We start from the raw sequence: 56806 nt of genomic DNA, 5'->3' as shown, positions 1-56806 counted from the left end.
GGCCGTGGTCGTCGCGGATGTGTACGCCGGTGCTGTTCGTCGTGATCTCACGAGCTTCTGTTCCGGCATGGAAGGTGTAACGGCCGCTGGCATCGAGATGCGACCGGATGGCGGGGAGCGCTTGCCGTGATTCGACTGCAGCGTCGAGGCTGCAGTGCAGTCCACCCAGGAACTTCCCTCGGAGTGCTGGGTTGACGGCACGAACGGCGTCGGGATCCAGGAGCGCGAACCCTCTGTTGTGAGCGTCCGGCCGAGAGAACGCTTCCTGCGCGACCGCGACTTCCTCCTCGGTGCGCATGAGGGTGATCGAACCCGCCGGTCGGTATCCGACGCCGGGGACACGGGCGGAAAGGTCTGCCCACAACTCGCGCGAGCGTAGCGCGGCTTCGAGTTCGTTGGGAGCTCGCCCGGATACCCAGACGAGTCCGAAGTTCCGTACCGTGGCACCGCGGGCTTCCGGCTCGCGTTCGAGATGAACAACCTCATGTCCCCGGCGGATTGCCTCGTCGGCGTGCGCCGTTCCGAGGATTCCTCCGCCCACAATCAAAATTCGCATGTAGAGATAGTGACGTTTGGTCTAGACCAATAGGGGGAATCGAGACGAACTCCAGGTTAACAATTGGTATAGACCGAATTCTTGTACGCTTGCGCCATGAATCAGCAGACGTCCACCGGGCCGGGGACCTCGAGCGTCGTGATCGAGCCGGAGCTGAAGTACTACCGCGTCCGCACCGAGATCGAGACCATTCTCAGTGGGCTCGCGGAAGGTGATGCCGTCCCGTCGGAGCGGGAACTGGCATCGCGGTTCACCGTCGCTCGTGAGACGGTCCGTCAAGCGCTTCGCGATCTGCTCGTCGAAGGACGGATCGAGCGGCGTGGGCGGGGAACCGTCGTTGCGAGTCCGAAATTGGTGCAGCCCCTTTCGCTTCGTTCCTACACCGAGGGCGCGCTGAGCGCTGGGCGAGTGCCCAGTCGTGAAGTCGTGACCTTCGAACGAATGTCGGCCGACGACGGTCTCGCCACCGAGTTGGGTATCGAGGTGGGCGACACCGTCGTTCATCTCGAGCGTGTCCTCTTCGCCGACGGCGAGAAGATCGGGCTCGAATCAACGTTCTTGCCGGACAGCAGATTCGGTGAGATGCTCGACGCCTTCGACGCGACGACATCGCTGTACGCTGCCATCCGCTCCATCGGCGTGGTCTTCGCCTCCGCTACCGAACGAATCGAGACGGTACTTGCCTCACCGCGGGAGGCAACGCTCGTCGAGTCCACGACCTCGATGCCGATGCTTCTGCTGCACCGGACCTCCGTCGATCCGGAGGGTGTGCCGATCGAGCGCGTTCGTTCGCTCTACCGCGGCGACCGTATTGCCTTCTTGACGACTCTGCGCGAGTAGTCGGGGCGTTGAGGGGTTCTGCTGGTACCCGGAACGGCAGGCACTCCCGCCCTCATGGAACCTGGTCTGTACTGGACTCGTCAAACGAGAGGACAGTACGCATGAGTGACAAGAAGGTCTGGTTTGTTACCGGCGCAGGCCGGGGCATGGGAGTCGACATTGCGCGGGCGGCCCTTGCCGCGGGGCACGCAGTGGTGGCAACCGGGCGTGATGCGGACCGTGTCGCGGCAGCGATCGGTGAGCATGACGACCTGTTGATGATTGCCTTGGACATCACCGACGAACATGCCGCATATGCTGCGGTGGACACGGCAGTTGCACGATTCGGTGGAATCGACGTGCTGGTGAACAACGCCGGAAACTTCTACGCCGGGTTCTTCGAAGTTGTCAGCCCGGCGCAACTTCGCGCTCAGATGGAGACCAACTTCTTCGGGCCGACAAATGTGACACGGGCGGTGTTACCAGTGATGCGTCGGCAACGGAGTGGACACGTCGTGACCGTCAGTTCTATTGCGGGCCTGCGCGGTCAGGAATTTTGCGGATCCTATGCTGCGTCGAAATTTGCGTTGGAAGGCTGGATGGAGTCCTTGCGATTCGACGTCGAACCGTACGGTATCGGCACGACCGTCGTGGAGCCGGGATTCTTTCGCACCGAACTGCTCGTCGAAGGTGCGTCGTCGATCTGGCCGGAACTGTCGATCGCCGACTACGACGCTCGGACCGGCGAGACCGTCGAAGCGTGGAAGAGTATGAACGGCTTCCAGGGCGGGGATCCGGTAAAACTTGCGTCGGCGCTTGTGACGCTTGTCGATTCGCCGTTACCTCCACGTCGTTGGGTTGCCGGAGCCGACGCGGTATCCGCGGCTGAGCAGAAGGCCAACGAATTGCTTGATCAGGTCGAAGCCCACCGTGCGCTGTCGTCGTCGCTTGCTCATGACGATATGACGATCTAGCCGGAAGCGGTCAGGTCACCCATGTGCGTTGAACATGTCCAGGAGCCCTTGGGGTGCGTTCTCGCCGAAGCACATGTCCAGACCATCAGCCGACTGTTGTGCCGATACGGCACTGCGCGGGAAGAGTCGCTCTTCGTAGGCAGCGAGTCCTTCCTCCGCGCCGCTGTGTGACGCGATCGCTTGACCGAGTTCGGCGCCGTCGAGCATTGCCAGGTTCGCGCCCTCTCCGGCAAACGGCGACATGACGTGGGCCGCGTCCCCGAGCAGAGTAACCCCGGGAGTGCGGCTCCAGCTGTGTCCGATGGGAAGGGCATGGATGGGACGAGGGGTCAACGAGCTGTCCGCTTCGACGATCATCGACCGGAACGACTCGTCCCAGTCCGAGAAGTGTTCCAGCAGAATCTTCTTCGCAATGTGGTCGTCGGAGAAATCGACGCTCGAAGCCCAACTCTCGGGAACTCGGAGGGCAGCGTAGATGTGCAGACTGTTGTCCGTCTCACGATGGGCAAGGAAGCCCTTGTCGGCACTGAGCGCGAACATCATTCCGCCGCCGACTGTTTCGGCGGATTCCGCGTGCTGGTTGTCAGCGTCGTGGAGGTCGAACTCCACGAAGGATATTCCGGTGTATGCAGGGGTGGCGTGTGAAACCAGTGGACGGATTTTCGACCACGCACCATCGGCGCCGACCAGAAGATCGGTGGTGAAGTGGGAGCCGTCCGCGAGATGAACTTCGTGTCGACCGTCCGGCAGTGCATGCGCGCCGCGCACTTTGGCTCCCCAATGGACGGTGTCTTTCGGCAGCGATCCGAGTAGTAGGTCGCGCAGTTGCCCGCGGTCGACTTCGGGGCGGTCGCCGTCTCCCTTGTCCTCCTCGCTCAGGTGCACGACGGCATTTCGATCGAGAACGCGCATCTGTTCACCGCCTTGATGAACGAGTGCGCGGAACTCGTCGTACAGACCGGCGGCACGAAGTGCGATCTGGCCGGAGTCCTCGTGGATGTCGAGCATCCCGCCTTGAGTTCTGGCCGTCGGTCCGGATTCGAGATCGAATACCGCCGAATTGATTCCGTGCTGATGGAGGACTCGGGCGAGCGTGAGGCCACCGAGGCCGGCGCCGATGATTGCGATGGGGTAGTGGTTCATGGTGGGTTCCTAAGAAGTGAGTGGGGTGTTCTCGATGCCCGTGATGAGCGTTCGGAATCCCCAGGAGAGGCGTGCGGTGGGTTCACCGGCAAGTAGGGCTGTGGAATGGCTCGCGACGAGGGGGTGCGTCTGCGGGTCTGCGTGCTCGATTGCGTCGGTCAAGGCGTTCCACCGGGCGTCCGTGTCCGAGACGTTGTTCGGCGCCGAATGCTCGGCAGCAGTGGACGTCGCGTACTGAAGTAGGAGGTCCACGCCCCAGGCGGCTTGAGCCGAGGGAACCGTGCCCTCGTCGAGCAATGCCAACAGGCGTTCGAGCAGGCGTACGTAGTGAACTCCGCTTGGCCGCGAAACAAGAGCCGACTGGGCAAGGCCGGGATGATCGAACAATACGGCCGTGTAGGACGTCAACACCCGTTCGAGGCGCGCTTGCCAAGTGCCGGAAGTATTTTCGGCGAGGTCGACGACTCCGAGCAGCTCATCCAGAACCGCGGCGTGCAATTCGGCTGTGTTTCGCACGTACACGTACAGCGACGCGGGTCCGGTGTCGAGTTCCAGGGCGAGTCGACGCATTGTCAACTTCTGTAGCCCCTCCGAGCGCAAGATATCCACCGCCACACTGACGATGCCCTTGCGTGTCAGTGCGGGTTTGGCCGGGCGATTGCGTCGGCTCGATGGACTTGCTGGGTGAGTGGGCATGGCTCCACCATACACGAACATGTTCGTTACGAACATGTTCGTTGGATCACGCGATGGGCTGCATACCCGTTCCACCGGAAAGCATCGCGATCGTCAGCAGGATGCCGCCGACAATCCCCACAAGCGGGTTGTCACTGTTGAGTAGCCAGTCGTTCAACGATCCCATGAGCGCCTCTTTCGGGTTCGATCTGTCGATGATCGAGCCTATCGACAGATCGAACCCGATATGTCACTTTTATCCGATTGTCGGTTGGATCGGAGTGATCAGCCGTAAACGTGGTCCGGGCTGATCAGCTTGGTGATGGGCACCATCAGAGCGCTGGTCAGGTCGGTCTCGCCGTCGATGTCGGTGTTGATGAAGACGACCAGGGTGGTGTCCTTCTCGGGCAAGTAGACCGAGACTGTCTTATAGCCCGGCAGGCTTCCGTTGTGACCGATCCAGCCGCCGCTGTTGAACAATCCGAGTCCGTACCCGGAACTGTCGTCCCCTTCGCTCAAGTTCACGGTTTGCAGGCGCTGCTTCTGAGTGTCGTCGGTGAGGAGATCGCCCTTGGCCAAGGCCGGAACCCAGATGCGCATGTCGTCCAACGACGAGATCATCGCACCCGCGGCGCCGCCCCACGACGGATTCCAATCCGTTGCCGCGGTCACGGATTCGTCGAGCGTTTGGTTGGTGTACCCCTGTGCGTGCGGGTTCGGGAACGCGTTGGTGGTGGGAAAGCTGGTGTGCTCCATCCCGAGTGGTGTCGCGATCTTGGTGTCGATGACTTCCGACAGTTTTGAGCCGGAGACCTTTTCGATCACCATTCCCAGCAGAATAGTGTTGGTGTTCGAGTAGTCGACGGTGGTTCCTGGTCGAACCTGAAGTGGGAGATCCTTGACGTACCCCACGAGCTCTTCAGGTGTGAAAGCTCGGCGAGGATCCGAAAGATATTCCATGACAAACTGTTCGGACGTTGTGTAGTCCACAAGGCCGCTGCGCATCCCCGCCAGCTGGCGCAAGCTGATCGCATCACCTTCCGTGACGCCATCGACGTACTTGGAGATCGGATCATCGAGACCGATCTTGCCCTCGTCGACCAACTGCAGCAGGGCAGTCACAGTAAATGTCTTGGTGACGCTGCCGATCCGGTGGTAGAAGTCGGTTTCCATCGGTGCTTTGGTTGCCGTGTCCGAGACTCCTGCAACCTTGACATAGTTGCCGTCGGGTCCCCAAATGCCCACCATCGCACCGGGAATCCCGGTCGAATTCACCGCTGCGTCGATGATCGAATCGAGCTGGTCGGTGACGGCAGAGTCCATGACCTTGTCGGATGTGGCTGTCGGATTGTCTGTGGATTTGTCCGTGCTGCAGCTGATTACAGCGGCGACAACCATGGCGCTGCACAAGCCGACAAGCATGATGCGTCTTGCTCCGATTTTCATGAGTCGAACTCTGCCTGCCCGACGAGGCGTGCACATCGACCCCCGGTACGGCTGCCGCAGTCCCCAGGTACCTCCTCAACCGGTACCGGGGGACTACGGAACCCCTGCCTGAAACCCTCCCTGAACCCTTGACTTGGGTCAGAGTCCGCCGTCGAAGAACGCCGCCAGCGCGGGTGCCGGGTCGGCCGCGGTGCCCGTATTTGCTACGCCGACAACGATCAATCCCAGCGTGAACAGTGCAATGAGAAGACCTATCGACCCCAACCCGAGCCTCGCTCGTCTGTCGGATCGCGCCGTTCTGGCGAAGCGCACCCACACGACCACAGCCACGGTCAGTGAAAGTACTGCCGCGATCAGCGCGATCACCGCCATGGCCAAGTGATACTGCGCGAAGTCGTTGATCATCAGGTCGAGGGCAGGGCTTTGCTGGTTGCCGGTGCCCGTCGTCTGAGCGAGCTGTTGGCGGACCTGCCCGAGAGTTTCGGCGAGTTCCCCGTCTGCCTCGCCCACGGGCAGCATCGAGATCAGCGAAGAGAAGGGTGCAACGACACCTTGGACATTGGCCATCACGAGCACCGAAGAAAACATCGCGAGGAGCGTGACCAGCCCTCCCGCCGAGACGAATGCGAGTTTCTTTCCAGCCGTCAGAGGGCCGGCGTTCACGAACGACGCCTTGAGCATGCGGCCGAGTGCGAGCAGAACCGTCAGCAGGATTACCGCGATCACTGCCTTGGCCACGTGGTACCGCATCCAGTAATCGACAGCGGACTCCAAGCTGGGAGAGAAGGCTTGGACACCGGAACTCCAGTGCTCGACGAACGCGGCACGGACCGTCTCGACGAGTTCCCCCTGGTTTGCATACCCATCGCCCGGCCTTCTGGTCAGCATCCCCGGGCCGAAAACGAAGGCAGCGGAGATAACGGCGACCAACGCGATCAGCGCGGCGATCTTGCGACCGGAGGACTGCGCTGAGCGCGACGGCCCCGCAGTGTTGTGCAGTGGAGAATTGTGCAGGGGGATACCTCCAGCGTGATGAGCGATCATCCGGTCACCGTCCACAAAGTCATGTCCTCGAGTGTAGGAATCGGTGCACCGGAGTTCATCGGACGTGGGGATGATGTTTTTCGCGATGGCCTCCGCCCTCGGTCGGATGCAGCGAAGGGAAATCTTCGATCACGCGTGACTCTGCTAGCACTCGACCACGTTGACGGCGAGGCCGCCCTCACTGGTTTCCTTGTAGCGCACGGACATGTCGTTTCCGGTTTGGCGCATGGTTTCGATGACGGTATCGAGGCTCACCACGTGCGTTCCGTCGCCCAGGTATGCGAGTTGAGCCGCGGTGACCGCAGTCGAAGCAGCGACGGCATTTCGTTCGATGCACGGGATCTGGACCAGACCACCGACCGGATCGCAGGTCAGGCCCAGATGGTGTTCCATGGCAATCTCGGCGGCATTCTCGATTTGTCGTGGCGATCCGCCCATGACGGCGCACAGACCGGCCGCCGCCATCGCACAGGCGGCTCCGACCTCACCCTGACACCCGGCCTCCGCGCCGGAGATCGAGGCATTCGCCTTGATGATCGATCCGATTGCGGCCGCAGTGAGGAGAAATGTCCGAACGTCGTGAACGCCGGCGCCGGTCGCGCGTATGTGGTGGTAGAGCACCGCAGGCACGATGCCTGCCGCACCGTTGGTCGGGGCCGTGACAACGCGGCCACCTGCTGCATTTTCTTCGTTGACCGCCATGGCGTAGACGGTCAGCCACTCGCGTGAGGAGGGTGCGCAGTTGCGTTGTTCCAGTTGGCTCTTCGCTGATTGTGCTCGTCGGCGAACTCCGAGTTTTCCGGGCAGCACACCGACGGTATGCATGCCGCGCTCGATGCAGGCGCGCATCGCGGACCAGATTGCGTCGATCCCGGCGAGCGCTCGGTTCTGGCCGTGCATCGCGATTTCGTCTGCCAACGCCAGTTCGGTGATAGTTCCGGAGCCACATTCCGCCAGTAGCTCTTTCGCGGTGCGGTAGTGGGAGTCGATCGGGTGCGTGGGTTCTGGTGTCTGCGCTCCCGTGCGCACTACGAACCCGCCACCGATCGACAGATATGTACTCGTGTAGACGATTTCGTGACCTTCGAATGCCGTCAGGGTCATCGAGTTCGGGTGCCCGTGCCGGCGAACGAGCGGTTCGAACACCATGTCGTCACGAGTGAAAACGACGTGTCCGAGTGAGCCACCGGCGAGCATCACCGATCCACCGTCCGACAGTTCGGCAAACGGGCCGTGCACGTCGGCGGGCTCGCACGTTTCAGGATCCAACCCACGAAGTCCCGCGATCACGGCGTCGGGAGTGCAGTGGCCAATACCCGTGGCCGCGAGAGAGCCGTGCAGATTGCAGCGAATTCGGTCGACCGGATCGGTCAATCGGGCAGATTCGAGTTCGCCGACAAAAGCGTGGGCGGCTCGCATCGGACCGACTGTGTGTGAACTGGACGGTCCGATGCCGATGGAGAAGAATTCGAGAGCGGAAACGTAGACGCCATTGGTGCTCATTCGGCACTCGTGACGGTGGTCGCTCCTGACTCGCGCTGGGCCGCAATCGTCAGTAGATCGGAGCGAGAGTCTCCGGTAGCGGCTCGGATCACCGTGCGCGCCATTGCAATTGCTCCGTGTAGAACAGCTTCGTCACCCGCTGAGGAGCGGGCATCAGCGGCAAATTCGATCGTGTGAGGAACTCCGGTGACACCGCGCAACGCGATCATCGGGTGGATCGAGGGAACCGCCTTCGAAACGTTGCCCATGTCGGTCGAACCACCGGTCAGGGGAGTTCGGGCGGCCGCGATGCGGCCCAGGTTCGCGATCTCCTCGTCCCAGATAGTTGCCAACACCGGATGTTGAACCAGTTCCTCGTAGCGAGGTTCGGCGCGTTCGGTTGACCAGGCGCAGTCGCTGGCCACCGCGCCGCCCTCGAAGCAGGCGAGCATTCGACGTTTGGCGTCCAACAGCACCTCGAGATCTGCGGCCCGAACTTCCGCTCGGACCAGAGTCGAGGCCGGGATGATGTTGGTAGCTTCTCCGCCGTGTTCGACGTAGGCGTTGAGTCTGACGTCGGAAGGGAGCTGTTGACGTAGGAGTCCGATGGCAACCAGTGCGATCGTGGCGGCGTCACCTGCGTTGATGCCCTTGTGTGGTGCGGCGGCCGCGTGTGCGGCCCGTCCGGAGTAGGTCACGTCGAAACGATCAACTGCTTGCGTTCCGGTGACAGTGCAACTGACGTCCTCACCTGCAGCGCCGTGGACCATGATCGACATTGCCGCGCCCTCCCACGCGCCGCGTTCGAGGAGCAAGACTTTCCCACCGCCGTGTTCTTCGGCCGGCGTACCGAGGAGGACAACAGTCAGCCCGTAGTCCTCCGCGACCTCACCGAGCGCGATGGCTGCGCCCAGTCCGGCGGCGGCGATGACATTGTGTCCACATGCATGACCGATGTCGGGGAGGGCGTCGTACTCGGCGCAGACGACGACGCGGAAAGGGCCGGAGCCCCGAACCGCTTCGAATGCCGTCTCGAGGCCGTAGGCGGCGCGAGTAACCGTGAAGCCGGCTTCCTGCGCGGCGTCGGCCAAGAGGGCCGATGCACGATGCTCTTCGAATGCCAACTCCGGGTGAGCATGGATGGTGTGGCTGACGTCGATGAGGCGTGATGCCCACTTCTCGATCGTGCTCGAAACCGAGTCTGTGGGGGTGAGGGTGTCAGCGATGGACATGGATATTGCTTCCTTTCAACGTCTTTGGTTCCCAGTATCTTTGGATCGCGGTGTCTGTGGTTGCAGTTCTAGTGCCAGAGGCCGAGCGCGAACTCCGCGACGACCACAGAAAGGAGGTACGAGGCGAGGATCGCGACGATTCCGACGGGGACGATCTTCCAGCCGATCGTCTTGAGCAAAGGGAGGTCCTTGCCGAGGCTGAGACCTGCGACAGTCAAGGTGAGGGTGCAGATCGAGAGAAAGTCGACAGTACCGACGGTGCTCGAGACGAAATCACCGATGGGGGACCATGGCGTGGTCGCCAACGCGCCGATGGTGATGATTGCGATCATCGCCGCGATCTTTCCGCGTGTCAGGCGGGCGACGCTAACGCCCAGGAGCAACAAGCCGGTGAGGATCAGGTATCCGACGATGATCGAGCGAGACATCCCACCCGCCGCGATCGAGGAGACGATGACTCCTCCGACGAACAGAATCGGAATGACAGTTGCCAACGGCACGGTGACGCTCGGCGCAACTGCTCGGGGAGCAGTCCGGGCTTTCTGTTCGGTGGTCACCTTCGAGCGCTTGGTGAGTGCGCCGTAGATTCGATCAGCAAGGGGGAGCGCGACATACATGCCGACATACACGCCCAGGAGACCGGTGATGATGTTGGATGTGGCCGCCACGGCGAGTACCTGATCGGCCATCTCGGGGTGCGCCGAGACGACGCTCGCGGCAGCGGCGGCCATCATCGAGCCGGATCCGACTCCAGCGCCCATCGCCAACGCGAGGGGGTCGAAGATGTTGAAAGAGGTAGCCAGCGATGCAATCAGGCTGATCAGCACGGCACCGAAGAGCGTGCCGAAAACGTACATCGACAGGACGCCACGGTACTGGTCGGAATCGGGGCCGTATCGTTCGCTGACCATCGCGAAGGAGCCCTCACGGTCGATGGAGAACGTCGCTCCGACGGTGGCCGGTCCCATTCGAAGGAGTACAGCCAGTGGGAGTGCGAGCGCGATCGTGCCGAACAAATGTCCCAATTCCTGTAGCAGGAGTGCGGGGCCGGCGTCGAACAACAATTGGATGTTCGGGCCGATGGTGAAAGACAGTCTTGCGCAGAGCAAGAGAACCGCAAGACCCATGATTGCCGACGCTGCGGCCTGAAGGTCGAGGCCTAGGGGTTTCCACTTCTGGCTCGAGACGACACCGCCGGCGATCAGTCCCCACACCATGGGCAAGATGGTGATAGCGGCAGCGCCGACGGGAATCACTGCGGGGCCGATCAGTTGGGCGCCTGCCGCAAGAGCGAGGAGCAGAATCACCACGATCCACAGCCGTGGCGATCTCATGCCGAAAATGACCTTCTGCGTCGTGGCTGGGGCGCGAACCGGAGAATCGTCATGCGAGACGGGAAATGCTTCGGTCATGTCGGTGTCTTTCTCGAGGGGCGAACGAACGCAAGACGTGAGCGTTCTCGAGGTTCAGGATTTGGTGGAATATTGATGTCATGAAGTTAGGATCAACGCGTTTCGATCCTGTTTCGGTGCAGGATTTTTCTGAAAGTGAGGTCCCCGGTGCAGGATCAGATGCTCAAGGACGAAGATCTTCGACTGTTGAACGCATTGCAGATCCGGCCGCGAGCGTCGTGGTCCGAGCTTTCGCGCGCCATTGGTTCCGATCCGGTCACGCTGACCAGGCGTTGGGAGCGCCTTCACTCGCAAGGGATTGCCTGGATCGCTGCCTACCGTGGGGCCTCCATTGTGTCGGCGACCGCACTTCTCGAGATCGAATGCGCTCCGGCGCAGACCCTGCGCGTTGCCGAACAGATCGCACACGATCCCGAAGTACTCACAGTCGATCTCACAACTGGCAATCGGGATCTGTTCGTCACCCTCACGTGTACTGACCTCGACCAATTGTCCCGGTACGTCTTGGAGCGAACACAATCGCTGCCGATGATCACCGCGATGCGAACACAGATCGTGTCCTCGGCGAACTCCGACGCCCGAAACTGGCGTTTACGTGCTCTCGACGCGGACGAAGTTGCCGCGCTCGAGTCGACCCCGCCGTCGAAGATTCGCGGTGTTCGTGCCAGCGAAGAAGAACAGTCGCAGCTGTTCGAGATCCTTTCTCGTGAACCACGAATTACTATCTCTGCCCTCGCCGCAGTGCTCGGAGTGACAGCGGCTCGCGCCGGGGCGCTCTTGTCGCACGAGCTGTCGACTGGGCGGCTGGTCGTCCGCACGGAGATTGCGCGGCCATACTCCGGCTGGCCGGTCTATGCCTGGTACTTCTTACGTCTCGACGCGCGAAAGGAGGCAATTGCCCAGCGCCTTGCGCACCTGCGAGAAGCGAGGCTTGTTGCTTCGACTATCGGCAGCTACGACATCGCACTGGCAGTGTGGCTTCGCTCGATCGACGACGTGCAGCGATTGGAAGGTTATCTCGCCGAACAGTTCCCGGGCGTATCCGTGGTAGATCGATCGATAGTCCTGCGCACGCCGCATCACCTCCATCGGACGATAGATGTGTCGGGTCGGAGCATGCCCAGGCACGGGTGAGTTGCACCGTATTCGTGCGTGGCGGGATGCTCCCTGCCTACTCGGGGATGGTCACGTCGACGATCAAGCCGTGGTGATCGGAACCTTCGATCTGGATTCGCTCGAGCGACTTCGCCTGTGCGCCGCGCAGAACTACGTGGTCGATGCCGACTATCGCAGGGAATCGCTTGTCGGCGGGGTAGGTGGGAACGATGCCGACGCCCAATTGATCTGCGGCGTCGGAGTAGCCGACGTCGAGGAGGTCTCGGAATTGTTTGTGCATGAAGGTCGTATTGAAGTCACCACTGACGATGACGTTGTCCTCGGCGGCAGCGGTGTCGAGCGCGTTCCGGAGAGTGCTCAGCTCGGCAGTCCACACGTCGGGCGGGGTGACGTACGCCGGCCCGGGGTGCACCGCCAGAAGCGTGAACGGAGTAGAGAAACCTACTGTTGCAACCAGATTCGTGGGTCCGAAGCCGTTCAGCTCTCGCGTATCCGTCAGCGGGAAGCGGCTGTAAATTCCTGCTCCACCACCGCCGGCGTTGTCCGGCATCGAGAAGCGGTACGGCAAAAGTTGTTCGAGGCCCTGATCCCGCAGGGATCCTTCGAGTGATTCGGTCAATTCCTGAACTGTCAGGACGTCGACTGCCTTCTCGCGCACCGTCGCAGTCAAACTGGCAGGGTCTGCCTGCCCGAACAGAAGATTCGCCTGCATCACCCGCAGGGACGGCCCGCCGATTTCGGAACCGTTCGCGACGTACAACGGGCTGATCACCGAAGCGCCGATCGCGATGAGCGCAACCGAGATCGCCAGGAGGATCCAGCGCCGAAAGGCCAGGCAGATCAGGGACGCGACGAGTGTGACGGCAAGCAGAATCGGGACGAAAGAGGCCACGGCGATCAACGGGTTGATCGGTTTGGAGGAGTACAGCGCGATCAGCGCGACAACGCCGACGGCAATACCGCCCACGCCGGCGACCTGAGCGATACGGCGTGCCGGCACGTTGTCCGTCGTGAATCCCATACCGAACGGTACCCAAAACGGCCGATGCTCCCAACTTCGTCGTGCAGTCAGTCGCTGTTCCTGGCGCGGAATGCACTCACCGCAGCCTCGAGAGTCGGGAAGAAATGCGTCGAATCGAACCGATCCCCGACGCCGAATCGGATGAGTCGATCCTTGATCGGACCTTTCATCTCCGCGAACGCCAATCGAATTCCTTTGCCTTCGAGGAATGTATCCAGATCGACGAGTTCGTCGACGGCCGTGGTATCGAGTCCGGTGATCGGTTCGGCGGCAATCACCACCCACTCGACCGGGTCCGGCGCCTTGGCGACGACGGAGCGAACGTACTCGTCGAAGATCTCGCCGTTCGCGAAGAAGAGTGGAGCGTCGAACCTCACCAGCACCAACCCGGGGATGCGATGCCCATCTGGATGGCGTTCGACGTCGTGGAAGCCGGCCAGGTCACCGGTTTCGACGAGTTCGGTTCTGTGCGGTTGCCACACCTGCGCGATGACTGCCGCGAAGGACAGTCCGATCGCAACCAGGATGCCTTGAAGCACGCCGACCAGCGCGACTCCCAGGAATGCCGCGACAGCGAGGCCGAATTCGACAGTGCTCATCCGCCACATTCGAACCATGCCGCGTACGTCGATCAGCGCACACGCGGCGACGATGACGACGGCGGCCAGTGTCGCATCGGGTAGATAGGCCGTAAGTCCGGGAGCAACGAGCACAAAAACCAGTACGGCGAGCGCCCCGACGACGCCGGCCAATTGCGTATGCGCCCCGCTCTGTTCGGCTACCGGAGTTCGCGACCCGCTCGCCGAGATAGGGAATCCGCCGAAGAGACCGCCGGCCACGTTCGCGACACCGATAGCCTTCATTTCGGTACTGCCGTTCACGTCCTCGCCGTGTCGTGCGGCGAAGGTGCGCGAGAGAACGCCGGTGTCGGCAAAGGCAATCAATGCGATACCGGCCGCCGGCCCGATCAGGTGGCCGACGTCCTGCCAGGTGACTCCGCCGACAGAGGGGAGGGGAAGTCCTTCCGGCAGTGCTCCCACCATGCCGATGTCATCGGTGAGACCGGCGGCGGCGGACAAGACTATTGCCGCGACAACGGCCACCAGCACGCCGGGCACAACAGGTACCCAGAGCCGGAAGGCGACTATGACAACGAGTGAGCCGACACCGATGGCCGCAGCGAGCGGGTCGACGTCGCCACCGATCAGGGCCTTCCCGATTTCACCGATTTCACCGAGGAGGCCGGATGCGTCGACCGAGAATCCGAGCAGCTTGGGAATCTGACCTACCACGACAACGAGTGCGATGGCGTTGAGGTAACCGAGGCGGATCGGTTTCGAGAGGAGCTCGGTCACGAAGCCCAGACGAAGAAATCCGCCGATCACGAGGATGAGGCCGACAAGAATGGCGAGAACCCCGGCGAGTGCAAGCGCGTTCTCCGAATCGCCGACCACAGCGAGCGGTATGACCGCGGCGGCGATCAGCGGTGCCAGCGACGAATCAGGCCCGAGTACAAGAATTTTCGACGGTCCGACCAGTGCGTACGCGAGCAGCGGCACAATGGTGGCGTATAGCCCGGCGTACGCGGGCAGTCCGGCGGCTTCGGCGTAGCCCATACCTGCCGGGATCAGCAATGCCGTCAAGACGAGTCCGGCAGTGATGTCTGTTCGCAGCCATTCGCGGCGATACCCGCGGGCAGTCGCGATGCCCGGTAGCCGACCTAGACTCTCCGCCCACATCATCGTGTGATTGTCCCTCCCTCAGCGGAGTACACGCGCGCGTTCGGGGGCAACCGCGGCGGCCGCGGTCATCGGGACAGGTCGCTGCGCGAGGCGGCGGCGTCGGATCGCCTTCTCCAACTCGACGACAACCGGGATGACGAGCGACCATCCGAGGCAGACGAGCCATTGGGCGCCGGTCAGTGAGGTGGTCATGAGGAGTTCCTGGAGGACACCCGCCTCGACGGCAAACACGGTGACGACCGTGGGAATCGTCAGGATTTTGACAGCACCGAGAACCGGCGGAACGAGACCGGACTCGGGATCGCGCCGCATGGTCAACCCCGCGAATATGGAACCGAGAGACAGGACGACGAATGCGGTGGTCATGGGGACATTCGCTTCGGTAGTGCTCATTTCACCCGGTGCGAGAAGCATCGCCGCGAGGGTCACGGCAAATTGCAGGACGCCGTACGCGAGCCACTGTCCGACCGCGCTTCGATGTGCGATCGGCATCTTGGGATCACGTGGCGGCTTGTTCATCAGATCCGGAGGCGGCGGGTCGAGCATGATCACGGCAACGGGGAAGAGCGTGATGAAGAAGTGTTGGAACAGCACCATCAGCGGCGTCAGCGCGACACCCTCGTTGATGTTGAAGATGCTGGCAGCGAGGAAGAGGAGAACCAACGAGAAGAGCTTCGACATTTGATAGCGGATGTACGAGACGATCTTCCCGTAGATGTTGCGGCCCAAAGTGATCGCAGTGATGAGTGTTCCGAAGTTGTCGTCGGTGAGCACCATCTTGCCCGCCTGTTTGGTCACTTCGCTGCCAGAGCCCATGGCGACGCCGATGTCTGCCTTCTTCAACGCGGCGGCATCGTTGACGGCATCGCCGGTCATTGCGACGACGGCGCCACTGCGCTGCATGACATCGACCAATCGAAGTTTGTCCTGCGGGGTGACTCGGCCGAACACGTGCAGGTTCGGCAATGCGGTCGACAGTTCGTCGTCGGTCATCGCTTGTACATCGCTTCCGCTCACGGAACCCGGGCCGAGCCCGAGTTCGGCACCGATTGCGGCGGCGGTGACGGCATGGTCGCCGGTGATCATGCGGACCTCGATGCCGGCGCGTTGCGCGGTGCGCACCGAATCGACTGCCTCCGGCCGCAGCGGGTCGATGATGCCTGCCATGCCGACAAACGTCAGGTCCTCGACAAAGGACATGGGGTCCGCCACGACGGCTTCTTCCCGTCCGTCGAGTCGTCTGACAGCGAAAGCCAGCACCCGAAGGCCCTTCTCGGACATGGACTGATTTGCTGCCGTCAGCTCGTCACGGACTTCGTCGATCGGTACCGGTCGACGGCCGGGGAGGAAAGCCGAACCACACCGAGCGAGGACGACGTCAGGGCCGCCTTTGACCAGTTCGACGAACTGACTTTCGCCGTCGACTTCGAGATGGTGGTACGTCGCCATGAACTTGTACGCGGAATCGAACGGAACCGTTGCGACCCGCGGATAAGTCCGTCTTGTGAGTGGGGCGTCGGCACCGATCTTCGCCGCGAGCACCACAAGAGCGGCCTCGGTCGGGTCGCCGACAACCTCCCCGGAATCGGAAACCGTTGCATCGCTGTCGAGGCACAACCCGTAGGCGAGGAGTGTGAAGTCGGGTGGTGCCTCGCCGGCAACCTGCGTGATCCTTCCGGTCTTGGCGTAACCTTCGCCGTCGACCGTGTACCACCGGCCGTGGACGTACAGCGATCGCACGGTCATCTGGTTCATGGTCAACGTGCCGGTCTTGTCCGAGTTGATCGCACTCGTCGCGCCGAGTGTCTCGACATCGGTCAGGTTCTTCACGACTGCCTTGGCGTCTGCCAGTTGACGGGCACCGTACGCCAGCATCGCCTGAACGAAAGTTGGTAAGCCGGTCGGTATTGCAGAGACCCCCATTGCGATACCGAGCAGCAGAAGCGTTGTCAGATCCTGCCCGCGAATCAGTCCGATGACGACGATGGCGATCACCGCCGTCCACGCGATGATCCCCAGAAGTTTTGTCAGAGAGTCCAATTCTCGTTGCAGCGGCGACTTTCCCGGGGCGACCGCCGACAACATCGACGCTATCTGGCCGATCTGCGTCTGCATCCCGGTCTCGGTGACCACCATGGTTGCCGTGCCGCGAGTGACCGAGGTGTTCTGGAACACCAGATTGCTCCGGTCTCCGAGAGGAATATCCTGATTGCTCAGCGTTTTCGGGTCCTTCGGGATCGGTGCGCTTTCACCGGTCAGTGCGGCTTCTTGCGTCTCCAGGGTGGTCGACGCGAGCAACCGTCCATCGGCGGCGATGATGTCTCCCGCCTCGACTTGGACGACGTCACCCGGCACCAGTTCGGTAGCGTCGAGCTCAATCAGGTTCCCGTCACGAATGACCCGCGCTCGAGGCGTCTGCATCTTGGCGAGCGCGTCGACGCTGGCCCGCGCCTTCAACTCTTGTCGAGTTCCGAGGACGATGTTGAGCACGACGAGCACGGCCACCACGATTGCTGTCGGTACTTCACCGATGGCGATGCTGACCGCAGCAACGGCGACCAGCATCAAGTTCATCGGATCTTTCAGTTGTAACAGCGCGATCGACCACGTCGACGGAGGTGGTGTCGACGTGATTTCGTTCGAACCGTATCGTCGTCGGCGCTGGTCGGCCTCAGCCGATTGCAGCCCGCGCTCCTGGTCCGACTGCAGTGCGGACACGACTGACTCGCCGCTCTGCGCATGCCACGGCGTGGGGCTCATGACCGCACGTCCTTTCCTTGGCGATCGTCAATACCGGGTCGGAATCCAGTGCAGCGGTTGTTTGGGCGCCTGGTAGCCGTGGGCCTTCTGCCGCTTCGGCAACGTGATGTCAGTCGATTGCAACGGTTCGTAAGGGATCTGACTCAGAATGTGGCTGATGATGTTGAGTCGCCCGCGTTTCTTGTCGTCGTTGTTCGCGACATACCAAGGTGCCCAGCCGGTGTCGGTGAAGCGAAACATCTCGTCGCGGGCACGCGAGTAGTCGTACCAATGACTGAACGACTTCAGATCCAGATCTGACAGCTTCCAGATCTTTCGAGGGTCGTCGATTCGGCTTTGCAAACGCAGAAGCTGCTGCTCTTCGCTGACCTCGAGCCAGTACTTGAGCAGAATGACGCCGGATTCCACGATCGCGCGCTCGACGGTCGGAATGAGCTGGAGAAACTGATGTGCCTGTTCTTCGGTGCAAAAGCCCATCACCCGTTCGACACCGGCACGGTTGTACCAACTTCGGTCGAAGATGACGATCTCACCAGCCGCCGGAAGATGCGGGACGTAACGCTGGACGTACATCTGCGAGTGTTCTCGTTCGGTCGGGGCGGGCAGCGCAACGACCCGGAATACTCGCGGACTCACTCGCTCGGTGATGGCCTTGATGACACCGCCCTTCCCCGCGGTATCTCGGCCCTCGAACACGACGCAGACCTTGGCGCCAGACGATTTGACCCACTCCTGCAAAGCCACGAGTTCGCCGTGCAATGGCTTGAGTTCGCGGCGGTACGCCTTGTTCTTCATCGGCTTTTCTGCGACGGGTGCCGCGTCGTCGTGAAGAATCGACGCCGTGTCGTCGCGGCGAGTCCGAGCGTTCTTTCCCACTTCGACTCCCTGCCATCGTGAGCGCATCGTGAGCGTGCGGGGATCGTCCGCTCGTATGTGTATGCCCCGTATTCGGTCAACCTATTCTCCCCGTGATCGAGACCCGAATCGTGTTGTTTTCGAACCTGTTTCGAGTCTTGACGTGCTCGTCTGGACGGACGGCCATTAATGGATGACTGGCGACGAAGAGTTGCTCCACGTCGAGCGGGTGATCACTCGCCTGATTTCCCGCTATCCCGCCGTTTCGCCAGCGGAGATCGAAGCCAGAGTGCGCAAAATTCACGAGCGCTTTGTCGGCTGTCGGATCCGTGACTTCGTACCTCTCCTCGTCGAAAAGGCGGCCACACAAGAGATCTTGAATCGGAGAATCGTGATTCCGATACTGGATGAGCGGTCGGCGAGCCTGAACTCACTCGAGCTGTAGCCGGAACGGACGTCGTCGGCGCATACTGAAATGACCTTGGACCAGGGAGTTCTGGCCGCATGCGGATTTCAGGCGCGGAACGTCAGTCTCCCGACTCCTGATGTGGAAACCGAGTACAGGGAGCGTTGACATGGAAGGCTTCTGGGAATTCTTCTGGTTCATCTTCGTTTGCTTTGCGTTTGTGGCCTACTTGAGTGTGCTGTTCTCGATCATCACCGACTTGTTCCGTGATCACGAGACTTCGGGCTGGGCCAAAGCTTTATGGATGATATTCCTCTTCGTCATTCCATTCTTGTCCGCAATGATCTACGTGGTCGTCAAGAATGACGGAATGACTCGGCGGTCGATGGAGGCCGCCCAACAGCACATACACGCGCAAAGTGACTACATCCGAACCGTCGCCGGCAAATCTCCGACTCAGCAGATCGCCGACGCCAGAGAGCTTCTCGACTCCGGCGCGATCAACGAACAGGAATTCCAGGCCATCAAGGCAAAGGCGCTGGCGTAGTTTTCTCGTTTTCCTGTGCGGCAGCGCGGGCAGGACGAACCAGCACTTCCAGTGCGACGAGTGCGACCAAGGCAATCACGACGATCCAGCCCACGACCAATCCGGTGGGGTAGCGCCAGAAAAGCAGCAACAGTGCGGCGATGCCGATGATTGTGCAGCGCAGCGGAACACGAAGCTGATTGGCCCATCGCTCGACCTGATTCGGCCTACGGCCGCTTGCAGAATGGCGGACGAAGTCCAACGCCTGCCCGTAGCCTCGACGAACCGCGATCGCCGACGACGACCCACCGACGAGGTAGGCGCCGAGTCCCACCACCACGCCGAGGACCGCAACCGCGCGCAGGCTCGTCCGCAGCGGCACCAGAACAGTGTCGATGACCGCTGTGGCGGCGTCGGGCGAGAGAATGTCGGTGGGGACACTGTCGAGGTAGATTGCACGCCCGATCAGAATTCCGATCGCGAGAACAAGCATTCCCAAGGCGATCGACAGGCCGACCAGGGACAGTGCACGGAGCCTTCGACCGCTGGGGGCAACGGCGACTGCGGCTGCGGCGCAGGCGATTCCCAGCCATGGCAACACCGACGACACTTTGTCGAGTGCCGAGACAGCTCGCTGGGCCTTCACCAGTTCGGGGGACTGGAAGAGTACAAATTCCTTGTCCACGGAGGGGATTTTGTCTGCAAAAGCGAAGCCGCGGTCGGTCAAGGCCGTTTTCACCCGGTCGATGATCGTGCTCAGTGAAATGCTGACGGTTCCGCTCTGGTCGACCTCGACGGAGTCGGGGCCGTAGTTTCCGGTCATCACTGCGACGAGAGAGTTGTGCGCCGCTCGGTTGGCTTGAATCCACAGGTCTTCGAACTGCTGCGTCTGTACGAGTGAGCCCACTGTGTCGTGGACGAAACTCTTCGCCTGGCCGGCGATCACCGGTGCCAAACCCACCAGTGCCTGGTCCACGCGAGGCGCATTGGCTGCGAGATTCGAAACGTCCGTCAATGCGGTGAGTGCCTCGGTGGTGAGCCCCTCGACGTCGACGCGATCGAAGATCTCGTCCGTGACTTGATTCGTGATCTCCGCTTGCACTGCTGGATTCTCACCCAGCGGCGCTACCGTGCTGACGTAGCGGTCCGTGTCGAGGATCTGACTTCGAACGAACCGGGTGGTAACCGACAAGACGGCGAGTAGTGCTACCAGCACCAGCAGGATTGTCACCGCTGTCCACCGCAACCCGTGTCGAGGTGGTCGGGAGACTTGCTCGACGGTCGTTTCGCGGGCGCTGGGAGTCTGCTCGCGAAGTGTTGCTACTTCTTCGCGTAACCGGGCTAGTTCGGCACGTTCGTCCTCGTGGAGTGGGCCGTCGCTCGTGCCGTTTGCCATCATGTTCCTCTCCGGAGGGAAACTGCTGCCGCACAGATGAAACCGTTGAACTCGATGGGTGGAACCGAAGGTGTGGCCTCAGATCACGTCGGGATTCCATGTCGCGACAGCCCAGATGACGAACACGTCGAGCGCGATGATGGTGATCGACCACCACGGCGAGTGGGGTAACCACAGGAAATTCGCGAGGATTGACAGAGAACAGAAGATTATCGCGCCTACCCGTGCCCACGTCGCGCCGGTGAAGAGCATGATTCCGACAGCGGTGACGAGCACGCCGAGTGCGAGGTGAATCCATCCCCAGGAGGTGAGGTCGAATTGGTACGCGTATTCCGGGCCGACGACAATAACGTCGTCCTCGGATATCGCCGAGATGCCTTGGAGAATTTCGAGCACACCGACAGTGACGAGGAGGACCGCTCCGCCCAGGGCGCTTCCTTTTGCCACACCCTGCTTTACCAGTGAATCCTCGGACATGAGCGCCCCTTGGTATCAAGTGCGAAATTGCCTGGCATAACTCCGTATTCCGACCATTTACGGTGGTGAAGTAGCCCGTCGGAGGGCAAATCAAACATTGAGCGCTGCACGGCATTGCGATATTCATTCGCCTACGAATTCGAAAGAACCTACCGTGTCGGCATGGATATGGCGGACGTAGGTGGGGCCACGACGACTGCACCGGAAATGATTCGGACGGATCGGTTGGTGCTTCGTACCTACCGTCCTGGCGATGACCGGGATCTCCTCACCTTCTACGGGCGCAGCGACGTATGCCGGTATTTGCTCAACGAGCCCTGGGATCTCGTGGAGGCTCGAGAGGCTGTGCTGACGAGGATCTCTCGCCGTGACCTTGCGGCCGGAGTGGTAGCACTTGCCGTTGAATGTGACGGCCGGGTTGTCGGAAGTGTGAGTGCCTGGCTAGTCGAGGAATCGGGTTGCACAGCCGAAACCGCGCACACTGCTGAAGTCGGGTGGGCATTCTCGCCCGACTTCGGCGGCCGAGGATTCGCGACGGAAGCTGTGACCGCTCTGATCGACCTGGTGTTCGCAACACCCCGATTACGCCGTGTGGTCGCGCAGATGGATGCGAGAAACGAATCCTCGGCACGACTCGCGCGGCGAATCGGGATGCGGCGAGAGGCGCATTTTCGGCAGAATGCGTGGATCAAGAACGAGTGGACCGACACTGTGGTTTTTGCAAAGCTGCGCAGTGAGTGGCCTTCAAATCTCTGATCAGGAGGGTCGAGCTGCTACTTCGCAACCAGTTCGGTCAACTGGGGGACCAGCTGGTCGGTTGCCCACGGGACGCTCAGAACACTGACGTACATGGTTGCGGCCGTCAGGCGATTGTCGGTGATCCACAAGTCTTTTCCGTTGGCGATGACGGGCCACCGTGCGAACAGGGTGTTGGCCAACGTGCTGTCGACTTCCGACTGATCGCTTGCCCATCCGAGATAAACGTCGGTGTTGATCGTATCGAGCTTCTCCATGCTGATGCCGAACAAGAACGAGTCGCCGGCGAAGTTCTTGGCACCGTTGACCACGTCGGGAGCGACTGTGAGCCCGAGGTTTTCGACAAACTTGACGCGTGGATCGTCCGGGCCGTAGATGGCGGTTTCGGTTTCTCCCTCGCGGATATAGGACCCGAAGGCAAAGGTGACTCCGTTGAATTCCGGATGGCTCGCCTTCGACTCCTGAACCGTTTCCTCAACCGACTTGATCAGCGCCGCGGTCTGAGCGGGACGGCCGAGGGCCTTGCCCACATCGGTGGCGAGGTTTTGCCACGAGCTCGGCTGATACGGCTTGGTGTCGTAGGGAAGGGTAGGTGCGATCGAGCTCAGCCGCTGGTAATCCTGCTCGGAGAAGCCCGAGTACGGGGCAAGAATCAGATCGGGCGCGGCATTGAGAATCTGCTCGAACAGAAGCTCACCGCTGTCGGAGTAGTACGGCGCGGGGGTGGGCAGCGTCTGGCCTGACTTTTCGAGTTCGGCCCGCGTCCACGGCAGGAACCCGTCGGCGTCGCCGGCCCACGAGTCCTTCTGCATCGCGATCGGGGTGACGCCGAGGGCGATGACGGTGTCTGCCGCCGCGGAATCGAGGGTGAGGATCCGTGTCGGTTCCTTGTCGATGGTGGTCTCGCCGAATGCGTGTTTGATCGAGACGGGAAATGCGCCGTCCTCGACGGCGGATGCCGACGAACTATTCTCCTGGGCGTCCGATGACGACTGTGTGCAGGCGGTCAGAGGCAGTGCCGCCGCCAGCATCAGCGCAACAACGATTTTTCGCCTCCGCTGGGGACGAATTCTCTGACGGGCAGATCTGAACACGCGAAACTCCTCGGGATTGATCGGGGAAGTGCTTGCACGACTCATCGCAGGTGCATATGAGAGCAGGCTTACCTAAGCGAATGTAAGGCGCGTTCGTGTAGCGAAGGGGCCAGCAGATGTCGACAACAGGTCAGGCTCGAGTCAATTGACGGAGGCGAGGGCATTGCCGGGGGTGTAGCCGACCGTCTTACGAAACGCAGCGATGAAGGAGCTCGACGTCCCATACCCGACTCGACGGCTCACGGAGTTCACACTCATCCCGGTCCCGAGCATGCCGAGGGCTGTGCTCATGCGAACCAGAGTGCGCCACTGCGCAAAACTCAGGGCGAGTTCCGCGGCAAAAATCCTGGTGACCGTGCGTCGGCTGAGGTTGAGAACGTGCGCCCACTGATCGAGTGATCGATCGTCGGCGGGGTCCGACAGCACCTTGTCGACGAGTATCCGTATCCGCGGATCGCGGGGGATCGGCACGTCGAAATGCGGAGCCGATGCGGGAGTGAGGAGATCGACGCAGACCTGCTGCGCCCGAAGACGTTGTTCGGCAGGCATTCCGGTGTGCGCGAGGTGGATGAGCAGTACCCGGGCGGCTTCACTCAACGTCACGATGCACGGTTCGTTCCAGGCGGGAGTCCACAACTCGGGCGTGAAGAGGGTGGCACGGAATGCGACGTGGGGATTGGCTTGACCTTCGTGGAGGACTCCACGAGGGATCCACAGGCCGACGCCGGGCGTGACGGTCCAGAGTTGATTGTCGATGATCATGTTGACGACGCCCCGGTCGGACCAGATCAGTTCGTGCTCGGCATGAGCGTGCTGTGGCCACCGGGTGATGTGGTCGGTCTCGACGATGTACGTCGTCAGTTGAAATGGCGCCGGGACGGCACGCGCCATCGGAGTGTGGCGGTCGGCTTCCCACACGTGGGGACCGTCGTCCAGGTGTGGACCGTCGTCGATTTCACGAAGGGCAGGGATCAGCACCGCGGACTACCTCCAGAACAAAGTTAGGTAAACCTTACACTGAAATGTGCTGGGCTCAGTGACCCGCTCCGAGTTCGATGAGAAGCACGCCTGCGGCGATGAGACAGATCCCCACGATCATCAGTTTGGTCAGCGGTTCGCGAAAGAGAATGCGGGATGCGATTGCCGTCAGCGCCACCCCGCACGCCGTCCAGATGCCGTACGCAACGCCGATCGTCAGGCCCGCGTCGAGTGCGAGTGTGAGGAAGGCAAAAGCGGCGAGATACCCCACGGTGACAACCGCAAGCCAACGCTTGTCGCTGCCGTCCTGCGACGCCATCCTCAGTGAGAGTGTTGCGGTGACCTCGGAAATAATCGCAGCGATCAGAAACACGAAGGTCATGCCGGGTCCGCCGGTCCGCTATCGGCAGCTGCCTGAGAGCCGAGTTCGACGCACAGCACTCCGCCGATGACCAATGCAATCCCAACGCCCATGGTGGCGGTCAGAGGATCCCCGAAAAGGGCAGTCGCGAACACCGCGGTCAGGACGACTCCGGTTGCGCCCCAGATTCCGTATGCAACACCGAGTCCCATGCCCTCTCGTAGGACGAACGACAAAGCGGTGAACGCCGCCAGATATCCGGCGACGACTACGACGTACCAGGCGGGGTGATCGAGGGCCGCGCGCAACGACAGGGTCGCAGACACCTCGGTCAGGATCGCGGTGATCAACAGCAGCCATTTCTTCACGGGTCGGATTCTGTCAGGCTCGACGGATTCCGGTCGCGCACTACTGTTGAGCCATGACGTGCGTGCTGCTCGGCGGGATCCGCGACGGTGACATCCGCCACGACGCGTCGGGTGGCGATGTAGCCGCGACGCCGATTCTCGACTGGGGCAACGGCGACGTGGCCCGCCTCTACGACGACATTGCGGGAGGTGCAATCCAGTCGGCGCGGGAGTTCGTGGTGTCGGCGCATCGCAGCGTCGGCGCAAGGATTCGGGCGGTCTACGGGCTCGACGACCGGCAACCTGTGTCGGTGACATTGAGTCGAGGACGCGGATCGTGCAGTCAGAGACTTGCCGTCGTCGAAGCGTTGGCTCGCCGCCACGGTATCGCCACCCGAGTACGCGGTCTCGTACTCCGCGGGGAGTTCTGGTATCCAAGATTTCGGCATCTACATGCGGTGATTCCGAAATCAGTGCTGCTGGCCTGGCCAGAATTCCTGGTCGACGGACGCTGGCGGGACATCTCCGAGATCGTTTCACCCCCGGCCCTTCCAAATGTCTCTGCGGTCTCGTCTGTCGAACCGTTCACGAACGCCGGCGAGGAAACTCTGTTCGACGCAATCGGACGTGCTCCGGTCAGTTGGGGTAAGTCGGTTTCATGTGATTGCTTGGACTTCTCCGAATTCGTCGGCCGTGATCTGGGCACCTTCGAATCCCGTGACGAACTCTTCGAGAAATTCGGACAGACGATGTCGACCCCCGTCAGAATTCTCGTCGATCCTGTTTTCCGGAACTGGAGTGCATCCGGCTGACGGGCGACGCGAGGTCTAGGCTGTTCTGCATGTCTGTGCGCACCCCATTGGTCCCTGGAACCGTCTCTCCCGTCCTCGCAGTGCCCTCGAAGATCGAGCGGCCCGAGTACGCGTGGAAGCCGACCGCCAAAGAGGGCAACGAGCCCTGGGTTCAGACGCCGGAGACGATCGAGGCGATGCGCATCGCCAGCAAGATCGCCGCAGGCGCACTGCAGGAAGCCGGCAAGGCGGTGGCTCCCGGTACCACGACCGACGAGCTCGACCGCATCGCACACGAGTTCATGCTCGACCACGGCGCCTACCCGTCGACGCTGGGCTACAAGAGCTTTCCCAAGTCGTGCTGCACGTCCCTCAACGAGGTGATCTGCCACGGAATCCCGGACTCGACCGTGATCCAGGACGGCGACATCGTCAACATCGACGTCACCGCGTACATCAACGGGGTACACGGGGACACCAACGCGACGTTCCTTGCCGGTGATGTGTCCGAGGAGAACCGCTTGCTCGTCGAGCGCACCCACGAGGCAACGATGCGAGCCATCAAAGCCGTCAAGCCCGGCCGCGCGCTCAACGTGATCGGACGCGTCATCGAGTCGTACGCCCACCGCTTCGGGTACGGCGTCGTACGGGACTTCACCGGGCACGGAATCGGCGAGACCTTCCACAACGGTCTCGTGATCCTGCACTACGACGAGCCCGCGGTCGAGACCATCATCGAACCGGGCATGGTCTTCACGATCGAACCGATGATCAACCTCGGTGGTATCGACTACGAGATCTGGGAGGACGGCTGGACCGTCGTCACCAAGGATCGCAAGTGGACGGCACAGTTCGAGCACACCCTGGTGGTCACCGAGAGCGGTGCAGAGATTCTCACCCTGCCTTGAGTTCGCAGATGCATGGCGCTCTGCTGGTAGCGGGCACAACGTCCGACGCCGGCAAGAGCGTTCTGGTGGCCGGATTGTGTCGCATGTTGGCGCGTCGAGGCGTCCGAGTGGCGCCCTTCAAAGCACAGAACATGTCGAACAATTCCGTCGTCACGCTCGACGGCGGAGAGATCGGCCGTGCGCAGGCCCTTCAGGCACGGGCGTGCGGGCTCGAACCGAGTGTTCGATTCAATCCGGTGCTGCTCAAGCCGGGCAGTGACCGGACGTCGCAGCTTGTCGTTCGGGGCAAGGCGACGACCACGGTGGGTGCTCGCGACTACATGCAGCATCGCCAGTGGCTTCGAGGAGTCGTGGCCGAGGATCTCGAATCGCTTCGATCCGAGTTCGACGTCGTGATCTGTGAAGGCGCCGGTTCACCGGCCGAAATCAACCTACGCGCAACGGATCTTGCCAACATGGGGTTGGCAGAGGCCGCACGGATTCCGGTCATCGTCGTCGGTGACATCGATCGCGGCGGCGTTCTGGCCCATCTTTTCGGCACCGTAGCGGTGCTCTCGCCGAGCGATCAGTCGTTGATCGCCGGGTTCGTGATCAACAAATTCCGCGGCGACGTTGCCCTGTTGGAACCCGGCCTCGAACAACTGCACAGCCTCACCGGTCGGCCGACACTCGGCGTGATTCCTTTTGCCGACGACCTCTGGCTCGATGCCGAAGACTCGTTGGGGGTGACCGGGAATGCTCCCGTCGGCCGACCGCGTCCGCCTCTGGGGGATCGGTGGTTGAGCGTCGCCGCGATCAGGCTGCCGAGGATCTCCAATTCGACGGATGTCGAGGCGCTGGCATGTGAACCGGGCGTTGCGGTTTCGTGGATCGCCGACGCGGCGCGTATTCGTGACGCGGACCTCGTGGTGATTCCGGGGAGCAAGTCCACTGTCAGTGATCTCGAGTGGTTGCGCAGTACCGGTCTGGCCGACGAGATCATCGCTCGCGCAGGTCGCGGGCAGGCAGTGCTGGGAATCTGCGGTGGCTATCAGATGCTGGGCAAGTCCATCGTCGACGACGTCGAATCGGGATCGGGTACCACGGCGGGACTCGGACTGCTGGATCTCGAGATCGAGTTCGCGCCCGACAAGGTACTGGCGCAGGTGACCGGCATGGCAGACGGTATCTCGGTGTCCGGGTACGAGATTCATCACGGCCGGGTAGTCCGCAACGGCGACCGTCCACTGTTGGAGGGTTCCGAAGGCGCACCGGAAGGCAGCGTGCGAGGGTCTGTTCGAGGAACGCACTGGCACGGACTCCTCGAAAGTGACGACTATCGGCGCAGTCTGCTGGGGGAGATCGCGGTTACCGGTTTTGTTGTTGCACCCGACACCTCGGTTGCCGCCGTGCGCGAGCAACAACTCGATCTGCTTGCCGACCTTGTGGAACAGCATCTCGACCAGGATCTGCTCGAGAAACTGATCAACGGCGGCGCGCCGCGTGGGCTCCCCGTCATTGCCTCCGCACTCGACGGCTGAGAGCGCTCCCGCAGGCTTCGATGTGGACGTCTGCGTGGACGCGGTAGAATAGCCAGGCCTCACTCCCGCGACGGCTCCCTAGTAGGAGTGTGCGCGGTGGCAGATCAATTCGACGGCTTGCTGGCCGACTTCAGTGACGAGGTGCTGGTCGACTCGGCAATGCTCGGCGATCACGCAGCCTTCGATGTCATCGTTCGCCGATACGGCCCGCACTTGTATCGATTTGCCCGTCGACTGCTCGCGAGCGAGAGTGACGTCGACGACATCGTCCAGGAAACGTGCGTTGCCGCGTGGCGCCAACTTCCGGGGTTTCAGCGGCGCTCGAGCATCAAGACGTGGTTGTTCGCGATCTGTTCTCGCAAGATCGCGGATTTCTATCGAAAAGTCGGCTCCTGCGCCGCCGACGTGGACGAACTCCGCGAAGAAGCCGATCCCCGATTACGCGATCCGAGCGAAGAAGTATGCGGCACAGCATTTCTCGACGCCTTGGAATCCGAACTCGATCGCCTGCCCCTACACCAGCGCGCCGCCTGGGTCCTGCGGGAAGTGGAGGGTATGACGTATCCGCAGATCGCGACAGTTCTGGAACTGAGCCCGGACGCGGTTCGCGGCCAACACACTCGGGCGAGAAGAAATCTCGGCGCCGCACTCCACCGATGGCGATGACAGCTCGCCGGTTTGCCGGGTTTTGTCGCCGAACTCACTCTCCTTCCTGCCCTCGAAACTGGAAGAATGCTTCGTCGTGGATACCGCTTTCGACCCCAGAGGCTTCGACCCGCGAACCGAGGATTCGGTCCCGTCGGTGATGCCGGACGACGCGACGGCAGCCGGCGCTGACGTCGCCGTCGAGGCTGCGGAAACTCGACTGACTGCAAGCGCGGTCCGAGAGTTGCTGGCAGCGCTCGGGGGAAGTATCGGCGACGAGGACGAACTCGTGATCCTGCTCCAGCGCGCCGTCGAAATCGCGAACGACGCCATCGACGGGGCCGACAGCATCGGCGTCACGATCGATCTGGCGGGACAGACCTACACCGCCGTTCACACCGATTCGCGGACTCTGCGCGTCGACGTCGATCAGTACGACGCCGGCGACGGACCGTGTCTGCACGCAGCCCGAACCGGTGAAACCGTTGTCGTCGACGCCGAGAGAAGTGCGGAACGCTGGCCACGGTTCGCGGCGGCGGCGAAAGAGGAAGGAATCAAGTCATTTCTCGCGGCGCCGCTCTTCACACCGGATCAGCGGCTCGGTTCGTTCAACCTGTACGGACGCGCTCAAGCGGCCTTCGACAGCGTCGACGCGGACGTCATGGAGATCCTCACGACAACAGTCTCACGTGCGATCGGCGACTTCTCTCGCTTCAAATCTGCCAGGGCGGTGGCTGATGCCTTGCAACGCGCGCTCGAGACCCGGGCGCCGATAGAACAGGCCAAAGGCATGCTGATGGCCATCCATCGGATCGACGCCGACACCGCATTTCACATGCTGCGCAAGCAGTCTCAGACCACGAACACCAGGTTGCGTGACGTGGCAGCCGAGATCGTCGAGACGTATTCCGCGCCGCCAACCGCGGTCTAGTTCGACGGAGACCGACGTACAGCCTCGAGCGCGACGACGACGCCCGCGGCGACAACCACGTGCATCAGAGCGAGCATGACCGTGCTGGCGGCGTCGAAGTCCGCGGCGATCGTCAGAGCGATGGTGCCGAGCGCAAAAACTGCACCCACGACCTGAGCGATGCGGATGATCGGCTCCCACTTCAGTGAGATCAACATTGCGAGCGACAAACCGACCAGCAACGGCACTACCGTCAGTGTGATGACCCCGCCGGGAGCTACGCTCGCCACCTTTCCCTGATCTGTCATCTCGAACGATCCGCCCAATGCCAGGCCGATCAACCACAGGATCAGGTTGGCGACGAGGGCAATGACGGTGGCCCCGAGTACGGCACGCGGCTTGGTGAGGTGGAGGTTGTGTGCGGTTGACGCGATTGCAGACATGATGTTCTCCCGGTTCGATGCCATGGTCTTGTGACGGTGTGGTGATGTAGACCTGCGGACCCGGAGAAACTCATCGCCGGGCAGCTACCGCGGATCGGTGATGGGCACGGCGGTGCCCGTGACCGCGATACCGCCGTCGACCGGGATCTCGACCGCGAGAACGCTGGGTCGCCCGACGTGTCGGCCCTGGTGGATGGTGATCCGGCGAGGAGTGGCCGCGGGTTCGAGTTTGCGCAGGTAACCGCCGGTCGACGCCGCTGCAGACCCGGTCGCGGGATCCTCGACGATGTTTCCGACCGGAAACAGATTTCGAGCTTCGAAGGTGTTGTCGTCGAGGGGATGCAGGATCGTCACCGTGCCCGCCCACCCCTGCGCGTCCATCAGAGTTCGCATTGCGGATGGATCGAAGGTGAACTCGTCGAACGTCCCCTGATCACGAAGTACAACGATCGGGTGCGTGTTGCCGGCGTACGAGAGCATGGCGGGATACCGCTGGTCCAGTGCAGACGAATCGACGCCGATCAGCCCGAGCAGTGCCGTCAACACGGCATGATCGATCGGCGTGACCGACGGTTCGACGCTGGTGAAGGTCGCGGTGGATCGCCCGTCTTCGTCGGTCGCCGTGTCGATGGATACCGGTCCGATCGGTGTTTCGAATGTGAAGGTCCCGCTGCCGTCGCGCTCGGTGAGTGCTACGGCTGTCGCGATGGTGGCATGACCGCAGAACGGTACTTCGGCGATGGGGGAGAAGTAGCGGATACGGCTGTGGCGCGGGTTGTCTCCGAGTGCCGGTTCGGTGAGAAACGCCGTCTCTGCATACCCGATTTCGGCTGCAACAGATTGTAATTCGGAGTCGTCGAGCCCACGGGCGTCGAGCAGCACGCCGGCCGGATTGCCGCCGGCGGGATCCGAACTGAACGCAGTCAGCCGGAGAATGTCGCGAGAATTTGCCATGTCGACCATCTTTGTCCGCCGCCGTCGATCGGGGGAAGAGCAGTCGCGCGATTGCGGTCCGCAATCTTCGAACTGGACTGCCTCCGGAACAAACCGGCCGCACGGCGTCGTTGGTGCAGTTATGAGCAATGACACAGGCACTGACGACGCGTTGTTCGCACTTGTGGCCGAGGGAAAGCAAGGCGTGCTGGCGACCGTCAAACGCGACGGCCGTCCGCAGCTTTCCAACATCATCTATCGATGGGACGTCGAGTCGAAGACGGCTTCGGTGTCCATCACCGCAGATCGTGCCAAGAGCCGTAATGCCCTGCGTGATCCGCGGGTTTCCCTCCACGTCAGCGCGCCCGACTTCTGGAGCTATGCCGTGATCGAAGGACTTGCCGTGGTGACACCCGCGGCGGCCGATCCTCACGACGAAGTGTCGGACGCACTGGTCGAGCTCTACCGGGACATCAGCGGTCAGGAGCATCCAGACTGGGAGGAGTACCGCGAAGCGATGGTGGCGGAGCGTCGACAGATCCTCACGGTGCGCGCTGACCACGTCTACGGAATGACGCGGCTCCCGAAGCCGTCCGGCACCTAGCCCCGCGCCCTCACTCGAGTTCGGACTGTTCGGACCACCCCCACTTCGAGCGAACGGTACGTCCGTCGCCTCAGATGCGCCGAAAGCCACTTTCGCTCAGTGGGGAGGTGGTGCAGAGCGAACAAATCGGACTCGCAGGCGGTGGTGAGAATGTATGAGTGGTCATACTTCTGTCGACTCCAGGGTCCTCCACAGTGTGGATCGCGTACCGTTTCCAGACATGGAATTGACTCGAGTAGCGGTGGGCAGTGGTTCGTGCACCGTTCGGATCGACGGGCCGGTCAGCAAGCATGCGGTACTCCTGCTCCCCGGCAAGGGCGACCCCGTCGACTTGTACGACGATGTGTGTGAGCGACTGCATCATTCGGATCTGCGGACCGTCGCGGTGGAATCGATCGAGAATCTCGACGAGACATCGGCAGTGGTACTTCTGGACGAGTTGAACATCGCCTGGGTGAACCTGGTCGGTCACCGGGAGGGAGCTGATCTCGCCTGGCTGTTGGCGGCACGGCAGTTCGGCCGCTTCGCGAGTCTGATCGCGGTGGACCGCGGACATCCGTCGGCGAGCGATATTGCCGGCGTTCCACCGGTCGAGGTTCCGACCACGGTCGTCGTGGGCAGTGGGGGTCGGGCCATTGCCGACGCCAGCGGTCGTTTCGTGTACTCCGATTTCCGCGTGACGGAACTTCCGGGTGTCGACGACGTCGTGAAGTCGGCGCCGGCCGAACTCGCAACCGAGATCGTGCTGCGTACCAGTCCCTGGTGAAACTCTGACCTGCGAAAAGGCGGGCACTCCCATTGCGCGGAGTGCCCGCCTTTTGTATGTCGTACGGGGTGCGGGGGCTCAGATGTCGAGGCCGAGCAGCGCGTTCTCGACTACTTCGGCCAGGGCCGGGTGGATCCAGTACTGGCCGCGCGCCATGTCCTGAGCTGACAAACCGAAGCTCATCGCCTGGATGAGCGGCTGGATCACCGTCGGAGCCTGCGTACCCATGACGTGGGCACCGAGAATGCGTCCGGTGCCGCGCTCGGCGATCACCTTGCAGACACCCTCCTGATCCTCCATCGCCCACCCGTACGCGACGTCTCCGTATGCCTGCACCTTGACGGTGATGTCGAGTCCGGCGTCGCGGGCCTGCTTCTCCGTCATGCCGACATCGGCGATCTGCGGGTCGGTGAACACTGCGGCGGGTACGAAGCGGTGGTCGGTGCTGCGAAGTCCGGACGTGTCCTTCCACGCATCCTGAAGCAGGTTGTGCTGAACGACTCGCGCTTCGTGATTGGCGACGTGCTTGAGCTGGTACGGCGACGAGACGTCACCGAGCGCGAAGACGCCCTCTGCGGTGGTGCGCTGGTATTCGTCGACCACGATCGAGCCCTTGTCGTCGAGCTCGACGCCGGCCTTGTCGAGACCTAGGAGGTCACCGTTCGGCTGACGACCCACCGCGACGAGGAGAACGTCACCGGAAACAACTGTGCCGTTTGCCAGTTCGACGGCGATGTTGTCGCCGTCACCGCGCACCGACGTGAGAGGCGAGCCCAGGTGAACGTCCCACTTCTGTTCGGCCAACTCGGTGAAACGCTCGGAGATCTCGTCGTCGAGGTGCCGCAGCAGTCGCTGGCTGCGACCGATGATCGACACGCGAGAACCCAACGCGGAGAACACGTGTGCGAATTCGGTGGCGATGAATCCGGAGCCGACGATGACCAGGTGCTCGGGAAGTTCAGGCAGTCGCATGATGTCTTCGTTGGTGTAGTACTTCACCCCACTCGACGCGATCTCTTCCGGGATGATCGGGCGTGACCCGGCCGCGATGACCACCTGATCGGCGGTGATCGTCTCGCCGGTTCCGGTGTCGATCGTCTTCTCGCCGGTGAACGTCGCGTGGCCGCGGTAAACGGTGGTGTTGGGGCTGTCTTCGCTGCGATACCGCTCGCCACCTGCAGAAATGGGATCGATGCGGCCGAAGACGCGCTTGACGATGTCGGACCAACGGACGCCGTCGAGCGTGGCGTCGACGCCGTACTTCTCGGCAGTGGTGATGGTGCGTGCCACCTCGGCGGCGTAGACGAACATCTTGGTCGGGATGCATCCGACATTGAGGCACGTGCCGCCGAACGTGCCCTCTTCGAGGATTGCGATCTTCTTGCCGTCGAACCGCTCGTCGGGCAGCGAGTTTCCGGATCCGCTGCCGATGATTGCAAGGTCGTAGTGCGTCACTGCGCGATCTCCTGTGTGTTGCTTGCGGTGCTTGCCGAACTTTCTACCGCCTGCGTGAGGTGGCCGTCGAGCCACTCCAGCCACAGGTCGAGTTCGGAAAAGGCTGTGGCCAAGGGCTTCTCGGTGGACAGGAACACGTCGTGACGGGCGCCGTCGATCGGGACGATGCTGGTGCGATCGCCGAGGCAACCGGCCCAACGTGCGATCTGCTTGACGTCGAGCACGGAATCCGCCAGGTCGACGCTCGGGTTGTACGCCTTGGCGAACTGCGACTTCTTCGAGCGCAGAATCAGTGCAGGCACCCCGATGTCGAGGCCGCGGTGCAGTTTTGCGTGACCCGCTCGGACGGCCCGCATCCAGCCGAAGGTGACGGGGCAGCCGGCCAGCGGCTTCCAGTCGAGGTTGTAATCCCAGACTCCGTTGGCCGAAACGTGAAGACTGGAACCGTAAGTCGGTAGCCCGGTGCCGGGGATCACGGTCTTTGCCGAGACCCGACCGAGGGCGTCGATCGCGGTGGTACCGACGTTGCGAACCATCGAAGGTCCCTGAAGGTCGAACCAGGGGCTGTTGAGGACGAGACCGCAGATTCCGGCGCCTGCGCTGCCACCGGGCTTGCGCTGCAACCGGTTCAGCCACAGCGGAACGATCAGACCACCGGTGGAGTGCGCCATGAGCAGCACCTCGCTGCCGTCGGTCTCGTTGCCCACGATGCGCAGCGCCTCGTTCAGTTCGGCGTCGTAGAGCGCGAGGTCGGAGACGTAGTGCGCTGTGTGTCCCGGCTTGAGGGACCGGCCGCACTTACGCAGGTCGAGTGCAAAGAAGGCGTAGCCCTGCTCGGCGAAGTGCTCGGCAAGGTGCTTCTGGAAGAAGTAATCGGTGAAACCGTGCACGTACAAAACGGCACGGCGTGTCTTCACCGCCTCCTTCTGCGGTTGGTAGCGGACCAGTGTCGCGTCCACCTCGCCTTCGCCGTCCGGATCCGTTCCGAGCGGGATCGTCAGCTGCTGATATCCGTCACCGAGGACGTCTGGAACCCAAGTAGTCACAAATCACAATCTAATCGTCGTTTCGAGTGCGCGTTGTAGAGCACAATTGGGGGTGGTGAACCGCGCGTGTACGCACGGGTAACCTGTTCGGCGTAACACAGCAGGCGGATGCGCGCACGGCTAATGACAAGGAAGTCGATTCTCCAGTGTCGAATCAGAACGCGGTAGAGACGAAGACGGATGTAGTGCTCGTGGGCGCAGGCATCATGAGTGCCACGCTGGGCGCATTGCTGCGCCAGCTGCAGCCCGATTGGTCGATCTCGACCTTCGAGCGGCTCGATGCCGTCGCAGCCGAGAGCAGCGACCCCTGGAACAACGCGGGAACCGGTCACTCCGCCCTGTGTGAGCTCAATTACACTCCGGAGAACTCGGACGGCACGGTCGACATCAAGAAGGCCGTCAACGTCAACGAGCAGTTCCAGGTGTCCCGCCAGTTCTGGGCGCACGCGGTCGAGCAGGGCGTCCTGACTCAGCCCAAGGAATTCATCAACCCCATCGCTCACGTGAGCTTCGTTCACGGTGAGGCCAACGCCAAGTACCTGCGTGCTCGCTACGACGCACTTGCCGGCCACACGCTCTTCCGCGGTATGGAGTACATCGACGATCCGGCCGAGTTCAGCAAGCGTTTGCCGCTCATGGCCAAGGGACGCGACTTCTCCGATCCCGTCGCACTGAACTGGAGCCAGGACGGCACCGACGTCGATTTCGGAGCGCTCACCAAGCAGCTCATCGGCTACATCGGTAAGACCGGCGGCAAGATGTACTTCGGTCACGAGGTCACCAACCTGACCCAGAACTCGGACAAGTCGTGGACCGTCAAGGTCACCAACCGTCGTACCGGTGAAAAGCGCACCGTTCGCTCGCGCTTCGTGTTCGTCGGCGCTGGTGGTGGCGCCCTGCACCTGCTGCAGAAGTCGGGCATCAAGGAAGCCAAGGGCTTCGGCGGCTTCCCGGTCAGCGGTGCCTTCTTGCGATGCACCAACCCCGAACTCATCGACCAGCACAGCGCCAAGGTTTACGGCAAGGCCGCCGTCGGCGCCCCGCCCATGTCGGTGCCGCACCTCGACACCCGTGTCATCGGCAACAAGCCGGGTCTGCTGTTCGGTCCCTACGCCGGTTGGTCGCCGAAGTTCCTCAAGCAGGGTCGCGTCACGGACTTGCCCGGCTCGGTCAAGCCCAACAACATTCTCTCGATGCTCGGCGTCGGCGTCAGCGAGCTCGGCCTGGTCAAGTACCTGGTGAGCGAACTCGCCAAGAACGAGGCCGGTCGTGTCTGGGATCTGCGTGAATTCGCGCCCAAGGCGCAGGCGCAGGACTGGGAACTGATCACCGCAGGCCAGCGTGTCCAGGTGATCCGCCGGGCCAAGGGCAAGGGCGGCGTCCTCGAATTCGGTACCGCTGTGGTCGCCGCTGAGGACGGTTCCATCGCTGGTCTGCTCGGTGCTTCGCCCGGTGCTTCCACTGCCGTCCCGGCGATGCTGGACGTACTCGAGCGCTGCTTCCCGACCGAGTTCCAGGGCTGGAAGGGCAAGCTTCGCGAGATGGTTCCGTCCATCGGCGTCAAGCTCACCGACAACGAGGGCCTGTTCAACCAGGTGTGGGATTGGTCTTCGAAGGTCCTCGAGCTCGATTCCGCCGGTGCTTCCGGATCGGCTCCGGTCGCGGATACCGCCGCGACTGTGTGATAGTCCAACCCATGACGGCAACAGCAGCTTTGAAGCGTTCATGGGCACTCGATCTCGACAACAAGACGTTCTACGAGTTGTTGAAGCTTCGAGTGGAGGTCTTTGTCGTCGAGCAGGCCTGCCCGTATCCCGAGTTGGACGGGCGGGACCTGCTGACGGAGACGCGTCACTTCTGGCTCGAGCAGGACGGCCAGGTGGTGTGCACACTCCGTCTGCTCGAAGAGCACGACGACGGCAACAAGAGCTTCAGAATCGGACGTCTCTGCACGTCGCGTCAGGCGCGCGGCCAGGGCCACACGACCCGCCTCCTGCAGGCCGCATTGGCCGAGGTCGGTGAAGCGCCGTGCCGGATCAATGCGCAGACCTACCTGGTCGAGATGTACGCCAAGCACGGATTCAAGGCCGACGGCGAAGAGTTCATCGAAGACGGCATCCCGCACACCCCGATGCGTCGTGGTGGGGGAGAGCCCTTCGTGGCTGTCAGCTAGTTTGTTCGAGATTTGACCCTGGTCGGCTCATGGGAAAGTGAGCCGACTAGGGTTTTTTCGATACCGAATGCTCGCGGGGAAGTCCTGTTCGATTCAGGCGCGGTCCCGCCACTGTGAAAGATCTCTCCTCTACTGATCGTCCGGGAGATCTCAGCCAGGTTGCCGCGACATTCGAGTGCAGCCAAATTCTCGGCGAGGAAACCGAGAGGTGGAGGGATATCGACGTGCGAAGTGAAGAAGATCGACCAGTGGCGGGCTTCCCGTTCAGTGCTGTGGTCGGCCAGGATCAATTGCGATTGGCGCTGATCCTGTGTGCCGTGCATCCGGGGATTGGTGGAGTCCTGGTTCGCGGTGAGAAGGGAACTGCCAAGTCGACGGTCGTGCGCGCGCTGACTGCGCTGCTGCCGGCGGTCGACGACGCCGGAACGACGCGACCGGCCCGCTTGGTGGAACTGCCCGTCGGCGCCACCGAAGACCGGGTGATCGGGTCCATCGATCTCGAGAAGGTTCTCCGTGACGGGGAACGCGCTTTCCAACCTGGACTTCTCGCGGCCGCTCACCAGGGCGTTCTGTACGTCGACGAGGTGAATCTGCTTCACGACCACCTGGTCGACGTGCTTCTCGACGCCGCGGCGATGGGACGGGTTCACATCGAGCGTGACGGCATCTCCCATTCGCATCCGGCCAAGTTCGTACTCGTCGGCACGATGAATCCCGAAGAGGGAGAACTGCGTCCGCAGTTGTTGGACCGTTTCGGTCTGGCGGTCGATGTCGCAGCTTCCCGCGACGTCGACGTTCGCATGGAAGTGGTGCGTCGCCGCCTCGACTACGAGCGTGACCCCGAGGCATTTGCCGCTCGGTACGAATCAGCCGATCAAGAGTTGGCAGCCGAAATCCTCACGGCGCGTGAAAAACTGGACTCCGTTGAGTTGAGCAATCGGGAGCTGCGACGTATCGCCTCACTGTGTGCGTCGTTCGACGTCGACGGAATGCGCGCCGACTTGGTGCTCGCGCGCACCGCGACCGCCCATGCCGCGTGGCGAGGCGACAGTGAGGTCACTGCGGAGGACGTGCGAGTAGCGGCGGAACTGACGCTGCCGCATCGCCGCCGCCGTGACCCGTTCGACGAGCCCGGCTTGGATCAGCAGCAGTTGGACGATGCACTCGAGCAGGCTGATCAGGATGCCCAGTCGCAGGTCGAGGACGACGCGCGCGACGGGGAGCCCGAACCTCCCGAGAATCCCGACGGTCGTGGCCCGGACGAAGACGGTGGCCCGGAAGAGGGTGGACCCGAAGACGGCGGTCCAGACGATGAGGGCCCAGACGATGACGGCCCTGACGGACCAGGTGGGGGAGTACGCGCTACTGAGCGACCCTCGGCTCCGCCCGCCGGCGAGTTCAAGGCCAAGCTCCTCGAGGTCCCTGGCGTCGGCGAAGGTGCTCCGGGACGCCGCTCGCGATCCATGTCGTCCCGCGGACGGGTAGTGCGATCCACCCGGGAGCGCGGTCATGGGCTGCATTTGACGAGCACGGTCTTCGCCGCAGCCGAGTCCCAAGTTGCGCGCGGTCGTACTGCGGGGCGGCTGCGACTGGCACCTGATGATCTTCGCGGCGCGATTCGTGAAGGGCGAGAAGGAAATCTGATCGTCTTTGTTGTCGACGCCTCGGGGTCGATGGCAGCTCGCGATCGGCTCTCCGCGGTCACCGGTGCGGTCGTCTCGCTGCTCCGCGATGCCTACCAGCGCCGCGACAAGGTCGCCGTCATCACTGTTCGCGGCCGCGAAGCGGAACTCGTCCTGCCGCCGACGTCTTCGGTGGACATCGCCGTTCGCCGTCTGCAGTCCATGCGTACCGGCGGCAAATCCCCACTCGCAGAAGGATTCCTGCGCGCCCGCGAGGTGGTTCTGCGTGAGCGCCTTCGTGACCCGCAGCGCCGCGCCCTCGTCGTCACGCTCACCGACGGCCGGGCTACCGGTGGCAAGGACGCGCTGCATCGCGCCCGCGTCGCCGCGCATCTTCTTGCCGACGCGTCCGTCGCGTCCATCGTCGTCGACTGCGAGACCGGCCTCGTTCGTCTGGGCTTGGCGGCCGAGTTGGCCCGAGAACTACGTGGCGGATACGTCCGCCTTGCCGAATTGTCAGCGCAGCAGGTCGCGGGTGTCGTCCGCGCCGCAGCCTAGATCCCAGCTCAGGAGTTCACGATGCCCAAGGGTGTTCCCGAGACAGTCCCCGACGACGGTCTGACCACGCGTCAGCGTCGTAACGCACCGGTGCTCGCCGTGCACACCGGCCCTGGGAAGGGTAAGTCCACTGCCGCTTTCGGCATGGCGCTGCGCGCCTGGAACCAGGGGTTCGACATCGGCGTCTTCCAATTCGTGAAGAGTGCCAAGTGGAAGGTCGGTGAGGAAGCCGCATTCCGCGCTCTCGGAAACTTGCACGACGAAACCGGCGTCGGTGGGCCGGTGCAGTGGCACAAGATGGGCGAAGGCTGGTCATGGACACGCAAGGCCGGTAGCGAAGAAGACCATGCCGCTGCCGCCGCTGAGGGTTGGCAGGAGATCGCGAGAAGGCTTGCAGGCGAGGAACATCGATTCTATGTCCTCGACGAGTTCACCTATCCGCTCAAGTGGGGCTGGGTCGACGTCGACGAGGTCGTGCAGACACTGCGCGATCGTCCGGGCAACCAGCACGTTGTCATCACGGGACGCGACGCCCCGCAGGCGTTGATCGACGCCGCCGACCTCGTAACCGAGATGACCAAGATCAAGCACCCCATGGATGCCGGCCGAAAGGGCCAACGGGGCATCGAATGGTGAGTGTTTCCACGCCGGCCGTGGTGATTGCCGCCCCTGCCTCGGGTAGCGGAAAAACCACGGTGGCAACGGGATTGATCGGTGCGCTCCGGCGGTCCGGCAGCAGCGTCGCGCCTTTCAAAGTGGGGCCGGACTACATCGATCCGGGTTATCACGGGCTCGCAGCGGGTCGACCTGGACGCAACCTCGACACTGTCCTGGTGGGCCCGGATCGCATCGGCCCGCTCTACCGGCACGGAACAGGCGGCTGCGACATCGCAGTGGTCGAAGGTGTCATGGGCTTGTTCGACGGCAAGATCGACGAGGCCAACTCGCAGCCGTCGGCCGAAGGATCGACGGCGCAGGTCGCGTCGATCCTCGGTGCGCCGGTGGTTCTCGTGATCGACGCCCGTGGACACAGTCAGAGTCTGGCCGCCGTACTGCACGGCTTCGCGACGTACGACGCGGGTGTGCGGATCGGCGGCGTCATCCTCAATCGTGTGGGCAGTGCTCGCCACGAACAGGTGTTGCGGCACGCGTGCGACAAGGTCGGCGTCGCGGTGCTCGGAGTTGTACCGCGGTTGACGGAACTCGAAGTTCCCTCCCGTCATCTCGGGTTGATTCCGGCGGCAGAGCACGGCGCGGCCGCCGTGGCCGCGGTGGACGCGATGTCCGACCTGATTGCCTCGCACGTCGATCTCGGCGCTGTTCGCGAGCTGGCCGCATCGAACGTGAGTTCAGGTGCGTGGGATCCGGTTGCCGAAGTCGGCGAACACGGCGACTCTCGGCCTGTGATCGCCATGGCTGGTGGACCCGCCTTCACCTTCGGCTACGCCGAGCACCGAGAACTGCTGTCCGCTGCCGGCGCCGACGTCCAGGTGTTCGATCCGATGCACGACGAGCTTCCCGCACGAACTGCCGCTCTGGTCCTTCCCGGCGGTTTCCCGGAAGAGCACGCGGTAGATCTTGCGGCCAATACCGTTCTGCTGCAGCAGGTTCGTGACCTGGCGGACGGCGGTGCGCCGATCCATGCGGAGTGTGCCGGTCTGCTCTACCTTGCTCGCAGCCTGGACGGTCACAGCATGGCCGGTGTTGTCGGGGTGGATGCGAGGTTCGGGAAACGCCTGACCCTCGGGTACCGGGAAGCGGTCGCGATCAGCGGATCGAGCCTCTTCGACCCCGGCGCCCGCGTCACCGGGCACGAGTTCCACCGGACCTCGCTGGTCTCGGCCGACGCCGACGGGTGTGCAAGTGCATGGGGTTGGCGGCCGTGGGACGGCGGCAGCGTCCGCGAGGGATTCATTCGCGGCGGTGTCCACGCGTCGTATCTGCATACTCATCCGGTGGGCCAACCCGAATCGATCGCGAAGTTCGTCGATGCCGCCCGAGGATGACCTCTGTCTTGGCATTGGATTCACGACGAGTGCCACCGCGAAGGACATCGTCGCTGCGGTGAACGCCGTACTGCGAGGGCGATGGAAAATCGTGGTACTCGCCACTGCGACGGCAAAAGCCGAGTCCCCGGCTCTGCTGGCAGCGGCCGATGAACTGAACGTCCCGATTGTCGTTTTTGCACCGGACGTGCTTGCGCGCGTTCAGGTTCCGTCGCCGTCATCTCGCGTCGAGAACGCGATCGGGACGGCGAGCGTCGCGGAAGCGGCTGCGATCCTCGCGTCCGGGGGCGGCAGGCTCGTGCTGGCCAAGACTGCCAGGGATGGAGTGACCGTAGCCGCGGCCCGTAAAGTTCCCTCCAGCTTGAACAATTCTGACGACGAAACGGAGTGCGAGTGAGCGAGTCCACCGCAGACGAGACCAACTACCTGGTCGGCCTCAACCTGACCGATCGACGCGTGGTCGTGTTCGGCGGTGGCACGGTGGCTCAGCGCCGTCTCGGACTGCTTGTCGCATCCGGTGCCCGTGTTCACGTCATCAGCCGCGCGTTCACTCCAGCGGTCGAAGGCATGGCCACGGCCGGGCAGATCACGGTCGAAGAGCGTCCGTACGCAGATGGTGACCTCGAAGGTGCGTGGTACGCCATCGCGTCGACCGACGAACCGGAAACCAATGCGGCGATCGTCGCCGAAGCGGAGCGTCGCCACATCTTCTGCGTGCGGGCCGACAACGCGAAGCACGGCACGGCGGTAACTCCCGCCAGCGCCGAGTACGACGGTATGAGCATCGGAATTCTGGCCGGCGGCGATCACCGTCGTTCGGCAGCGGTCCGCACCGCCGTCGTCGAAGGTCTTCAGTCCGGCGTACTAGCCGATACGGCCGAGCCTGCCGCTGCGGGCGTAGCCCTCGTCGGTGGCGGCCCCGGTGACCCCGATCTGATCACCGTGCGCGGGCGCCGGTTGCTCGCTCGCGCCGACGTCGTCGTCGCCGACCGATTGGCTCCACCCGAGTTGCTCGCCGAACTTGGTCCGGACGTCGAGGTCATCGACGCCGCGAAGATTCCGTACGGCCGCGCCATGGCTCAGGAGGCCATCAACGCCGCGCTGATCGACAACGCCAAGGCCGGAAAGTTCGTCGTCCGACTCAAGGGCGGGGACCCGTACGTCTTCGGGCGGGGGTACGAAGAACTCGAAGCGTGCGCCGCCGCCGGCGTTCCGGTGACCGTAGTGCCCGGAATCACGAGCGCGATCTCGGTCCCGTCGGCCGCAGGCATCCCGGTCACCCACCGCGGCGTCACCCACGAGTTCGTCGTCGTGAGTGGGCACGTGGCTCCGGATCATCCGGATTCGCTGGTCGACTGGTCGGCGCTGGCCAAGCTGCGCGGCACGATCGTGCTGCTCATGGCGGTCGAGCGCATCGATCAGTTCGCCAAGGCGCTCGTCGACGGTGGACGCCCGGCAACCACTCCGGTCATCGTCATCCAAGAGGGCACACTTCGTACTCAGCGTGAGGTCCGTGCCGATCTCGCGACCGTTGCTCAGCGCGTCAAGGACGAGGAGATCAAGCCTCCGGCGATCATCGTGATCGGGCCGGTCGCGGGCTTTTCTGTCGACGCTGGGTAACGTGAAGTCTTGTGTCTGATTCCCTGAGATCCGAAAACGCTGCTGGGTCCGAAAACACCATGACGAAGTACCCCGTGGCAACACGGGCATTCGGACTGGCGATCATCGTCTTGAGCGGTATGCAGTTGATGATGGTGCTCGACGGCACGGTGGCGTCGTTGGCCTTGGCTCGGATCCAGGAGGACCTCGATCTCAGCGACTCCGGTCGGAACTGGGTCATCACTTCATACGCACTGACCTTCGGCGGACTGATGCTGCTGGGCGGCCGGCTGGGTGACACCTTCGGGCGCAAGAAGGTGTTCCTCAGCGGAGTCATCTTGTTCACGCTCGCTTCGCTGGCATGTGGTTTGGCTACCAACGAAGCGATGTTGGTGGCGGCCAGATCGGTCCAGGGCGTCGGCGCAGCGATCGCCTCACCCACTGCGTTGGCACTCGTGGCGACGACTTTCGCGCCCGGCCCCGTAAGGAATCAGGCCATCGCGATCTTTGCTGCCATGACCGGAATCGGTTCGGTGACAGGGCTGATCATCGGCGGTGCACTCACCGAGGTTTCATGGCGGTGGATCTTCCTGATCAACGTCCCCATCGGACTGATGATCATCGGGTTTGCATTCAAGGCCTTGGTCGAGACCGGAGCTGAGCGACTCAAGCTGGATGTGCCAGGGGCAATTCTTGCGACTGTGGGCTGCACCGGAATCGTTTTCGGGTTCACCGAAGGCCCCGAGATGGGTTGGACCAGTCCTGCGGTTTTGGGTGCTCTCATCGGGGGAGTCGCACTGTTCGTCGTCTTCCTCCTGGTCGAACGGCGCGCCGAGAATCCACTGTTGCCGTTCAGCCTCTTCAAGAACAAGAACCGCGTCTTCACGTTCATTTCACTCGCCTTGATCGGTGCCGTCATGTTTTCGCTGGCGCCGTTCGTGGCGCTCTTCGTCCAGGACATCCTCGGGTACAGCCCGTTGCACGCGGGTCTGGCTTTTGTGCCTTTCGCGTTCGGGCTGGGTGCGGCAGCATTCGTCGCGTCCAAACTTGCTGTTCGCGTACAGGCACGATGGCTGATCGTGACGGGTTCGCTGCTGACGTTCGTGGGACTTCTGTACGGGTCGACGTTGGACGAGACGACCACATACATGGGCAATCTCTTTGTTCTCGTCGTGGGAATCGGCTTCGGTGTGGGTTTGGCCGTCGTTCCCCTGCCGCTGTGCGCTATCGCGGGTGTTGGCCCACAGGACATCGGTCCGTTGACCGCAATCGCACAGGTTGCGCAAGTTCTGTTCGGTCCCGTCGGACTTGCGATCGTGGGTGCGATGGCGACGTCACGAACCCTCTCGCTCGGAGGTGTGAGCGGAGTCGCTGCAGACATGACTCCCTCGCAGTTGTCGGCGCTGAGCGAAGGCTACGTCTTCGCCCTCTTCGGTTGCGCGATCTTCGCGGCCTTGGCAGCGATCTCCGCACTGTTCATCAAGTTCACTCCCGCTCAGGTTGCCCAGGCGCAGGCGGCGGAGAAGGCAGCTCAGGGAATCGCCTGATCAGTCCTGTTTATCCGCTTCGCTAGCCGATACGATCGTTGCAGGACGTGCCGAGAGTCTCGACGAATCGGGGTGCCGTGATGCGGATCGCGGACATATTGCGAAACAAGGGCAACAGCATCGTCACCATTGACGCCCACACGACGGTGAACGGGTTGCTGTGCGACCTCGCTCGTCACAACATCGGCGCCATGGTGGTGATCGACGATGGTGCGGTTGTCGGGATCATTTCCGAACGAGACGTCGTTCGACGCCTGCACGAGCGCGGACCTGATCTTCTCGGCACACCGGTCTCCGAGGTCATGACGGCCCTGATGTACACGTGCATTCCGGCAGACGCCGTGGACAGCATTGCCGCGATCATGACCGAGCGTCGAATCCGCCACCTGCCGGTGATCGAGGACGGCAGCCTGCTCGGCATCGTGAGTATCGGGGACGTGGTGAAGAGTCGCATCGACGAGCTCAAGAGTGAACGCGATCAACTGGAGTCGTACATCGATCAGGGCTGATCGATAGGTCGTCTCACGGTGACTACTCTCGTGTGATGGCTGCAATCGAGGAATCCACAGCAGACCCGGTCACCATCGTGGCCGGCCTGGAGAGCACCTTCGCTGACGAACTGGGCGCTCTGACCGTGCCGTGGCATGGTGCTGCCGCGCCTGACCCGCAATTGCTCGTTGTGAACGAGCGGCTGGCTGCGTCGTTGAGATTGGACGTGACAGCGCTGCGAAGTGTGGACGGGGTTGGCGTCTTGTCCGGGGCGACGGTGCCGGTCGGGGCCACACCGGTGGCGATGGCGTACGCGGGTCATCAGTTCGGTGGATACGCACCAATTCTCGGGGACGGTCGGGCGTTGTTACTCGGTGAGCTCGTGAGCAGCGACGGTCAGCGAGTGGACCTGCATCTGAAGGGCTCCGGGCCCACGCCGTTCTCTCGGGGCGGAGACGGGTATGCGGTCGTCGGGCCGATGCTGCGCGAATATCTGGTCAGTGAGGCGATGTATGCCCTCGGTATCCCCACTACGCGCGCGCTGTCGGTGGTGGCGACGGGTCGGCACGTTCGCCGCAGCGGCGCCGAACCCGGAGCTGTGCTTGCACGGGTTGCGTCGAGCCATCTTCGAGTGGGGACCTTCGAGTTCGCGGCCCGGCAGGGCGAGGTCTTGCAGCCGCTCGCCGACTACGCGATCGCCCGCCACGACCCGGAGTTGACCGAACTGCCCGCAACGGGGGCGAACAATCGCTACCTGAGGTTCTTCGAGGCGGTGGTCGAGGCGCAGGCGTCACTGGTGGCGAGGTGGATGCTCGTCGGTTTCGTACACGGGGTCATGAACACCGACAACACGACAATTTCGGGGGAGACCATCGATTACGGTCCGTGCGCCTTCCTCGACGCCTTCGATCCGGCGGCGGTGTTCAGCTCGATCGACCACGGCGGCCGCTATGCGTTCGGCAATCAGCCCGGTGTCTTGAAGTGGAATCTGGCGCGCCTCGCGGAAACACTGTTGCCGCTGATCGATTCCACACCCGATGATGCGATTTCCGCGGTGTCAGCAGTTCTCGACACCTTCGACGAGCGCTATGAGGACCACTACGCGGCCGGTATGGCGGCAAAGCTCGGTTTGGCCCTGCCGATTGTCGATCGGACGCTTGTCGACGATCTGCTGACGTTGTTGGCGGAACACGGTGCTGATTGGACGGGCAGTTTCCGCGTTCTCGCCGACGAATTGCGCGGAAATTCGGCGCCCCTCGACCAACTCGTGCCACGGGAGCACATCGCGCCGTGGTTGCAGCGGTGGCGCGGCGCCCTGGCGGAACAGGGACATGGGGCTGTGGAGACCGCTCGCGCGATGGATCGCGTCAACCCGCTGTACATTCCGCGCAATCATCAGCTCGATGCTGCCCTGCGCGCCGCGAACGACGGAGACCTCGTTCCATTCGAGAAGCTGCTGGAAGTGGTCACGCACCCGTTCGACCGGCGCGACGAGTGGGCTGCCTACACCGAGGCGGCCCCGCAGTCCTTCAGCGAGACGTTCCAAACCTTCTGCGGCACTTGACAGACAGACGAATCCATCAATCCGTCAGGATGATCAATTCACGCTCCGACGCGATCTCCACTCGCAGTCCCGCTTTCGACGCCACCCGCGCAACACCTTTGATGTCCGTGGGTTCGGCACGCGAGACCACAAGCGCACGGGCGAGCAGACCCTTGTGGTGCTTGTTGAAATGACTGACTACCGTGCGGGTGCCGTCCGGCTTTTCGGTGAGCACGGTCGCGATCAGCGCGTCCGGAACCGGTCCCAGGTCTTGGTAGGTACCCGATCGCAGATCGATCACAAGTCCGTCGGCTTCGGCGGCCAACGCCTTCGGCAGTTCCGGCTTCCACAGTGAGCGGAGCGTACCCATCCCGGGCAGTTTGGACCCACCGGAGAGGCGGTACGCGGGGATCAGATCACCGGCGCGGACCGCACCGAACAGGGCGGAACCGATTGCGATCCGATCGAGAGCCTTGGCCTTCTGGGCGCGGGTGAACGACTTGGCGTCGAGTGCGTCGAAGAGCACCCCGGTGTAGCGCTGCAGCGCGGGCCGCGTCGCGGACACCCACAGCTTGGCGTTGCGCTCCACTTCGTCCGCTTGCGTCGGACCAAGGCCGAGCGCTTCGCACGACGCCTCGACGTCGGCGGCCAGATCGACCAGCGTCTGAACCAGCAATTCGCGCGTTTCGGTCAACTGGGGCATCGACAGTTCGGCCAGATCGAGGGGCGCATCCTTGCCGCCGTCGGACTTGGTTTCTGAGGGAGGCAGCAGTACAAGCACGCTGTAACCGTACCGAGGCCCGCTCGGCCGACTGCGGCGACTATCCTTACACCTCGTGATTACCCGTCTGTCCCACCTGTTCCTGCGTACCCTGCGTGACGATCCCTCGGACGCCGAAGTTGCCAGCCACAAACTGCTGGTTCGTGCCGGCTACGTGCGTCGTATCGCTCCAGGCGTCTACTCGTGGTTGCCGCTGGGATTGCGGGTGCTGCGCGAGGTAGAGCGTGTTGTCCGTGAAGAAATGAATGCCATTGGCGGACAGGAAATCCTGCTGCCTGCGCTGCTCCCGCGCGATCCTTACGAAGCGTCGAACCGCTGGACCGAGTACGGCCCCAACCTGTTCCGCCTCAAGGACCGCAAGGGCAACGACTACATGCTCGGCCCGACCCACGAGGAGCTCTTTGCTCTGACGGTCAAGGGTGAGTACAACTCCTACAAGGATTTCCCGGTCACCCTGTACCAGGTGCAGACCAAGTACCGCGACGAAGAGCGTCCGCGTGCGGGCATTCTGCGCGGTCGCGAGTTCCTCATGAAGGATTCCTACTCCTTCGACCTGACCGACGAAGGCCTGACGGAGTCATACCAGGCGCACCGCGGCGCCTACGAGAAGATCTTCACGCGCTTGGGCGTCAAGTACGTCATCGTCTCGGCCACCTCCGGTGCCATGGGCGGCAGCGCGTCCGAGGAGTTCCTCGCCGAGAGCGAGATCGGCGAAGACACCTACGTCCGCTGCCTCGAATCCGGTTACGCCGCCAACGTCGAGGCCGTCAAGACGGTTGTTCCCGCCTCGATTCCGTTCGACGGGCTGCCCGAAGCGAAGGTGTACGACACCGCGAACACACCCACCATCGACACCTTGGTGGACTGGGCGAACGGCGCTGACCTCGGCCGTGCGGTCACCGCGGCCGACACCCTCAAGAACATCATGGTCAAGACCCGTCTGCCCGGCGGCGAGTGGGAACTGCTCGGTATCGGCATCCCCGGCGACCGTGAGGTCGACGAAAAGCGACTGGAGGCTTCACTGGAGCCGGCCGAGTTCGTGATGATCACCGAGACGGACTTCAAGAACAACCCGTTCCTGGCCAAGGGTTACATCGGCCCGAAGGCTCTGCAGGCCAACGGCGTTCGCTACCTTGTCGATCCGCGCGTCGTCGACGGCACCAGCTGGATTACCGGCGCCGACGAAGACGGCAAGCACGTGGTCGGCCTCGTCGCAGGGCGTGACTTCACGCCGGACGGAACCATCGAAGCTGCCGAAGTTCGCGACGGCGACGCCTCGCCCGACGGAGCCGGTGCGCTGGTCTCGGCTCGCGGCATCGAGATCGGGCACGTCTTCCAGCTCGGCCGCAAGTACACCGACGTGTTCACCGTCGATGTCCTCGCCGAGAACGGCAAGCCCGTCCGCCCGACCATGGGTTCGTACGGCGTCGGCGTCTCGCGCCTGGTTGCCGTCATTGCCGAACAGCACCATGACGAGAAGGGCCTGCGCTGGCCGGCCGAGGTCTCACCGGCCGACGTCTACCTCGTCATCGCGAACAAGGACGAGACCGCTCGGGAAGGTGCCGAAGGCCTCGCCGCGCAGCTCGACCGCGCCGGTCTCGAAGTGATCCTCGACGACCGCAAGGCATCGCCGGGCGTGAAGTTCAAGGACTCCGAGCTGATCGGTGTTCCACTGATCGTTGTCGTCGGCCGTGGTTGGGCTGACGGCAAGGTCGAAATTCGCGATCGCTTCACTGGTGAAAGCCGTGAGATCGACGCCGACTGGGCGATCGAGGAGATCATCAGCGCAGTTCGCGGCTGATTCGAATAGGCGTCAGGGCCGCCGCAGCCACCTTCCGAGGCGTCTGCGGCGGCCCTTCTTTTCTGCCACAATCGAGCCTATGGAACGCGAACCGGATTGGGCAGAAGTCGACGGCTATCTCGTTTCCACGTTGGTAGGTGAAGATCCGGTTCTCGACGCGGCACTCGTCGCCAATTCCGAGGCCGGTCTCCCGCCCATCGACGTGGCGCCGAACCAGGGCAAGCTCCTCAACCTTCTGGCGCGAATGTGCTTGGCGCGCAATGTTCTCGAGATCGGAACGCTCGGCGGATACAGCACGATCTGGCTCGCTCGCGCGGTCGGTCCCTCGGGCCAGGTCATCACGCTGGAATTCGATCCCACCCACGCGGATGTCGCTCGGGCGAATATCGAGCGTGCCGAACTGGCTGACCGTGTCGACATCCGCGTCGGCGCTGCGCTCGACAGTCTCCCGTTGATCGCGAAAGAAGAGTTGGGACCTTTCGACTTGGTCTTCATCGACGCCGACAAGGAGAACAACACCGAGTACGTGCGGTGGGCGTTGGCCCTTTCGCATCCCGGAACCGTCATCATCGTGGACAACGTCGTGCGTGGGGGACACGTGTCCAACCCGGATATCGACGACGAGCGCGTCAAAGCGAGTCGAGCGGTGTTGGAGATGATCGCGGCCGAGCCGAAACTCGACGGCACCGCCATTCAAACCGTGGGTTCGAAGGGATGGGACGGGTTTGCCGTTGCAGTAGTGAACGAGTGAGCGCAGACTCGAAGCGGTGAGGATGCTGGGGGCAGCAAAGGCGGCATGGCGATGGGTGCGCAGTGCTCCCGGTACCTACGTTTGGTTGCTGGCCCTGCTGTTCACCACACTGTTCCTGCGGCATCTGCCCGACAATGTCGAGGAGCGTTTTCTCGGCAAGCGCTCGACCAATCTGCATCACCTGGCCGAAGACCCGCTACGAGTCCTGTTCTCGAGTGCCTTCTGGCTCGAAGGTGGCGGTTGGTTGGGATACCTGGTTCTCTTCACCATCTTTCATGCAACGGCTGAGCGTTGGCTCGGGACGTGGCGGTGGCTGTGTGTTGTCGTCATCGCCCACGTCGGAGCCACGTACATCAGCGAAGGTGTTCTGTACGAAGGTATTCGGCACGGATACGTGGCGGAGTCGGCGGTCAACACTCTCGACGTGGGTGTGAGTTACGGTCTGGCCGGCGTCATGGGGATTCTGGTATATCGAATCGTCGATCCGTGGCGATACGTCTATCTCGCGGGGTTGCTGCTCTTCTACGGTGTACCTCTGATTTTCGCCACCAATTTCACCGCCATCGGCCACATGTCTGCGTTGTTGCTCGGGTTGGCGTGCTACCCGATCACGCGCGCTCGGGCCGGCACGTGGAATCCGATGGACCTGTGGCATTCGCGAAGAATCGCAGGTCTTCCATGAATCGCACCGCGGAAAGTTACCCGCTGGTAGTTTAGCGTCATCGACGAAAGGTAATGACGTGTCTGGCACCGATGGACTGCTCTTCAACCCCCATACTTACGACCCCGCTCAGTTCGATCCGGAGACCCGCCGTTTGCTGCGAGCCACCATCGAATGGTTCGAGAGCCGCGGCAAGAAGCAACTTCTTCAGGACGACCTCGACGCCGTGTGGGTCTCAGACTTTCTCGAATTCGTCGGCAAGGAGAAGTTGTTCGCGACGTTCCAGACTCCGGCGGCATTCGCCGACGGTGACGAGAACCGTCGTTGGGACGGTGCCCGCAACGCAGCTCTGAGCGAGATCTTCGGTTTCTACGGGCTGGCGTACTGGTACGCGTGGCAGGTCACGATCCTCGGACTCGGACCGATCTGGATGAGTGACAACGACGCTGCGAAGAAGCGTGCAGCGCAGGAACTTGCCGACGGTGGTGTCATGGCGTTCGGGCTGTCCGAGCGCGACCACGGCGCCGACGTGTACTCCACCGACATGCTCCTCACTCCCACCGACGGTGATGTCGTCTTCCGAGCGAGCGGCGAAAAGTACTACATCGGAAACGGCAACGTCGCCGGAATGGTGTCCGTGTTCGGGCGTCGTACGGATGTCGAGGGTCCCGAAGGCTACGTGTTCTTCGTCGCCGACAGCGCACATCCGAACTATCAGCTCGTGGATAACGTTCTGCGCGGGCAGATGTATGTCAGCAACTTCCGCCTCGAGGACTACCCGGTGCGTGAGGAAGACATTCTGCACACCGGCGTCGCCGCATTCGAGGCCGCACTCAACACGGTCAACGTCGGAAAGTTCAACCTCTGCACCGGCTCCATCGGGATTACCGAGCATGCGTTCTTCGAGGCAATCACTCACGCACAGAATCGAATTCTCTACGGCAACCCGGTCACGGACTTCGCCCACGTTCGCGCCGCCTTCGTCGACGCGTACTCACGTTTGGTCGCGATGAAGCAGTTCAGTGCGCGGGCGGTCGACTACTTCCGCAGTGCCAGCCTCGAGGACCGTCGCTACCTGCTGTTCAACCCCATGACCAAGGCCAAGGTCACCTCCGAAGGTGAGAAGGTGGTCGGGTTGCTGCACGACGTGATCGCGGCCAAGGGTTACGAGAAGTCCACGTACTTCCGCGAGGCAGCGCAGATGATCGGCACACTGCCCAAGCTCGAGGGCACCGTCCACGTCAACGTCGGTCTGATCCTCAAGTTCTTGCCGAACTATCTGTTCAACTCGGCGGAGTTCCCGGAGGTCGTCACTCGCGACGACGCCGCCGACGACGAGTTCTTCTGGAATCAGGGGCCTACCCGCGGCGCTGCGAAGATTCAGTTCCACGAGTGGAAGCCCGTCTACGAGAAGCACTCTTCGATTCCGAACGTCGCTCGTTTCTACGAGCAGGCGATCGCGCTCACCGAATTGCTCACTGCTGCAGCGCCGGACGCGCAGCAGCAGAAGGATCTCGATTTCATGCTCAACGTCGGGCACCTGTTCTCCCTCGTCGTCTACGGTCATCTGATTCTCGAGCAGGCCGAGATCACCGGACTCGACGCCGACGTCGTTGATCAGATCTTCGACTTCCAGATCCGCGACTTCTCGGGATACGCGATCGCACTGCACGGAAAGCCCTCGTCGACGCCGGAGCAGCAGCAATGGGCACTGGCCGCGGTGCGTAAGCCCGTGGTCGACGGCGAACGCTTCGACCGGGTGTGGCAGCAGGTCAAGGCGTACGACGGTGCGTACGAGATGCGCGCATGACCGCCCCGGTGACGCGCGAGCAGTTGATGACCGTCGTGGAGGGATCTCCGAAAGCCGTCGGCGCGCATGACCGCTCGACGTGGGTTGCCCTGTTTGCCGGCGACGGGCAGATAAACGACCCTGTTGGTTCGCGTCCGCACAACGGTCAGGCGGCGATCGAAAGCTTCTACGACACGTTCATCGCCCCCAATTCGATCACTTTCCATGTCGAGCGCGACATCGTGTGCGGCCGGACGGTGTGGCGCGATCTGAGCCTCGCTACCGAAATGTCGACCGGAGTCGTTCTCGACGTTCCGATGCACTTGCGTTACGACTTGGTGGGGGAGCCCGATTCCTTGCGGATCGGAACACTTTATGCGCATTGGGAATTGGCGACGATGTTGAGCCAGCTCGCTACTGCTGGTGTGGCAGGGGTGAAGGCGGCCGCGAAGTTGACCCCGCAGCTGCTCTCGAACCAGGGGATCGGCGGGGCGCTCGGGTTCTCACGCGGCATCTTCGGAGTTGGAGACAAAGGCAAGAAGGCAGCGTCGCGGTTCCTCGATGCGGCCGCCGTCGGCCGGACGCCGCCGGTACCCGTCGAGCTTCCGGCGGGCACACAGTTGTCCAACGCTGATGTCAACGCTCTGCTGACGGGCGTGACGAAGAGCAAGATGTTGGTTGCCGGTCGAACTGTGACGGCGAGCGTCATCGTGTGCGGGGAACCAGCCATTGCACTGTTCGGCTTCGAGGCGAGCGGTCATCGCCTCAACCGGGTGCGTTTCTTCACCGAGAGCTGATATCGAGAGCCCTCCACATGCAGGTCAGGCTCGGCGCGCCACTCCGGCGCGCCGAGCCTTTCGGGTTCCGGTTGTTGTCAGAGGGCCCCGAGATCCGCGGACAGCCAGTGCTGCGGGTCCATGAAGATCGCCACCTGCTCGCCCAACTGAGATCGTGCGAAGTCGAGGTATCCGTCGACCTTGTCCGGAGTCAGGTAGCGCCGCGAGACTTCGACCAGCATCTCGTCGGTGCCCGGAACGATCTTGTCGACGGATCCGCTGACACTGACGTAACGGATTGTCGGATCAAGCCTTTCGGCCATCAACGAGAAATGACCGGCCGACGCGATGAGCTGCGCTTTTCGCGAATCCTTTCCCGTGAGGATCCACGGTTTCCCGCCGGGTGAGTACAGGTACCAGATCGGGACGGTCAACGGGCCGCGTTCGGGACCGTCCGATACGGACAGCGCCCCGATGTGGGGCTCGGACAGAAACTGTTCACGCTCATTTTCGGAGAGTGCCATTCCTCGAGATTACCGCGACGTTTGACATGGCGTTGTGACTCCGTACACAATCGACGTGCTCATTATGAACAGGCGTTCGCAATGCGAACATCGATCTGGACTACTGGATCTGAACCGGTAGCGAACGCCCACAAGCAGTGAATGTCGAGGATCCGATGACCGCACCGCATACGCAGTCGAGTTCAACCACCGGTTCGCGTCGGGTGAGTGCCGCAATGTGGGTAGCACCGTTGTGTTGGATCGCTGTGCTCCTGGACGGATTCGACCTGGTCGTACTCGGCGCGGTGATTCCTTCGCTTCTTGACTACGACGCATGGGCATTGAGCACAGGCACGATCACGATGATCTCGACCTTCGGGCTCGTCGGCATGACCATCGGCGCCCTCGTCATAGGCACTCTCACCGACGTCATCGGTCGACGCCGCGCGCTGCTGTACGCCGTTGCTGCCTTCTCGATTCTCACTCTGTTGTGCGCAATTGCGCCGAACCCCTTCATCTTCGGTCTGCTGCGCTTCCTGGCCGGTGTGGGACTGGGTGGCGCCCTGCCGACTGCATTGGCTCTGGTCAACGAATTCTCGAAGAAGCAAGGCGGCGGATCTGCGTCGACCTTGCTGATGACCGGCTATCACGTCGGCGCCGTTGCCACCGCCGCGCTGGCGCTCGTCGTGATCGAACCTTTCGGTTGGCGAGCGATGTTCGTTGTCGGCGCACTTCCTGCCGTCGTCCTGATTCCGCTCATGTTGCGGTATCTGCCGGAATCTCCGTCGTACCTTCTCGCTCACGGAAAGCGTGCCGAAGCCGAGGAAATCGCTGCCCGTTACGGAGTTGAACTCGAGGCCGCGCCTACCTCTGAAGATGGGCGCGCCGAAGCTGCCAATCCCGTTCGCGCACTGTTCTCTTCGAAGTTCCTGCGCAACAGCATCGCTATCTGGATCACCAGTTTCATGGGCTTGCTGCTCGTCTACGGATTGAACACGTGGCTTCCGACAATCATGCGTGAGGCCGGTTACAACCTCGGGGCGTCGTTGACGTTCCTTCTGATCCTCAATGCCGGAGCTGTCGTCGGACTGTTGATCGCCGGGGGTGTCGCGAACAAGATCGGCCCGCGTACCGCCGCCATCGTGTGGTTCGCCGGAGCGGCATTGTTCCTGGCACTTCTAAGCGTGAAGGTGTCGTTCGGGATCTACGTGATGGTCTTCCTCGCCGGATGCTTCGTGTTCAGTGCACAGGTGTTGGTCTACGCCTTCACCAGCGCCAATCATCCTCCTCAAATTCGCGCGACAGCGCTCGGATGGTCGGCCGGTGTCGGTCGGGTCGGTGCGATCTGTGGCCCGATTCTGGGCGGAGTTCTCCTCGGTGCGGGTTACGCCGTGCCGTGGGGCTTCTATGCATTCGCGCTTGTCGGTCTGCTCGGTGCAATTTCGATCTCCTGCACACGGGTACGCATCTGAAATACCAGTTTCGCCGGTTGGTACGCTACTGCTATCGTAAAACATGAGTACCAAGAGTAGCGCTATCGTCACGCCGCAGGCACTGCTACCGACGACATCGTCTCGATCCGGTTTGTGGTGGGGCCTGCTCGGAGTGCTGGCGTTCTCGTTCACCGTTCCGCTCACGAGAGTCGCCGTCGCGGATCTCGACCCCTTGTTTGTCGGTGCGGGCCGCGCCGTCGTCGCCGGAGTCCTTGCGATTGTGATGCTTTCGGTAACTCGCGCGACGCTTCCGACGCTTCGGCAATGGTTGCGCATCGCACTCGTGACCGTTGGCGCGGTTCTGGGGTTTTCACTGTTCACCACGTTTGCGTTGCAGACATCGCCGGCAAGTCACGCGGCGGTGGTGATCGGTCTACTTCCCGCGGCTACTGCGGTTTTTGCCGTCGTTCGAGGAAAAGAGCGCCCCAGCCCGGGATTCTGGTGGGCAAGCGCCGCCGGTGCGGTGTCCGTCGTAGGGTTCGTGGCCGTCGCAAACGGTGGACTCGGCTCGTTCCATCTCGCTGACCTTCTTCTGTTCGCCGCGGTTGTCTGTGCAGCGCTGGCATATTCGGAAGGTGCGTTGCTGGCTCGCGAGATCGGGTCGTGGCAGACGATTGCCTGGGCATTGATTCTTGGACTGCCGGCAACGATTGCGTTGACGGTGGCGTCCATGGCACAGGCCCCGGTCTCTGCCGATACGAACTCGTGGCTTTCGTTTGCCTACCTGGGGTGCGTGAGTATGTTTCTCGGGTTCTTCCCCTGGTACCGGGGCCTGGCGATCGGTCCCATTTCCACAGTGAGCCAAACACAGTTGGTTCAACCGGTACTCAGCATCGCGTGGTCGGCGCTGATACTCGGTGAGGCGTTGTCACCCTCGATCATGGCCGGTGGCGTCGTCGTGATCGTGTGCGCCTGGCTTGCTTTGAAGGCCCGAGTGGCAGCGCCGCGTGCTGTGTCGGCACGCGACGCGCCTACTGCTGCAGATGGCTCAGAAAAGCGGCCCGCCGCCGAAGGCACTGCGATGTGACGCCGGTTGTTTCCCGTTGGCGTCGGTGATCCCGTATTCGACAGCCGTTTCCGCGGTGATCAGAGTGTGACCGCTGCGCGCGTTCACTTCTGGATCGTTGGCCAACGCGGTGATGACCTGACCGACGAATTCGGGGGTTTCGGCCTCGGCCAGCGAGAAGCCTTCGAAGCTCTCGATTCCGCTCGCTTCCATGCGTTCGTTGCGGATCAATCCGAGCCAGAAGGACAGCGCGGTGACGCCGGTTCCCTTCAATTCGACGGCCATGTCCGCAGCCATCTTGTCCAAGCCTGCCTTCGACATGCCGTACAGCACCGAGTGCAGGTACCCGCGGGTCCCGAATGACGAGATGTTGCCGATCACTCCGCTGCCCCGGGGAACCATCAACTTGGCCGCTTCCACCGAAGCAACGTAGTGGGCGCGTAGCCCGATCCCGATCAGCGAATCCCAATCGTCGATCGGCCTCTTCCAGAACGGATCAGCGAAGCCTGCATAGCCGGCCGGGTTGGCCCAGACGTTGTTGACCAGGAGATCGAGGCGCCCGGACTGTTCGTCTGCGATACGGGCAAACAGGTCGACGATCTGCTGATCGTCGCTGTGATCGCACTGCACGGCAATGCCGTGACCACCGCGCTCGGTGATCTCCGCTGCGGTGCGATCGAGCGGGCCGTCGGCGCCGTCGGTTCCTCGTGCCGTCACGTACACCGTCCAGCCGTCGCTTCCCAAGGCGAGGGCAATGCCCTTACCGACGCTTCGGCTGGCACCGGTTACGAGCGCAACTTTTCCGTTCGTCGTCATCGCGGCCCACCCAACGAACCCTCGGCGATGTCAGCGTCAGGGGACAGTGGAGTGGTGATCGACCACGTCTCCGTGAAGTGGCATTGACTCATTTTCCACACACCGTCCTCGATCACGTATTTGTCGTCGTATTCCCCGGTCATCAACTTCTCGGTGCGTCCGACGGTGTCGACCTGGCGGAACTGCAGGGTCCATCGACCTACCGCGGAAGTCTCCGAGGTCAGTGCGATATCGGGATGCAATCCGTGATGCA

The 56806-nt window shown here is 62.5% G+C and carries 56 protein-coding genes (2 of these 56 cut by a window edge); 30 read left to right on the top strand and 26 right to left on the bottom strand.

Annotation, left to right across the window (positions count from 1 at the left end; translation table 11 throughout):
* Nucleotides 1-556, bottom strand: the 5' portion of a protein-coding gene (locus ACFWEM_RS11795; RefSeq protein WP_378533704.1) for a TIGR03364 family FAD-dependent oxidoreductase. Its footprint begins 572 nt before the window's first position; only the first 556 of its 1128 coding nucleotides appear in the window; it begins with the start codon at nt 554-556; the stop codon falls past the left edge of the window.
* Between the two features lie 96 nt (nt 557-652).
* On the opposite strand from ACFWEM_RS11795, the gene ACFWEM_RS11790 reads away from it, so the two are divergent.
* Together ACFWEM_RS11790 and ACFWEM_RS11785 are read left to right on the top strand one after the other, a co-directional pair.
* Nucleotides 653-1396: a GntR family transcriptional regulator gene (locus ACFWEM_RS11790; protein WP_378533701.1), complete on the top strand. Its 744-nt coding sequence runs from the start codon at nt 653-655 to the stop codon at nt 1394-1396.
* A gap of 101 nt (nt 1397-1497) precedes the next feature.
* A complete protein-coding gene (locus ACFWEM_RS11785) occupies nt 1498-2349 on the top strand; it encodes an SDR family oxidoreductase (protein ID WP_378533699.1) in 852 nt (283 codons plus the stop codon).
* A gap of 15 nt (nt 2350-2364) precedes the next feature.
* Here the strand turns inward: ACFWEM_RS11785 and ACFWEM_RS11780 are convergent, their stop codons facing one another.
* The 7 genes from ACFWEM_RS11780 to ACFWEM_RS11750 form a co-directional block, all read right to left on the bottom strand.
* The gene (locus ACFWEM_RS11780) at nt 2365-3492 is read right to left on the bottom strand and encodes an FAD-dependent oxidoreductase (RefSeq protein ID WP_378533697.1); all 1128 of its coding nucleotides are present in this window, start codon (nt 3490-3492) and stop codon (nt 2365-2367) included.
* A gap of 9 nt (nt 3493-3501) precedes the next feature.
* Nucleotides 3502-4188, bottom strand: coding sequence for a TetR/AcrR family transcriptional regulator C-terminal domain-containing protein (locus ACFWEM_RS11775; protein WP_378533695.1), 687 nt, complete (start codon nt 4186-4188; stop codon nt 3502-3504).
* 264 nt (nt 4189-4452) lie between these two features.
* Entirely contained in the window at nt 4453-5613 is a 1161-nt protein-coding gene (locus ACFWEM_RS11770) for a serine hydrolase domain-containing protein (RefSeq protein ID WP_378533693.1), read from the bottom strand.
* Between the two features lie 138 nt (nt 5614-5751).
* The gene (locus tag ACFWEM_RS11765; protein WP_378533691.1) at nt 5752-6657 is read right to left on the bottom strand and encodes a hypothetical protein; all 906 of its coding nucleotides are present in this window, start codon (nt 6655-6657) and stop codon (nt 5752-5754) included.
* Nucleotides 6658-6801: 144 nt separating this feature from the next.
* A complete protein-coding gene (locus ACFWEM_RS11760) occupies nt 6802-8160 on the bottom strand; it encodes an L-serine ammonia-lyase (RefSeq protein ID WP_378533689.1) in 1359 nt (452 codons plus the stop codon).
* Complete coding sequence (locus tag ACFWEM_RS11755) at nt 8157-9371, bottom strand: amidohydrolase (protein WP_378533687.1); 1215 nt, start codon at nt 9369-9371, stop codon at nt 8157-8159. The genes ACFWEM_RS11760 and ACFWEM_RS11755 overlap by 4 nt, the downstream gene beginning before the upstream one ends.
* A 68-nt stretch (nt 9372-9439) precedes the next feature.
* On the bottom strand, nt 9440-10783 hold the full coding sequence (locus tag ACFWEM_RS11750; protein ID WP_378533685.1) for a DUF3100 domain-containing protein: 1344 nt from the start codon (nt 10781-10783) through the stop codon (nt 9440-9442).
* A gap of 147 nt (nt 10784-10930) precedes the next feature.
* On the opposite strand from ACFWEM_RS11750, the gene ACFWEM_RS11745 reads away from it, so the two are divergent.
* Nucleotides 10931-11917, top strand: coding sequence for an Lrp/AsnC ligand binding domain-containing protein (locus tag ACFWEM_RS11745; RefSeq protein ID WP_378533683.1), 987 nt, complete (start codon nt 10931-10933; stop codon nt 11915-11917).
* Nucleotides 11918-11954: 37 nt separating this feature from the next.
* On the opposite strand, the gene ACFWEM_RS11740 is transcribed toward ACFWEM_RS11745, so the two are convergent.
* Genes ACFWEM_RS11740 through ppk2 form a run of 4 tightly spaced genes read right to left on the bottom strand, consistent with a single transcriptional unit; the run spans nt 11955 to nt 18298 of the window.
* Nucleotides 11955-12920, bottom strand: a complete 966-nt coding sequence (locus ACFWEM_RS11740; protein ID WP_378533680.1) for an endonuclease/exonuclease/phosphatase family protein — start codon at nt 12918-12920, stop codon at nt 11955-11957.
* A gap of 47 nt (nt 12921-12967) precedes the next feature.
* Nucleotides 12968-14662, bottom strand: coding sequence for a SulP family inorganic anion transporter (locus ACFWEM_RS11735; protein ID WP_378533678.1), 1695 nt, complete (start codon nt 14660-14662; stop codon nt 12968-12970).
* Between the two features lie 18 nt (nt 14663-14680).
* Nucleotides 14681-17422, bottom strand: coding sequence for a cation-translocating P-type ATPase (locus ACFWEM_RS11730; protein ID WP_378533676.1), 2742 nt, complete (start codon nt 17420-17422; stop codon nt 14681-14683).
* 27 nt (nt 17423-17449) lie between these two features.
* On the bottom strand, nt 17450-18298 hold the full coding sequence (ppk2, locus tag ACFWEM_RS11725) for a polyphosphate kinase 2 (RefSeq protein WP_378533674.1): 849 nt from the start codon (nt 18296-18298) through the stop codon (nt 17450-17452).
* A 172-nt stretch (nt 18299-18470) separates the two neighbouring features.
* Here ppk2 and ACFWEM_RS11720 point away from each other — a divergent pair, with 172 nt between their 5' ends.
* On the top strand, nt 18471-18722 hold the full coding sequence (locus ACFWEM_RS11720; protein ID WP_378533672.1) for a three-helix bundle dimerization domain-containing protein: 252 nt from the start codon (nt 18471-18473) through the stop codon (nt 18720-18722).
* A 130-nt stretch (nt 18723-18852) separates the two neighbouring features.
* Nucleotides 18853-19230 carry an SHOCT domain-containing protein gene (locus ACFWEM_RS11715; protein WP_378533670.1) on the top strand — a complete coding sequence of 126 codons (378 nt, stop codon included), beginning with the start codon at nt 18853-18855 and terminating at the stop codon, nt 19228-19230.
* Here the strand turns inward: ACFWEM_RS11715 and ACFWEM_RS11710 are convergent.
* Both ACFWEM_RS11710 and ACFWEM_RS11705 read right to left on the bottom strand, forming a co-directional pair.
* A complete protein-coding gene (locus tag ACFWEM_RS11710) occupies nt 19208-20605 on the bottom strand; it encodes a hypothetical protein (RefSeq protein WP_378533668.1) in 1398 nt (465 codons plus the stop codon). The genes ACFWEM_RS11715 and ACFWEM_RS11710 overlap by 23 nt on opposite strands.
* 78 nt (nt 20606-20683) lie before the next feature.
* Nucleotides 20684-21082, bottom strand: coding sequence for a hypothetical protein (locus tag ACFWEM_RS11705; RefSeq protein WP_378449497.1), 399 nt, complete (start codon nt 21080-21082; stop codon nt 20684-20686).
* A 162-nt stretch (nt 21083-21244) separates the two neighbouring features.
* Here ACFWEM_RS11705 and ACFWEM_RS11700 point away from each other — a divergent pair, with 162 nt between their 5' ends.
* Nucleotides 21245-21838: a GNAT family N-acetyltransferase gene (locus ACFWEM_RS11700; RefSeq protein ID WP_378533666.1), complete on the top strand. Its 594-nt coding sequence runs from the start codon at nt 21245-21247 to the stop codon at nt 21836-21838.
* 17 nt (nt 21839-21855) lie between these two features.
* Here ACFWEM_RS11700 and ACFWEM_RS11695 read toward each other — a convergent pair whose 3' ends face one another.
* From ACFWEM_RS11695 to ACFWEM_RS11680, 4 genes are all read right to left on the bottom strand, one after another.
* Nucleotides 21856-22932, bottom strand: coding sequence for an ABC transporter substrate-binding protein (locus ACFWEM_RS11695; RefSeq protein ID WP_378533664.1), 1077 nt, complete (start codon nt 22930-22932; stop codon nt 21856-21858).
* Nucleotides 22933-23073: 141 nt separating this feature from the next.
* Nucleotides 23074-23910 carry an AraC family transcriptional regulator gene (locus ACFWEM_RS11690; RefSeq protein WP_378533662.1) on the bottom strand — a complete coding sequence of 279 codons (837 nt, stop codon included), beginning with the start codon at nt 23908-23910 and terminating at the stop codon, nt 23074-23076.
* A 55-nt stretch (nt 23911-23965) separates the two neighbouring features.
* Nucleotides 23966-24292: a DMT family transporter gene (locus ACFWEM_RS11685; protein WP_378533660.1), complete on the bottom strand. Its 327-nt coding sequence runs from the start codon at nt 24290-24292 to the stop codon at nt 23966-23968.
* Nucleotides 24289-24639: a DMT family transporter gene (locus tag ACFWEM_RS11680; RefSeq protein WP_378533658.1), complete on the bottom strand. Its 351-nt coding sequence runs from the start codon at nt 24637-24639 to the stop codon at nt 24289-24291. Before ACFWEM_RS11680 ends, ACFWEM_RS11685 begins: the two co-directional genes overlap by 4 nt.
* 53 nt (nt 24640-24692) lie before the next feature.
* Here ACFWEM_RS11680 and ACFWEM_RS11675 point away from each other — a divergent pair, with 53 nt between their 5' ends.
* The 5 genes from ACFWEM_RS11675 to ACFWEM_RS11655 all read left to right on the top strand — a co-directional run bounded on the left by ACFWEM_RS11675 (nt 24693) and on the right by ACFWEM_RS11655 (nt 29413).
* Nucleotides 24693-25430, top strand: a complete 738-nt coding sequence (locus ACFWEM_RS11675) for a transglutaminase domain-containing protein (protein ID WP_378533656.1) — start codon at nt 24693-24695, stop codon at nt 25428-25430.
* Between the two features lie 29 nt (nt 25431-25459).
* Nucleotides 25460-26317, top strand: coding sequence for a type I methionyl aminopeptidase (gene map, locus ACFWEM_RS11670; protein ID WP_378533654.1), 858 nt, complete (start codon nt 25460-25462; stop codon nt 26315-26317).
* Between the two features lie 8 nt (nt 26318-26325).
* On the top strand, nt 26326-27837 hold the full coding sequence (locus ACFWEM_RS11665; protein ID WP_378533652.1) for a cobyric acid synthase: 1512 nt from the start codon (nt 26326-26328) through the stop codon (nt 27835-27837).
* 96 nt (nt 27838-27933) lie between these two features.
* The gene (locus tag ACFWEM_RS11660; protein ID WP_378449488.1) at nt 27934-28503 is read left to right on the top strand and encodes an RNA polymerase sigma factor; all 570 of its coding nucleotides are present in this window, start codon (nt 27934-27936) and stop codon (nt 28501-28503) included.
* 76 nt (nt 28504-28579) lie between these two features.
* Nucleotides 28580-29413, top strand: coding sequence for an ANTAR domain-containing protein (locus ACFWEM_RS11655; protein WP_378533650.1), 834 nt, complete (start codon nt 28580-28582; stop codon nt 29411-29413).
* Here the strand turns inward: ACFWEM_RS11655 and ACFWEM_RS11650 are convergent.
* Both ACFWEM_RS11650 and ACFWEM_RS11645 read right to left on the bottom strand, forming a co-directional pair.
* On the bottom strand, nt 29410-29835 hold the full coding sequence (locus ACFWEM_RS11650) for a DUF6069 family protein (RefSeq protein ID WP_378449486.1): 426 nt from the start codon (nt 29833-29835) through the stop codon (nt 29410-29412). The genes ACFWEM_RS11655 and ACFWEM_RS11650 overlap by 4 nt on opposite strands.
* A gap of 84 nt (nt 29836-29919) precedes the next feature.
* Entirely contained in the window at nt 29920-30789 is an 870-nt protein-coding gene (locus ACFWEM_RS11645; RefSeq protein WP_378533648.1) for a PhzF family phenazine biosynthesis protein, read from the bottom strand.
* 121 nt (nt 30790-30910) lie between these two features.
* Between ACFWEM_RS11645 and ACFWEM_RS11640 the strand changes: the two genes are divergently transcribed.
* Together ACFWEM_RS11640 and ACFWEM_RS11635 are read left to right on the top strand one after the other, a co-directional pair.
* Nucleotides 30911-31372 carry a PPOX class F420-dependent oxidoreductase gene (locus tag ACFWEM_RS11640; protein WP_378449484.1) on the top strand — a complete coding sequence of 154 codons (462 nt, stop codon included), beginning with the start codon at nt 30911-30913 and terminating at the stop codon, nt 31370-31372.
* A 220-nt stretch (nt 31373-31592) separates the two neighbouring features.
* The gene (locus ACFWEM_RS11635; RefSeq protein ID WP_003942671.1) at nt 31593-32138 is read left to right on the top strand and encodes an alpha/beta fold hydrolase; all 546 of its coding nucleotides are present in this window, start codon (nt 31593-31595) and stop codon (nt 32136-32138) included.
* Between the two features lie 78 nt (nt 32139-32216).
* Here the strand turns inward: ACFWEM_RS11635 and mtr are convergent, their stop codons facing one another.
* Complete coding sequence (gene mtr / locus ACFWEM_RS11630; RefSeq protein WP_378533646.1) at nt 32217-33593, bottom strand: mycothione reductase; 1377 nt, start codon at nt 33591-33593, stop codon at nt 32217-32219.
* Nucleotides 33590-34639 carry an alpha/beta hydrolase gene (locus tag ACFWEM_RS11625; RefSeq protein ID WP_378533644.1) on the bottom strand — a complete coding sequence of 350 codons (1050 nt, stop codon included), beginning with the start codon at nt 34637-34639 and terminating at the stop codon, nt 33590-33592. The genes mtr and ACFWEM_RS11625 overlap by 4 nt, the downstream gene beginning before the upstream one ends.
* A 146-nt stretch (nt 34640-34785) precedes the next feature.
* On the opposite strand from ACFWEM_RS11625, the gene mqo reads away from it, so the two are divergent.
* From mqo to ACFWEM_RS11575, 10 genes are all read left to right on the top strand, one after another.
* Nucleotides 34786-36324: a malate dehydrogenase (quinone) gene (gene mqo / locus ACFWEM_RS11620; RefSeq protein ID WP_378533642.1), complete on the top strand. Its 1539-nt coding sequence runs from the start codon at nt 34786-34788 to the stop codon at nt 36322-36324.
* Nucleotides 36325-36335: 11 nt separating this feature from the next.
* Nucleotides 36336-36812, top strand: coding sequence for a GNAT family N-acetyltransferase (locus ACFWEM_RS11615; RefSeq protein WP_003942808.1), 477 nt, complete (start codon nt 36336-36338; stop codon nt 36810-36812).
* A 224-nt stretch (nt 36813-37036) separates the two neighbouring features.
* On the top strand, nt 37037-38992 hold the full coding sequence (locus ACFWEM_RS11610; RefSeq protein WP_378533640.1) for a magnesium chelatase subunit D family protein: 1956 nt from the start codon (nt 37037-37039) through the stop codon (nt 38990-38992).
* Nucleotides 38993-39013: 21 nt separating this feature from the next.
* Nucleotides 39014-39628: a cob(I)yrinic acid a,c-diamide adenosyltransferase gene (cobO, locus tag ACFWEM_RS11605; protein WP_019748043.1), complete on the top strand. Its 615-nt coding sequence runs from the start codon at nt 39014-39016 to the stop codon at nt 39626-39628.
* Nucleotides 39622-40998 carry a cobyrinate a,c-diamide synthase gene (locus ACFWEM_RS11600; RefSeq protein ID WP_378533638.1) on the top strand — a complete coding sequence of 459 codons (1377 nt, stop codon included), beginning with the start codon at nt 39622-39624 and terminating at the stop codon, nt 40996-40998. Before cobO ends, ACFWEM_RS11600 begins: the two co-directional genes overlap by 7 nt.
* A complete protein-coding gene (locus ACFWEM_RS11595) occupies nt 40982-41395 on the top strand; it encodes a cobalamin biosynthesis protein (protein WP_378533636.1) in 414 nt (137 codons plus the stop codon). The genes ACFWEM_RS11600 and ACFWEM_RS11595 overlap by 17 nt, the downstream gene beginning before the upstream one ends.
* Entirely contained in the window at nt 41392-42618 is a 1227-nt protein-coding gene (gene cobA, locus ACFWEM_RS11590; RefSeq protein WP_283303818.1) for a uroporphyrinogen-III C-methyltransferase, read from the top strand. The genes ACFWEM_RS11595 and cobA overlap by 4 nt, the downstream gene beginning before the upstream one ends.
* 59 nt (nt 42619-42677) lie before the next feature.
* Nucleotides 42678-44144, top strand: coding sequence for an MFS transporter (locus ACFWEM_RS11585; RefSeq protein ID WP_378533634.1), 1467 nt, complete (start codon nt 42678-42680; stop codon nt 44142-44144).
* 80 nt (nt 44145-44224) lie between these two features.
* A complete protein-coding gene (locus ACFWEM_RS11580; RefSeq protein WP_378533632.1) occupies nt 44225-44653 on the top strand; it encodes a CBS domain-containing protein in 429 nt (142 codons plus the stop codon).
* A 35-nt stretch (nt 44654-44688) separates the two neighbouring features.
* Nucleotides 44689-46197, top strand: coding sequence for a YdiU family protein (locus tag ACFWEM_RS11575; RefSeq protein WP_378533630.1), 1509 nt, complete (start codon nt 44689-44691; stop codon nt 46195-46197).
* Nucleotides 46198-46213: 16 nt separating this feature from the next.
* Here ACFWEM_RS11575 and yaaA read toward each other — a convergent pair whose 3' ends face one another.
* The gene (gene yaaA, locus ACFWEM_RS11570; RefSeq protein WP_007735009.1) at nt 46214-46957 is read right to left on the bottom strand and encodes a peroxide stress protein YaaA; all 744 of its coding nucleotides are present in this window, start codon (nt 46955-46957) and stop codon (nt 46214-46216) included.
* A 55-nt stretch (nt 46958-47012) separates the two neighbouring features.
* Here yaaA and ACFWEM_RS11565 point away from each other — a divergent pair, with 55 nt between their 5' ends.
* From ACFWEM_RS11565 to ACFWEM_RS11545, 5 genes are all read left to right on the top strand, one after another.
* Nucleotides 47013-48758: a proline--tRNA ligase gene (locus ACFWEM_RS11565; RefSeq protein ID WP_378533628.1), complete on the top strand. Its 1746-nt coding sequence runs from the start codon at nt 47013-47015 to the stop codon at nt 48756-48758.
* Nucleotides 48759-48837: 79 nt separating this feature from the next.
* On the top strand, nt 48838-49509 hold the full coding sequence (locus ACFWEM_RS11560) for an O-methyltransferase (RefSeq protein WP_378533626.1): 672 nt from the start codon (nt 48838-48840) through the stop codon (nt 49507-49509).
* A 22-nt stretch (nt 49510-49531) separates the two neighbouring features.
* The gene (locus ACFWEM_RS11555; RefSeq protein ID WP_003942804.1) at nt 49532-50191 is read left to right on the top strand and encodes a rhomboid-like protein; all 660 of its coding nucleotides are present in this window, start codon (nt 49532-49534) and stop codon (nt 50189-50191) included.
* Between the two features lie 58 nt (nt 50192-50249).
* Nucleotides 50250-51980 (top strand): acyl-CoA dehydrogenase family protein, encoded by a 1731-nt coding sequence (locus ACFWEM_RS11550; RefSeq protein WP_378533624.1) that lies wholly within the window; start codon nt 50250-50252, stop codon nt 51978-51980.
* Nucleotides 51977-52756 carry a nuclear transport factor 2 family protein gene (locus ACFWEM_RS11545; RefSeq protein ID WP_378533622.1) on the top strand — a complete coding sequence of 260 codons (780 nt, stop codon included), beginning with the start codon at nt 51977-51979 and terminating at the stop codon, nt 52754-52756. Before ACFWEM_RS11550 ends, ACFWEM_RS11545 begins: the two co-directional genes overlap by 4 nt.
* 77 nt (nt 52757-52833) lie before the next feature.
* On the opposite strand, the gene ACFWEM_RS11540 is transcribed toward ACFWEM_RS11545, so the two are convergent.
* Nucleotides 52834-53259, bottom strand: a complete 426-nt coding sequence (locus tag ACFWEM_RS11540) for a pyridoxamine 5'-phosphate oxidase family protein (RefSeq protein WP_378533620.1) — start codon at nt 53257-53259, stop codon at nt 52834-52836.
* 155 nt (nt 53260-53414) lie between these two features.
* Here ACFWEM_RS11540 and ACFWEM_RS11535 point away from each other — a divergent pair, with 155 nt between their 5' ends.
* Together ACFWEM_RS11535 and ACFWEM_RS11530 are read left to right on the top strand one after the other, a co-directional pair.
* A complete protein-coding gene (locus tag ACFWEM_RS11535; protein WP_378533618.1) occupies nt 53415-54710 on the top strand; it encodes an MFS transporter in 1296 nt (431 codons plus the stop codon).
* A 43-nt stretch (nt 54711-54753) separates the two neighbouring features.
* On the top strand, nt 54754-55758 hold the full coding sequence (locus ACFWEM_RS11530) for a DMT family transporter (RefSeq protein WP_378533616.1): 1005 nt from the start codon (nt 54754-54756) through the stop codon (nt 55756-55758).
* Here the strand turns inward: ACFWEM_RS11530 and ACFWEM_RS11525 are convergent.
* A complete protein-coding gene (locus ACFWEM_RS11525; protein WP_378533614.1) occupies nt 55720-56553 on the bottom strand; it encodes an SDR family NAD(P)-dependent oxidoreductase in 834 nt (277 codons plus the stop codon). The two genes, ACFWEM_RS11530 and ACFWEM_RS11525, sit on opposite strands and share 39 nt — an antisense overlap.
* Nucleotides 56550-56806, bottom strand: partial view of a nuclear transport factor 2 family protein gene (locus tag ACFWEM_RS11520; protein ID WP_019748058.1) — the 3' portion only. It continues 241 nt past the right edge of the window; 257 of the gene's 498 nt are visible here — the last part of the coding sequence; the start codon falls outside the window, past its right edge; the stop codon is at nt 56550-56552. The genes ACFWEM_RS11525 and ACFWEM_RS11520 overlap by 4 nt, the downstream gene beginning before the upstream one ends.

It is taken from the genome of Rhodococcus sp. NPDC060176, assembly GCF_042728675.1.
Lineage (GTDB): Bacteria > Actinomycetota > Actinomycetes > Mycobacteriales > Mycobacteriaceae > Rhodococcus_F.
This window is presented reverse-complemented; position numbering and strand designations above follow the sequence as displayed.

Bases quoted from the DNA above. Each gene is read 5' to 3' on its own strand.
- ACFWEM_RS11790 (WP_378533701.1), top strand. From the start codon at position 653: ATGAATCAGCAGACGTCCACCGGGCCGGGGACCTCGAGCGTCGTGATC.
- ACFWEM_RS11785 (WP_378533699.1), top strand. From the start codon at position 1,498: ATGAGTGACAAGAAGGTCTGGTTTGTTACCGGCGCAGGCCGGGGCATG.
- ACFWEM_RS11780 (WP_378533697.1), bottom strand. From the start codon at position 3,492: ATGAACCACTACCCCATCGCAATCATCGGCGCCGGCCTCGGTGGCCTC.
- ACFWEM_RS11775 (WP_378533695.1), bottom strand. From the start codon at position 4,188: ATGCCCACTCACCCAGCAAGTCCATCGAGCCGACGCAATCGCCCGGCC.
- ACFWEM_RS11770 (WP_378533693.1), bottom strand. From the start codon at position 5,613: ATGAAAATCGGAGCAAGACGCATCATGCTTGTCGGCTTGTGCAGCGCC.
- ACFWEM_RS11765 (WP_378533691.1), bottom strand. From the start codon at position 6,657: ATGATCGCTCATCACGCTGGAGGTATCCCCCTGCACAATTCTCCACTG.
- ACFWEM_RS11760 (WP_378533689.1), bottom strand. From the start codon at position 8,160: ATGAGCACCAATGGCGTCTACGTTTCCGCTCTCGAATTCTTCTCCATC.
- ACFWEM_RS11755 (WP_378533687.1), bottom strand. From the start codon at position 9,371: ATGTCCATCGCTGACACCCTCACCCCCACAGACTCGGTTTCGAGCACG.
- ACFWEM_RS11750 (WP_378533685.1), bottom strand. From the start codon at position 10,783: ATGACCGAAGCATTTCCCGTCTCGCATGACGATTCTCCGGTTCGCGCC.
- ACFWEM_RS11740 (WP_378533680.1), bottom strand. From the start codon at position 12,920: ATGGGATTCACGACGGACAACGTGCCGGCACGCCGTATCGCTCAGGTC.
- ACFWEM_RS11735 (WP_378533678.1), bottom strand. From the start codon at position 14,662: ATGATGTGGGCGGAGAGTCTAGGTCGGCTACCGGGCATCGCGACTGCC.
- ACFWEM_RS11730 (WP_378533676.1), bottom strand. From the start codon at position 17,422: ATGAGCCCCACGCCGTGGCATGCGCAGAGCGGCGAGTCAGTCGTGTCC.
- ACFWEM_RS11720 (WP_378533672.1), top strand. From the start codon at position 18,471: ATGACTGGCGACGAAGAGTTGCTCCACGTCGAGCGGGTGATCACTCGC.
- ACFWEM_RS11715 (WP_378533670.1), top strand. From the start codon at position 18,853: ATGGAAGGCTTCTGGGAATTCTTCTGGTTCATCTTCGTTTGCTTTGCG.
- ACFWEM_RS11710 (WP_378533668.1), bottom strand. From the start codon at position 20,605: ATGGCAAACGGCACGAGCGACGGCCCACTCCACGAGGACGAACGTGCC.
- ACFWEM_RS11705 (WP_378449497.1), bottom strand. From the start codon at position 21,082: ATGTCCGAGGATTCACTGGTAAAGCAGGGTGTGGCAAAAGGAAGCGCC.
- ACFWEM_RS11700 (WP_378533666.1), top strand. From the start codon at position 21,245: ATGGATATGGCGGACGTAGGTGGGGCCACGACGACTGCACCGGAAATG.
- ACFWEM_RS11685 (WP_378533660.1), bottom strand. From the start codon at position 24,292: ATGACCTTCGTGTTTCTGATCGCTGCGATTATTTCCGAGGTCACCGCA.
- ACFWEM_RS11675 (WP_378533656.1), top strand. From the start codon at position 24,693: ATGACGTGCGTGCTGCTCGGCGGGATCCGCGACGGTGACATCCGCCAC.
- map (WP_378533654.1), top strand. From the start codon at position 25,460: ATGTCTGTGCGCACCCCATTGGTCCCTGGAACCGTCTCTCCCGTCCTC.
- ACFWEM_RS11665 (WP_378533652.1), top strand. From the start codon at position 26,326: ATGCATGGCGCTCTGCTGGTAGCGGGCACAACGTCCGACGCCGGCAAG.
- ACFWEM_RS11650 (WP_378449486.1), bottom strand. From the start codon at position 29,835: ATGTCTGCAATCGCGTCAACCGCACACAACCTCCACCTCACCAAGCCG.
- ACFWEM_RS11645 (WP_378533648.1), bottom strand. From the start codon at position 30,789: ATGGCAAATTCTCGCGACATTCTCCGGCTGACTGCGTTCAGTTCGGAT.
- ACFWEM_RS11640 (WP_378449484.1), top strand. From the start codon at position 30,911: ATGAGCAATGACACAGGCACTGACGACGCGTTGTTCGCACTTGTGGCC.
- ACFWEM_RS11635 (WP_003942671.1), top strand. From the start codon at position 31,593: ATGGAATTGACTCGAGTAGCGGTGGGCAGTGGTTCGTGCACCGTTCGG.
- ACFWEM_RS11615 (WP_003942808.1), top strand. From the start codon at position 36,336: ATGACGGCAACAGCAGCTTTGAAGCGTTCATGGGCACTCGATCTCGAC.
- cobO (WP_019748043.1), top strand. From the start codon at position 39,014: ATGCCCAAGGGTGTTCCCGAGACAGTCCCCGACGACGGTCTGACCACG.
- ACFWEM_RS11600 (WP_378533638.1), top strand. From the start codon at position 39,622: ATGGTGAGTGTTTCCACGCCGGCCGTGGTGATTGCCGCCCCTGCCTCG.
- ACFWEM_RS11595 (WP_378533636.1), top strand. From the start codon at position 40,982: ATGCCGCCCGAGGATGACCTCTGTCTTGGCATTGGATTCACGACGAGT.
- ACFWEM_RS11585 (WP_378533634.1), top strand. From the start codon at position 42,678: ATGACGAAGTACCCCGTGGCAACACGGGCATTCGGACTGGCGATCATC.
- ACFWEM_RS11580 (WP_378533632.1), top strand. From the start codon at position 44,225: ATGCGGATCGCGGACATATTGCGAAACAAGGGCAACAGCATCGTCACC.
- ACFWEM_RS11575 (WP_378533630.1), top strand. From the start codon at position 44,689: ATGGCTGCAATCGAGGAATCCACAGCAGACCCGGTCACCATCGTGGCC.
- ACFWEM_RS11560 (WP_378533626.1), top strand. From the start codon at position 48,838: ATGGAACGCGAACCGGATTGGGCAGAAGTCGACGGCTATCTCGTTTCC.
- ACFWEM_RS11555 (WP_003942804.1), top strand. From the start codon at position 49,532: ATGCTGGGGGCAGCAAAGGCGGCATGGCGATGGGTGCGCAGTGCTCCC.
- ACFWEM_RS11545 (WP_378533622.1), top strand. From the start codon at position 51,977: ATGACCGCCCCGGTGACGCGCGAGCAGTTGATGACCGTCGTGGAGGGA.
- ACFWEM_RS11540 (WP_378533620.1), bottom strand. From the start codon at position 53,259: ATGGCACTCTCCGAAAATGAGCGTGAACAGTTTCTGTCCGAGCCCCAC.
- ACFWEM_RS11535 (WP_378533618.1), top strand. From the start codon at position 53,415: ATGACCGCACCGCATACGCAGTCGAGTTCAACCACCGGTTCGCGTCGG.
- ACFWEM_RS11530 (WP_378533616.1), top strand. From the start codon at position 54,754: ATGAGTACCAAGAGTAGCGCTATCGTCACGCCGCAGGCACTGCTACCG.
- ACFWEM_RS11525 (WP_378533614.1), bottom strand. From the start codon at position 56,553: ATGACGACGAACGGAAAAGTTGCGCTCGTAACCGGTGCCAGCCGAAGC.